The sequence below is a fragment of the Parablautia muri genome, from assembly GCF_009917485.1.
Taxonomy (GTDB): Bacteria; Bacillota; Clostridia; order Lachnospirales; family Lachnospiraceae; genus Suilimivivens; species Suilimivivens muri.
Window position 1 is genome coordinate 1 of sequence record NZ_QZDT01000017.1, and the last position, 57,671, is coordinate 57,671.

The following is a 57,671-nucleotide window of genomic DNA, read 5'->3' on the forward strand; positions in this document are numbered from 1 at the left end:
TAAATTGCCATTTATCTTATTAAATTCCTCTCCAACTGTTTTAGCATCAGCTCCGTACTCTCCATACTTCTCAATCAAAAGCATATCATCTATATTACTTACAAGAGGCTTCTGACCATCCGCAATCTGCTGCATAGCCTCTGCTACCAGCGCATCAAATTTCGCTGTAATATTATTAATAACTTGATTCTTCAATGTCTCCCATGTGGGGACGGTACTAAATACCTTTTCAAGCGGCTGGATATTTAAACCAATAAAAGGTACTTTATATAATACAGTATCATTTTCCAGATCATGTTCATTGATTATATCCCCTGTGATATGGTCCGGTGCTGCCGGTTCGCCCTCAACAGGCGTTCCCTTTATAACAACCAGATTTGCTTTTTCTATATCGGTTGCAGGATCCTTGCTATAGCGGATCACAATTAGGTCAACCCTGCTGTAACCCTGAAGACCATTATCAAAATTCAGATCCACATATGTATTTTCTTTCATCCGGATGTGCCTGCCCTGCATCAATGCATCTCCATCAAGCACCCTTACCTTATTATTTGAAATAATTGACGCCGCGAATTGTTTCCCGCGCTCTAATATAAACTCTCCCGTTCCCATAATCGCCGCGTTAAAAGAGCCCTGATCATCAGATGTTATATGCTCCTCTCCTGCATAGCCTGTAACTAAATGTAAATTCGCCATGATTATTCTCCTACCTTATGAGATATTACTACCACATTATCCCTAATGGTCACTATTTTCTTTGCAATCGGTCTTGCCACAAAAATCCCCGTAGTATTTTCCCTTGCACCGACAATATCCCCGATATCGTAACTTCTTGTACTGTCAAAGTTGACCTGCAATTCGTCAGAATTCCATGCTTCTTTAAGAGCTTTAATACCCCCATTTTCAAGTTCTTCGTCTGATTCTGCGTTGACGTTTTCATAGACATCTGTCACCTCATCCATTCCAAATTGAGACTGGACATGCGAAATATTGCCTGCCGTATCGGCATACAGATGGATAACCTGCCTTTCTGCCAGTTCTCCCTTTCCCAAACAAATCATATGGTTAGTATGCCTGTAATTCTTCTTAACATCAAAGTCAATCTGCGAAGAATCAAATTCATCATCCCGCGAATAATCAACCAAAGGTGCCGCTGACAGAATAACAAAGCCCTCCTGAAAGTCGATCTTCAACTTTCCATTTACTGTTTCAAGCATGTTTCGGATGCCAAGATAGCCTTTTACATACCGGTTCATTTTATAATTATTAACTGTAAGCCCCGAACTCTCGGAGTTTGCTCTAAATAAATCCGACAATCCCATTCTGGTTAGCAATAACCCTAAAATCTGGTTAGCCTCGCCATTACATACGAGGTAATCTTCTCCTGGATCCGGCTCAATTACCTTTGATTCTAAAATCCCATGCCAGGTCCGGCCGCCATATATTAATTGACTTGAGGCTGTCGCCACCCTGATATTATCCACAATCCCCCCATATTCAGTATCTTCAATGTATAAAATATAACCTTCTCTGCATACGTGGTTATTCGTGTTAACGGTTAATTCAAAATTGTTTTCATCCACACCAAACGCAAGATCAAAAGTAAAATTCTTCATCACACCAATATCTTCTTTTTGATCTGTCGCATAAATCAAATCCATTTTGGCTCACTTCTTTCATCCAGTAAAATTACATCAAATCCAAAAGTATTATCCCAAGTAACGGTGTTGTCCCCTGGAGGAACTTTTTGAAAAACATATGAATTTCTGTTTCTGTAGTTAAAGCAATTTTCAATTGCCCCTCCCTGCTTTGACAATCTGATGGTTTTTGCCAGACTGTCAATTGTAAGATATTCTTCTTCTCCGACAGCACAGTTTACCTGATAGCAGTGCCCTGCAATATAAATTGTAGGATTGATAACAGCCCCATAGATAATCAGCCTAAAATTAGTCCCGACAAAACCGGTATTATTCAAGGTTTTTCCCTTCATTCCGGACATATAATCATATGGGAAATCAACATTATAATCTAAATTTCTCTTACTTCCCACAGGAGTTTGACCAGCTCCATCCGCAATAACTGCACCGTTTGCCCTGAAAGAAGTTTTTCCTTCTTTTACCCAGTGGGGATAATCCGTTGCAATTGTCAATGTCGTCTCTAAGTATCCTTTATTGACTAAATACTTGCTTTTCTTACTGCCTGTTACATAGCATCTTAGATAATAATCATCAATAATAATTTTCCCATGCTGCAATGCAAGGACATCTTTGTCAGCATATTCCAGCAGCCTGTTTTTTAACAGCAGTCCTTCTTCCTCTGAAGAACAGCAAATAATAATGGGGACTGACTTTGTGACAATCCCCATATTAAAGGAAGATATCTGATTGTTGTCAGATGTAAAATTCCATGAGTAATCGCGAAGATCGTTGTAGTTGACATAGATTCCATTTTTACCCCATTCCATTTTTTCATTAATGTGATTTATAAATGTAATTTGTTCCAACATCAACTACACCTCTTTTACTAATCTTGCAAACTCGCGTTTATTCATTTGAAATTGCATGCCCAGCAGCGCATTAACCAGCTTTTCAGCAAGCCCGTCATCCAAAGTATATATAGCCTCAAGAATCAGGTTCAAAACTGCAATTAATTCAGCATTCTGCCCAGCAACCGCTTCACCGACATATTGTTTTAGCGTTTCTATTGGTGCAATAGCTTCTTTTCCTGCTTCGCCGCCAGCCATCACCTTACCGTTTGCCGGATTAATCCCGAAGGCCGTAGGCTCAAGCATTACAGCGCCTTTTTTATACCACTCAATTTCAAACGAAGGCACCGAGGGTGGATCTAAGCTAAAGCTCCCATCTATCTTAAAATGTGGAAGTTTTATTTTTGGTAACTCCCAACTAAAGTTAAACAGGTCTCTCAATTTTTGTACCGCATTTGCTACAACCTGTTTTGCTGCCTCCATCTTACTGTTAATCTCATCCTTAATGGATGTAAAAATAGAAACCACGCTATCTTTCGCCGCGGTCAGTTTGCTTACAATAGACGTACGCACATTTTCAAACGCGTTAGTTACAATGGACCAAATCGTTGAACCGATTGACGAAATAAAATTTTTGACCGCATTTAAAATACTCGTAACTGACTGCTGTGCTGCAGTCAGTTTATTAACAATGGCCATTCTGCTATTTTCGAACGCATTGGTTATAATAGACCAAATCGCTGAACCCACAACGGAAATAAAACTTTGTATCAGCAAAAAAACATTTTGAATAAATGCCAAGCCGGCACTAAGGATTGATTGGATTGCCTTCCACATTCCCGACCAATCGCCCCTAAAAAGTGCCGTAAAAAACTGCACTATGCCGCCTATAATATTAAAAGCAGATTGAAAAGCAGCCTTAATCTGCCCCATATTATCAAAAACCCATGTTGTGATCAATTCAATTGCCGGAAGTAAGATCCCCTGGACAACAGAAGCATAAAACCACTCAACAATAGATGCTATCAGATTAAAAATTGTACTAAAAAGTTCTCCGATTTTTGTAAGCTTGTCTTGATTTTCTGTAAATAATTCGCTTAGCATCTCAATAAATGCCCCAATCGTTGGCAGAATCATTTCAGAATAAAAATCAGAAATAAGGCCTGACATTTCAGACCAAACAGCAGAGATCCGCGTTATTGCTGGTTGGATTGCCGTTAAAATTGTTGTAGAGATAGATAAAAACCCGTCTATCAGTAACGAAATCACCGGTAAAACTACGTTTTCAATCGTAAAAATAAGATTTTCAAATCTCTGCATCAAATTCAGGATATATGTTTCAGCCAGAGGCTGTAAAACACTCTGCACTGCTGAAAACATTTCGCGCAAGGAACCTAATTTTCCAGCGAACAGTTCAACCGTCTCCCCATTTAAACGCTGGGTAAATGTCAATATCCTCTGTCCGGCATGTAAAATTTCCTCGCCAAATCCTTCACTGAAAAGCCCTTGGAGTGATTGTAAGGCACCGCTTCCCGAAAGCATCCCTGCAACACTTGTAAAGATCTCACTGATGCTCGAAAAAAGCACCGGAATAAGTACCTTTAAAATAGCCGGAATTGCCGTTATGAGTTCGCCAACCAAAGCGGAAACTCCGCTTATCAATGCAGGTAAAAGCTGGCCGACTATATCAGGAAGATACCGTGCCAGAGATTGAGCCAGCTGAGACAAACCCAAAACAAGCCTTGGCAGTAATGCGGCTATCCGTGGGACAAGGTTGTCCGCCACCGTTACAACGGAATCCACCAAATTTCCAAGCAGGGCATTAAAATCCTGGTCAGGGTCGGCCATTCCTGTTAAGAAGTTAGTCCAAGCCGCCTTCATCATCCCAATAGAGCCTTGAATTGTGGTCGCCGCTTCTTTTGCAGTTGTTCCCGTAATACCCATGTTGTCCTGAATAACATGGATCGCCTCTACGATATCAGCAAAATTTTCTATAGAATAATCTGTTATAATGCCCTGCTGCTTGTTTAGCTCATTTGCATCTGCAAGCAACCTTTGCATTTCTTCTTTCGTGCCGCCATAGCCAAGCTTCAGATTATCCAGCATGGTGTAATTCTGCTTTGCAAAGCCCTGATAAGCATTCTGTATGGATTCCATTGCAGAGCCCATTTTATTTGCGTTATCTGACATGTCAATGATTGCTTTGTCTGCAACACCAGCTGCTTTTACTGTGTCACCGTCTAAACTGTTGATCAATGCAGCGGAAAAACTTGTGACGGTATCCATATAGTCATTAGCGGAGAGGCCTGCCGTTTTAAAGGCCTCCCGTGCATGGCCGACAACAGTATCCTGCGCTGTCATCAGGCTCTTATACTCATCCTGCACATCACCAACAGATTTACCGACACTTGCGGCATATTCTTCTATAGACTGGCCACCTGCCCCAAACAGGGTTTCTACACCGCCTACCAGCTGTTCATAATCCGCGTAGCATTGCACAGCCTGCGTTGACATTGCAACCAGTGCTCCGCCTGCAACAACTGATACAGATGCTATGATCCCAGCTGCCACCTTCGCAATAGACGATAGACCTTTTGCTATCTTTCCACCGACTGAAGAAAGTTTGCTTTGTGATTTTTCTGCTTTATTAACTGTTTCATCTATGCTTTCATTTGCCGAACTGTTATCAATGGAAACTTTTCCTATCAAGCGAAACAGTTCTGTCAATTTATACACACTCCTTTCTTACTTAGTAAGGGACAAATCCATTCAAGATAGCATTGGATCTTTCTATAATCTCATTTCTCTTCGCTTCATCCGTAGCATCATTTTTCTTGCTTTCCCCTTCACTTTTAACAAGTATGTCTTTCTTAAATTCGTTAAAAGGCTTGTCAAAAACTTTATGCAGGTAAAATTCCCAAAGCATCTGATCATTTCTATCCTCTGCTTCTTTGTTCAGCAAGAATTGGATATATTCGCTAAACTGTTTATTTTCAATCAGGGTGTCTAACAAAGAAAAAGGACTTGCATACCTTTTATGTAGCAAGTCCATAAATTCATTTAACCTAACCGTTTGATGTACTCTGAAGCAACCTTGAAAAAATCCCAAAATTCTTCCTTTGTAACGAAATCAAGAAGCATTTTCATGAATACATCAAGGTCAAGTCCCTTAATTTCTTCAATGCTCATACCACTAACCCTGGAAAGCAAAGTATATATATCATTTTCACAAGAGGGAATATGTTCCATGATTTTATTTACAAGCTTAAGCGCTACACCAATACCAACAATGATTTCTTTCCCTTTAGCGTTTTTTTCCCCATTTGCAGTAGCTTCTTTTTCTACATCAGATTCCTCACCTGTAATATTTTTTTCTTTCTTGGTCACACCATCAATAATTTTTTTGATTGTGTCGCCCTCAAAGACCTCTGTCAGCTCATCAATCCCAATCTTGGTAATAAGCTTAATCATGGGAAACAGATCTGTACTGTTCAGTTTCCTGAATGTATATGGTTTTACTCTTTCTTCAATCTGCTGTACTTCCTTCTCTGCTTCATCTTGTGCCGCAACAACATTTATATTTTCCATGTGTAATTTTCCATCCTTTTATTAAAATTATTTTATTTAGACCTGCGCCCCTGGGTCTGTAACATCAGTGTTCGCGTCTCTGTTTGCCGGATAATAAATATAAACTGGAAGCCTGTCAAATATTTCGCCCTCATTGTCGGCATACGGTTTAAACGTCACCGGAATAACCGTTGCCTCTTTATTGGCACCGGATAATTCGAGGCCGGATGTACAAAGAGCATTTTCCATAATAATAATGATTGGTGTATCATCCGCAAGAAAACCTACAAAAGCGATATTGTCAATGTAGTCTTCATCCGCAATAACAGATTTAGTAGCCAGCTTCGTAAAGCCTGCTGCCTCGCTTGTTACTTCTTCGCCAATCATAGCCAGTTTTAAAGACTCGGGGGAAACTTCTACAAGATTAATATCAAGCTGCGCTGTTTCGCCTTGTTTCTGCGTTAATCCTTTAGTATCAACGGTCGCACCGTCCACATCAACCACCGTAATATTGGGTGTAAGTGTAAACTTATTACCTCCGCTTGTAGCACCAAAAACTGTACCGTTCCAAACACTTTTCTCCTCGTTCCAAACAAGATTTTTATAAATAGTACCGGCACCAAGCATTAAGGATTTTGGTGTTTTTTCTGTAATACCGGATTTTTTTAGTCCTTTAATTAGGCCCACATCTTCACTCTTTTAACCTTTCCATGTTTTAATTGATAAATTAACTTGTACCTTTTCAAGCTGTTCATCCCCTGATTCCACGGGCTGGCAGCCCAAAAAATAAACCGCTATAGCTTGATTTTTAACTAAAGCGGTTAATCCATCTACAGAAGGAAAATGTTTTTCAATTTTTTCAGCTTCTTCCAGTAGTTCAAACAGCGTACCGTCCGTTGTCTCACTTTCTCTGTTAAATCCATCTAAAACAAGCGTAAATTCCTTTTTACCGTCTTCCGTAGTTGGGTCTGCTGGAAGGAGCTCACCTACAAAGTAGGGATAAGTCCTTTTTCTTTTTTTGTTTTTCATGAAATGATAATCTATACCTGCTTTTTTCATTTCAGAAGCTATCAATTTTAATACCTGTTTCATTATGAACCACCAAAAATTTCTTGTGCACGTTGAATCAGACTACCTTTTAATGATGTAAATGCCTTAAAAAGTGGTCTTTTCGGATGTTTACCATGTGTAAAATGTCCTTTGCCTTGTGCATCCTTATAAAACCAGCCTCCCTTTCGCCCATTACCATTCAGGGCATATTCACCGGTTCCAAATTCTTCCCAGATAGCATTTTCATAATTGGATCCAACAAAACCCTCAAGATTGTTTTCGTCAACATTATGCTGATAGGATCCTTTTGTTTTTCCTGTCACCACCTTGGAGTTTCTTTTTGTTCGTGCTTCCAATTCACCACACGCTTCATATAGCCAGGCTACCCCTTTATCATTTAGCGCTTTCTTCACTTTAACCGAATTATTTATAAACTGTACATTTGCACCCATAATCAGCACCCGCCAACATATTTTAAATAAATTTCCAAGTGTTCATGTCTATTCATTGGATCATCATATATAGTTACTTCATAAATGCTGCCTTCGACTATCATCCGGCTATTTTCCGGGGTGATTTTATTTACTTTATCCGGTTTTTCTTCCTCGCTGTACTGCAACGGGAAATAATCACAAAGGAAAATATGCGTGGATTCCTGAACCTTAGCATTAAAATTTGCGCTGTTAGAATCCCCTGCAGACAAATCCAGCCAGCCTTTGAAAGATTGTACATTTTTCCACTCTGGCACATCTTCTCCAATACTATTCTGCTGTATCGTGTCCTGCACCTGGATTATAGCCGAGCAATTTCCGCCAATTTTCATATCAAAACCTTGGTTTTATGTAGGGTTTTAAAAAGCCAAGCAGGGACACCGGATACCCCATCACCTGGTTACTTGAATCTTGATCATAGTATGTCACAGAATGCCTTGAGAGCGTTTCCGACTTGATTCCCACCTTCTGGCGGCTTCCCTTTTCCCACAGCATTAAATCAATTACACCTTTTTGCACATCTGCCGGATAGATTATTTTCGTAACTCTGTTAGACGGAGCATCAAACAATTCCTTGTTAACGGTTATACTGTCGGCATCTATCCCTGTAATTACATACAGTCCATCATTTACCTTTGATTGGGATATCTGCACCGTATCCCCCACCTTGAAAAAAGGCGAACGGCCAAGCAAAAGCCCTTGGCTGGCAGGGGCCTCAATCCTCATTGCACGGTTCTGGAAATTATTGTTGGTGTAACTTCTTATTAAGCTCTCAACAGCTTCCAGCTTCATGGAAAGAGCATTTTCATCCATGCCCTCAAATTCATCCATCGAAAGCAGAGTTTCCGCTTTTACGACCATCAGAGACCTCCTTTCTTACCGCTGCTCTGTTACCGTGTAGCCGCTGTGTTCCTTAAACCACGCCGCCATCCTTTCAGATTCAATGACAGCCTGACCATTTGCAAACTGTACACCACCGGCGCCAATGCCGCAATAGTCCGGGTTATTTGAAACCTTGACCAACCATGATTTTGCCTTTGCCTCCGTTCCTGATGCCTCAATTGTACCTTCCAGCTTTTCTTTTTGAATTTCTTCCTGCTTCATTTCTTGTTCCGTTTCTGGTTTTTTAGCTGACATATTTAATCATCCTTTCCTTAAGCAATTTTAATATTTCTAAGAACGCCTGCATGTTCAGTATTTTTTAACACTGTGGCTGCAATCATTTCAACTTCCGCATTCTTCATGACCCCGGGCTTATTAAAATCAGGAAGATACTTGTCAATAACAGCGCCGCCACTGAGACTGATGCCGTGGAATCCGTCATTTACGTCAAATTTGACCGCATAAATGTCTGTTAACCCGCTCGTTTCCGCTTCGCCTACTGTACGCTTGATATTTTTCTTCACAACCGCATTGGCTACAGCGCTGGCACCCGTCCCCTCCCCTGAAACAGTATAATGGTTATGCAGGTCCATAAACTGGACGCCGTCAATACTGGTGATTTTTCTCCCAAACGCTGTTTCAGATTCGGTTTTGTATCCAAGCAGCCTTGCTACGGTCTGGATTTTAGCAATGGATTCCGTATTTAGGAGAAGGGCATCCGCATCTGTCGTCCTGATCAACAGATTCAACGCCTCATAAAATTCATCCGCATTCTTTTTCAATGCATCAATATTAGATAAATCAATCACTTTGTCCGTGCCTAGCTCCGTACTGGTTCCTGCAACCATGGAGTCCAGCCCTTCAAATTCCGGTTTTTCCGTTGCTGCCGTAGCCACCGCATCACCATTGATCAGGGTATAATGAAACAAGGAAATGACCGCCTTGATATGTTCTTCAATCTGGTATGCCAGGTTGTCAAACCTGCCTGCCACTTTGTTTAAAACCCTGTCAAGCTGTACCTCGCCGCCCATGATTGCCAGACTGGACTCAAATTCCTTTTTGGTTGCCGCTGATGCCGTATAAGGGGCGTTTAACTTCCTGAACTGGGCCGTTGCAGGCAGCACTTTACGCATATATTTGTATTTCATGGTTGAGCCGCCGCCTGATGCGGAAACACAATCGTCAAACTGCAGCTTCTGCAGGATTGCGGACTCCCTGAGAAAAATATCCACAATCTGGTCAAATACCTTATCCGCCATCCCCTTTTTCAATTCCTCCAATGTCATAACTGCCATGATTTTCACCTTATCCTTTCTTTACTCTGCATTTTCTTCATACTGCTGTTTTAATGCCTCTGCCAAATTTTTAGGGTCCCCCTGGTCGTGCCCCTGGCTGTCCATGCCGGGCAGTCTGTTTTCAATTATCCTATTATTTTTTTCATTTTCAAACTGGCTGGGGAACTGTGTCTTCAGCGCCGCCAGCTTATCATCCATACCCTTAACTTTTCCGGATTCGTCAAGGGCAAGCTCTCCTTTTTCTTTCAGCTTAAAGGTGATATAGTCCACGTCTTTGCATTTTGATTCTAAAAGCGCAATCTTCACCGCAGCGTCAAGCTTTTCCTGCGCCAGCTGTTTCTGCAGAGTTTCAATTGTTGCTTCGTACTCTCCTATTTTGCCCTGCAGGGCCTCATCACCGCTAGTTCCCTTTTTCAATTCATTGATCAGCCCTTGTGATGTTTTCAGCTGTTCGGCCAGGTTCCCTTTATCTGCCTCTAAAGCAGAATACTCCTCTTTTGATACATATTCGCCCTTCCCAAGGTCTGCCAGCTTTATCTGTTTTTCTTTGTTCTCAGGCTTTTGGTTGTAGGTGCCTATCGCCTCCATAAGCTGTTTATACAATTCTTCTCCTAAAATCTCTTTTAACCAGTCCATGCCTTTTCCTTTCCATTACACAGTTTTATTTCCGTATAGTTTATATGCCATCACGGTTATTCGGGCAATAAAAAAATACACCCTTTCGGATGTATACTTACACTTTAGCCCATAGATGGGCGTACCACCTACCTTTCACATAAAAAGGACTGACTGAATTATTATTTTCAATCAATCCCTCATTCTTCATCAACCAATCTTACTTCCCGGTGCATGTCCTTTGGTGCGTATGCTTTAGGAAAAATCTTATCAGAATGCGCCCGGATTTCATCATCAATTCTCATTCCCCTAAAAGCGCCTCTATTTTTATCAAAATCCTGATAGGATTTCAGGCTTAAAAAAAGTTCCTTCTGTGTCATTTTAACGATTCCTCTATCAATGCAAAAATATCGTAGTTCTTTTTCTTTACTCTTTCGGCATTCTCGAAATACTGTTCAACTGCAACCGATACAAATTCTTTCATGCAGTTGATATCAATCGTCCCATCATCTAATACTGCTTCAAACGGATCTGTAACATAAAGCCTTCCCTGATAATTATTTAGAAATTTATCGGACTTCAATATATAAATCTCTGACTTAGATCCAGATGAATCTATTGCGGTTACTGCGACAATATCATCTACAGACAATCCCTCCACACACATGCTTTTCACAACATCAACCTTGGCACTGTCAAAAACCTTGTTTTCTATTGCATGCCCTATCTCGTGGACCGCTTCTCTTTTTGAAGCATTCATGCCAATAAATATCGTATCTGACACAGGATCATATGCACTTCCTTTAGAGCCCACACTTACAATTGTATTTGACAGAGATTCTTTTACTTTCTGCGGCATTTCCGTCATCGCTTCTAAAAAAGCAACTCTTTCTTTTACTGCATAATCTCCATCTGTATAGTTCACTATACGATAATCCAGAGAGTTGCTTAAGGCATTCACTGTTTGCTTAAATTCATTATAAGTCTTTGCCTTTACCCTGACAAGCTCATTTTTATCACCGTCCCATTTTGTGTAATATTCTTCCTCCGATAACGCCCATCTTGCACGCTGCAAAAGGCAGCACCGGCAGTTACAATCTTCAGATGGATCCCCAAAGGCTCCTGGATACATACCTTTCTTTCCTGCCACCTCAAAAGGTTCTTCCAATTCCCTTACCTGCCCGTCAAGCTCACGGTGGTGCGGCCTTGTAAGGCCGTCTAACGTAGAATCCCATTGTTTCACAACATCTGCGCCTTTGGATTTTGCCTTTTGCTGACACTGGAAAGCAGCCTCCTGCTGTACCCTGTGCCCTTCTGTCCTTGCAATCGTGATTGCGCGGTTGTATGCTTTATTAAATGGGCTATTCATGCCCTTTGCTATATGTACGGCTATCTGGTTCCAGCTTTCTCCCCTTACCGCACCTCTTGACAGCTCGGCTCTGATTGACTTTTTCAAATATGTAACATCTTCTCCAAGCTTATTGTACAGCCCTTTTGAAATCTTAGAATCTACCTGCAGGGCCTTGACCACTTCATCCTGATTGATTGGAAATATCAGCGGGATCCCCTGTCCTTGAAGGTCATACAGCGTGCCGAAAAAGCCATCTTCATAGCTCAATGCCAGATAATCGGCAATTGTAGTAAAGGTATTGGTATCTAAAGTATCTAAAATACTGTCAATCTGCTTTTTAAGCGCCTCCTGGTACTGCTTCTGGTATACAATGCTCTGTAAGTTTTCCATATCAGTTCTCGTGGAAAGCTCTCTGATCTTTGCTTCGCAGTCCTTCCTTGCCTGTGTATAGACCTGTTTCAGAAGCCTGATAACCTTTTCTTCGCTGTCTGCCTGTATTTTCTGTACCTCAAGCTGTCTTTTATTCATTATCCTGCACCGCCTCAAGCATTTCTTTAGACACTAACAGGGTTTTCACTTCTATTACAGGCAATTGTTTTGGTTCTATATGTATATTAATATCATATTGTATATTCATGTCATCAAAATTTATAATTTTACCTGCAAGCCTTTTGATTGTGTCACAGCATGCCTGAATTTCCCTGACTCTTTCTTCTGCTTTGGTTTTTCTGACTTCTTCACCAACCGGCTGCTCTCTTTTTCTTTTTATCATTGCTTTCACCTCTATTCCGGAGTTATATTTTCCAGCATTTCCTGAACGGTTTGGGTTTCTCCTTCCCCTGCTGCCAGTTTATCTTTGATTTCTTCAAAATCAATGTCCAGAACAGAGCAGACTTCCCGGATAATGGTCTCATCATCAATGATATTATTCACTTTCAGCAGGTTATCAAGCATCTGCCCTTCTTTTTGCGCATCTGTCAGTTCAATCTCCGCATTATCCTTGGCATTGGTAATCACTTCCCGCACAAAATTAAAATACACATCCTTCATCCGGTAATCAGTGCCTTCATTCCTGTTGATTTCGTCCAGTACTATTTTAATAATTTTCCTAAGGAACCCTTTCAGCCTGATTTCCAGCTTGTTGCATTTTAAGTCAAGCAGCGCATACCTGCTTCTGATAACCACATTGGTGATATTCCCATCTCCAAGCTGTGCGGAATTGAATCCCATACCAAAGCGGTAAATATTCTTTTCGTCTAATTCCAGTTTCGCCTTCCGGGCTTCATATGGGATATCCACCGTCTTTATATCCAATCCTCCGTCCGGTGAAACTGCTATATGTTTCTTAGCCTTGATATTCTGCATCATTTCATCCAGATTCGCCCCTTGGAAACCGGACACGACATAAATTGCGTCTGTAAAATCCTGTAAGTTATTTGAAAGGCTGCATGCCATCAGGTCATAATCGTCTATCAGATCTTTTATCGGTTTTAATCCACTGAACTGCTTTGCATTATTGTCAATCCTGAAAAATGGAATAAAGCCGAAACAGGAGCCGAAGCCCTCGCCTTTTTCGTTTGATGAAACAATATGAGGCCTGGGGTTTAATTCCGCGTCTTCGTCTTCAACTATTTTCCCATCATTTACCTGGATATAATAATAGGTCTCCTTCGCATCCCATACCTGGATGCGCTTAACAGTCTTCTCCCCCTTCTCAATCCGGTCAATGTGCCAGTATATCACGTGTTCCGTCTTGTCATCTGTATCTTTGGCCCTGACCTCAACCACGCCGATTGAATCCGCCTGCTGGAAACCGATCCTGTTTTCACTTGTCTGATACGCATACATATAATCAAACCCCTTTGCGATACAGCCGGTAAGGGTTTCATACATTTCTGACCAGAATCCATCATCAAAATACAGGTTTAGCTTCTCCTGCAGCTCCTGAATATCTGATTTAATAAAATCACCGCCGCCGGAAAGCATATACTGTACTTCCTGGTCAACAAGTTCCGTAAAGAAGGGATGCGAAATTTTTATATTGCTCCTTATGGTATCTTCTTTGACCTTCCCGTCCGCATCTATATAAAATATCCGCGAACCCATTATTTTGTGCTCGCCTTCATAATATTTCATTCCCTGCGCTGCCCGTTTCTTCTTCCTGGATTTTGCGTCTTCATCTATAAAATATTTTATTTCTTCCACTGTAAGCAATTTTTTCCACCTCCTTTAATACAGCCATGTTGTAGGCTCATGCAGCGCAAGGGCCAGGGAATCCGCCGTATCAGGCGAGCCCAGGCCACGTTTTTTCATATCATCTTTTGATTCAAGCTGTATTTTCCCTTTGGATGTCATATGGTATTTTCTAATGCTCAACTGCTTTATCATTTCTTCATCATTCGGTAATTCAATCTGCACATCATTCTTTCCCTGCATTTTGTTAGAAAAATTACTCTCAAGCAGCTCCTTCACGTGTCCCCATAGCTGTGCACCCAGGTTAAAATAATATTCGTCAGTGGCAGCACTGCCATTATTGACAGGGATTACCATGTATGGCAGCTTTTCATCCCTGATTACCTCTTTCAGGCGATCCGTCACACCGCCGCCAACACCAGAATCATCTACTTTTATCATGCAGCTCTTAACATCTGGAAACCGCTTCATATACTCTTTACAGCATGCAATCACGTTTCCAGCTGTTTCCATTGTGTCTTTCTTGGTAAATTTCTTGAACTCAAACACCTTAGCGCATACCCGCGGGGTTATCACTGTCTTATCATCACCAAATCTTGCCACATCCACTCCGATATGGAGTGTTTTGGCTGCATCAATGTCACTCTGCCTTATTTGGTTGTTCTTATCACATGCAAGCTCTACAGTTTCCAAGGATATAAAAGAGTCCAAAGCGCCTTTAGGAAACTGGCCATCGATCCTGACACGGCATACATCAGAGTCTTTTCCATACTTGGACTCGAGCATCTCTATATTGTCCTTTGATGTACGCTTTGAATTTCTGCTGCTTACCGTATGTGTTTTGAACTTATCCCTGTCTTTATTAAAGGCATCATAAAAAACACCGTCTATTCTGTTGGGATTTCCCATCAGCAGGAGCTTGTTATCAAAGCCTGTCAGTGTTCCTAGTATTGCTTCCATGATTGGATCCGCCACACCTGATGCTTCATCTACTACAATTAACATGTGGTCTTCATGAAAACCCTGCATATTTTCCGGTTTGGTTGCCGTCTTGGCTGTGGCAAACCACCGTTCAGAGTCGCCTATCATGTAAACCTTCGTCTTAGTCCAGGCAAGAAGATTCTTCACCTTAGAACAGTCTAACCATTTAGCAATTTCAGCCCAAAGCACATCATAAAGCTGTTGCATTGTGGGTGCTGTAGCGATCACCTTAGAATATGGACGGCACGCAAGAAACCAGATAATAAGTCCGGCCTCCAATGCTGTTTTGCCAACACCCTGACCGGACTTAACTGCTACTTTTGAATGTTCTGATATATCTGCTGCAACCTCCTCCTGCCAGTCGTCACATTCCATCTTAAGCATATCTTCTAAGAAAGCAACTGGATCATCATAATAGACCTCTAAAGCATCAATTAGGTCTTCCATCCTTCTTTTTACTCCTTCGTTTTGCTATCTCAATAATTGCTGTTTTCCAATCCTGTGCCTGGCCTTTGGCTTCGTCTTTTTGAACTACCTGTGATTTCAGGACCGCTATTCTTGCTCTTTGTTCATCTGTAGCCAAATCCATATGATCTGATATCCACTGTAATGCCTTCATGCGATCGGCAAGCTTGATACTGGTTCCTTCTTTCCCTTGTTTGACCTCCGAAATTAAGGTTCCATCAACCTCTGTACTTTCTCTTAAACGGATTACATTAACTTCCTTCTTTACTTCAATTTTGGTGCCTGTTTCTTCGTCCTTTAATATGACAGGACCAAAAGTGCCCATCACAGGAACTATTTCGCGTCCAAACTCTACATAGTCCGTGATATCAGCAAAGGCTATATCCATATATTTCTGAAATATGTCTTCTTCAGAGAGCATTTCTCTATTCAGGCGGTTTTGCTTTAAGTTTTGGATTTCCTTTTTTACCTTAACATTTCTTAACATCCTTGCACCCGCTGATTGTGCAGTAAAATAGTCCACTTCGTACGCTTTTTGGTATGCTTTAGTTGCATTAAAACATTTGACATAAAGACAACAAAAAAGCCTTTGCTTATCGGTTAAACCAGGGGGTTGCGGTTCCTGAATTTCTTCATTTGTAACGGTCTCTTGCAATCCATTTTTATTTTCATTTTGTGCGCACACTTTTTCAGGTTTTGTGTGCACACTTTTTGATTTATTTTTCTCCCATCCATACCTTACTTTCCATGACTTGACTGTATTTAGGGCAACACCATATTTTTGGGCAATATCTTTATATTTCATTCCGGCCATATAATCAGCTTTCGCCAGCTCATAGTTTTGTATTGCTTCTCTGTCCAAACATCACCACCACGCCTATTTATTCCAAAAAGCAGAAAGCACCTAACCGCCGTGGCAGTTAGGTGCTTCATGACTTATACTTATCTCATTTTATATTTTATCATAAAAAAAACGGACAATGCGGACAAAACGGACAAATTTTTATTTTTTTCTTATAAACCTGTCAAACTCTTTTCTAACACTATCTGCCGTTGCATTTCTTCCAATACCAATTGCAACTTCTTCCCATGATTTCCCCTCAAAATACCTCATTCTGATGATACGTTGCATTCTGGAAGGTATTGTGCCCATCCACTTTTCTATATTTCTCTTTAATTTTTCTGCATTCCACTTGCGTTCTATTAATAAATTCTTCTCTTTTTCTATGCCCGCAGAATCAAGATATGTTTCCATCACACCCGATAAATGAAAACTCATTTTTTGATATGGGAAATCAGGATTACTTCCGTTTACTTTATCTTGTACCACCTCATCTTTTTTCATCCGCCTGATATCCTGCTCTGTTTCTTTGATTAATTCACACGCATCTATATAATCCGCCAATATCTTTTTATCCACCTTATTCCTCCTACGCTGAATACAATACCTGCTACTCAATATCTTAGGCATCACAAACAAAAATATATTATAAGACCTGCTGCCTCTTGGCTAATTCTCCTCTGGTTTCTCACACCGTTCAAATTCTATGGCCCATACCCATGGGTTCGAATCCCAGCTGTATAAGTCAAACTCCGATTTCCTGATTGTAGAGTTCCATAAATCTGAAAATGGCAGGAAGTGTGCCGCATGTACCCATTGTTCCGTAGTTTCCGGGAACTGTGCCATATAATGTTCTACAGCTTCTTTTTTTATCCCTTCTTTAAGAATCTGCTCATTTGTAATCTCCTGCAGCTGTTCTGCCCTTACATCCATGACCTTAAGCCAGATACGGGCGGCTTCTTTCGGCATATGGATTGATGGATGCCAGCGCATCACCGCGCTTTTCCCTGGCTGCACAAGTGGCTCTTGCCATGCCTTGTATAAATACCCGCCTGTCCATTCTGCCCATGTTTCCCGAACATACAGGATATCTCCCTTATCAAAAGGTGCAAGGCTCTCAAAGTATCTTGTTGGTTTAAATGGGCTCTGCTCTACGACATCCATATAATGCAATGTTCTAAAACCACATTCATTTTTCCCAATCCTCATCCATAACGGCATCCTGCAATAATTATGGCTGTCCGGCATATCTGGATGTGGTGGATGCTTAATTACTCGCCTTGTAACCGTCTTTCTTCCGTCAAGTATCGCCCGAACCATGTCGGTATTAAATAAAATCGGTAATACTCTGCTCATTTTTCTCCTTTCCTGACACGCCTGATACCTCTTAATAAAAATCCAATAAGGCCTGATAATATTCATCTGATGCTTCTAATCTTCTCTGATAGCGGTTCAAATCTTTTTCAAGATATTTCACTATCTCGCTTATTGCATTCGATGTTTTTTCTGACTCTATTATTTCCCTATAGTCTGTATCTTCCGTCTGATAGCGGTATGAATAATTTAGGAATCCCCTGTATTTCACCTCATTCATATTTGGAATAAAAAATCTTCTTCCAATGTCTCCCGCTTTACAATAGATATTTCTTTCCCCTGTTTTAACCACCCCAAAGGTTTCTATCATGGAATTACGGTTTGGATTTGTTAAATCTATGGTTATTTCCACCACTTGGCTCATTTTATATTACCTCGCCTTTCCTTATACGCCTGCTGCCGGATTGATTCATTTTCGGTCGTTCTGATACACTTTCTTCTTCCTTGCTCCGCTAAAGGACAGTTTAGCTGATTGATATACTGAATGGCTCATAAAAGATTATTACAATACATTTATTTTTGTAATATACTACTTTTGAGATGGAGGTGAAAAAACATGGTTTTCATTGTTTTGAAGGCGGTTTTGAATTTCTCCCTGCGTCTTGTTGTAAGATAAGTAATACGGATAACCGCTATTAGTAACCTGGGAGAATAACACGTATATACTCATCTCACATTTTATAAAGGCGCATACAGCAATTCATCTCATGGCACCTTCGGGTCCCTTTTTACATGTCTCCACTAAAGTTTTAAACTAAACTTCTAATAAAAATTGTTTCTTTTCTAATCGCTCATAAATAGTTTGACCCGTGTTTGTCTCTATGTACGGGAGAAATATTTCCTCAAACCGCACCATTTCAATATCCAGCAAAGCCATTTGGGCTTCTACCCAATCTTTCAAAATACGCCACGCAATACGCTCCGCCTGCTGCCTCGTGTCCTTAATCTGCTTTCTTGGGTTTTCCCTTTTCTCTTTTTTCAGAACCTCCAGACATTCATCCACTTTAACCGGAAGTCTGACCGGAATTTGCTGTACCCCGGTATCAATCAGAAATGACAGTCCGATTATGGATTCTCCATCATAATTTTTCATAATGGATTTTGCTTTGTGCTTCATCAATATGTATTCTATTTCTGATACTGTTTTAAAACTGTCAACTGTTGTCGTATAATTCAATATTGCCATTCCACATCTCCACTAAAGTTTAATCCAAATCAATATGAATCTTTGCGGTTTCCACCGCAGCTCTATAGACCAGCGCATATCTCCTGTCAGCGTGGGTCTGCTGTACTTTTTCCAGAAATTTGTCAATCTTACCAAAAAAGCATCCACACCTAACAGAAATCTGATTGTCTTTATCCCTAAAGAATGTGGTAAAGGCATCTCTGCTGCCAATTGGCCCTATTACCAGCAGATGGTTTGCCTGTAGGACTTCGGCATTACCGCAGACCTCGGCATCACCGTAGACCTCGGCATTACCGTAGACCTCGGCATCACCGTAGACCTCGGCATCACCGTAGACCTTGGCATCACCGCAGACCTCGGCATCACCGCAGACCTTGGCATTACCGTAGACACAGGCATTACCGCAGACCTCGGCATTACCGTAGACCTTGGCATCACCGCAGACCTCGGCATCACCGCAGACCTTGGCATTACCGTAGACACAGGCATTACCGCAGACCTCGGCATTACCGTAGACCTCGGCATTACCGTAGACCTCGGCATCACCGCAGACCTTGGCATTACCGTAGACACAGGCATTACCGCAGACCTCGGCATTACCGTAGACCTCGGCATTACCGTAGACCTCGGCATCACCGCAGACCTTGGCATTACCGCGGACCTCGGCATCGCCGCAGACCTTGGCATCACCGTAGACCTCGGCATTACCGCAGACCCAGGCATTACCTTCCTGCAAAAGATTTTCTTCCTTCTCTATCCATCCGCCTAAGTCTCCGACCTTGACCACACCAAATTCTACCGTTGCTCTTATCCTTCTGACGGTGATATTGCCGAACATACCTGTATTTTTCGTTTCTCCTGTAAATTCATATTTTCTCATATCCTATATTTTCCTCCTTTTTTCTCCACTAAAGTTTAATCTTCATAACAGTCTGAATATGCTCTCATGCAATGCATACACTCTACACCGTCATTCTTACATCCATCACATCTATCACATGTCTCTTTTCCAAGAGCATCATAGGCCATGCTTAAAGCAATAAACTGATTGGTCGTGTAAACTCCCTTATGCATTTTCTTGATAATTTCTATAGCATCTTCTGGTCCCATACCCACCTCCACTAAAGTTTAATTTAAAAAATCATATATATTCATTTGCCCTTCCAGTTCTCCTGTATCCACATCTCGTTCCTCCTGCATCCTCTGCTTCTTATACTCGTTATACGCCCTCCGATATTCATAGCTTTTTCCAAAGATGTTCCACGCGGCTTTCACAACGTTCGGTTCGTATGGTCGAATCAGTTCCAGATCTTCTATTGCTTTATGAGAAATCGGGCATCCGCAGCAGCCTGTTCTTGTCAGTCCGTAAACCTCGTAAGCATCAGAATACCTGATTCCATAGTAATCCTTATACCATGATTTATCATTGTCCGTAACATAATACAATGGGCGGAGCCGGTACTGGCCGTTGCTCTGCTCTCCAAAACACAATGTAGTGTTATCTTTGCGCGGAACTGAGCGCATTCCTCCCTCTGCTCGCCGTTCTCCAGTAATTATCATCTCGTAATCTTTCTGCATCTTGTGCGCTAACCGCTTCTTGCAGTAGTCGCAGCATTTTGCGCTGATCTGAAAATCAGGAGGGAAATCCCTGATAAAGTCGCGCATATATTTTGACGAATTAATCACAAGCTGAATATTGGGTCTCGGCTCTCCGTTGGAATTGCAGCAGCACAAAAAATTTATTACACTTTCACATTTTGGATAGCGCTCTTTCAATTCCTTACGCTTTACTGCTTTGTCTTCTGCCCGTTCATATTCTTCCGCAATCGACAATGGAATTCCTTTCTTTTGCCATTCCGAAAGTCCAGCTGACATAATCTTTGAAACAAATGGGATCCCGTATGTCCTTGAAGCCTGCACGATTCCGACTTTCGGTCTACACTCCTTTATTTCCACACCATATTTTTCTGCCGTATCCTTTACATGGTCCTTGATGGCTTTCATTTCCAATCCAGTATTGAAAAAGACATATGCGATCTGAGGCAGGTCAAAAATATCCCGTGTACGTTCTATAATATCAATCATAATATCGCTGTCCGCCCCACCGGAATATGAACATATTGCGTTCGGATGTTCCATGAGACGTTTCGCAATAATACTCTGGATTGCCTGAAATTTTGCAGGTGCATCAAAATCCGCGTAATCAGGCCGTTCCGTATAAACCCTGCTTTTATAAGTTTCTTTTATTTTTCCCATTTCCCTAAAAGGAGCCCGTGTACACGTCACCCCGGCCGGAGGCTCCGGCTCCTTTCTCTGCTATTCTCTTAATCCGCTAAACTCCGATTTAGCAAAATGGCAGTCCGCACCATTCTGTACATCCTCTTTCTTTTCTTTCTTCTGCTGTACAAGGTGTTTCATCCATAAATCCTGCACACCCTTCTGCGGTAGGACATTCTTCTTCTTTCCAATAAGAGCACATAATGTTTACACATTTCATTTTCCCATCTCATTCTTTTACCGTTTAACAATTGCAATAGCATCCAGCTTCCGCCCGCTGCTTCTGATTTGTTTCACCACGCTGTCCCATTCCTCACAAAATTTGTTGATAAACTTTGCCGTAAATGAAGCGCCTTTTTCAAATTTTATTTCCCTTATCTTTTTTTCTGTCAATGCTTTATACCTCATTTTTTCTCTGAAATAAAATAAAGTCATCCAATGACATCTGCACACTGCTTTCATAGTTCATCCACACAACTTCCATCCTCGGCCTTCCCTGCTCTGCACAGCTCTTAAAATATTTCCTGTGCCATCTATGCAGGTAATCGTTATACATTTCTGACTCATAGCCGGATACCATTACCTTAGCTTTTACCTGAAGGATCGTCTTTAGCATCTCCTCATGGTCTGCATCCGTCATCTCATGCTTATACTGCTTTCCCGTTCTCGACTCTAGCAGATAAGGCGGGTCAAGGTGCATAAATACATTCTCATAATCAAACCGCTTTATCACTTCTAAAGCAGGTCTGTTTTCTATCTGCACCCACCGCAACCGCTCCGCTATATCTATGATCCATCCCGGCAGCCGGTACCAGTCCCATAATGCATAGGCCCTTTCCCTTCCTGCCACGTCATTTTTCCACCCGGCCATATAGCCATTTGTTCTAAATCCATACCCCTGCCAGCATTTAATCAAGAATCCTGCTGCCCGCTGGAATTTACTTGCATACAGCCCTTCCGGCGCCTCCTTAAACTGTCCTTCGTACACTTCCCGGGAAAAAGGCGTTGTCATCACCAGCCTGGCCAGTCTTTCGGAATCCTTTTGTATACATGTAAAGAGATTGGTGACATCAGAATCCAGGTCGTTTATCGTCTCCATGGCGGAAGGCTGCTTATGGAACAATACCGCGCCGCTTCCAAAGTAAGGCTCTACATAGCTGTGATGTTCTGGTATCAATCCAACAAGCCCACCTGCTATATTCCATTTACTTCCCGGATATTTCAGCACTCTCCTTGCACTCATGATTTCCCACCTTTCACACATCCGTATAATACAGACAGGCATGCTTGACTTCGTCCTGCTGCAGGGCTTCTTCAACCGTTGTCCCATGCTCCGCGCAATATCCATCTACAAAATCTCTGAACGCTTTATTGTACCTGTACTCATTCTCTGCCACGCATCTCCCTCCTCATCCACGTATAAAATAATCTGTTACATCCAGGTACTTATGCCCCCTTATTACGAGCCTGGTAATTTTCGGAATCCTCGGCACTGCCATGATATAGGTCTCAGGCAGTCCCATCTCCGTATCTTTTTCAGGCCTTAGGCCTGCTGCCTTTATGTAATTGTTTACCGTACATTGCGACAGCTCCAATTCTTCCGCTATTTCTTTCGTGCTCCATCCCTTTTCCTTCATCCCGACCAGGCGCCGCCTCTTTTCTTCCGGCACGGCCCTGCTCCTTTTCGGGATCCGGTACCTGCTAAACAGCACGTTGACCGTGCCTACGCTTTTCCCGGTCTTTTCCGCTATTTCCACGTTGGTCATGCCCTGCTGCCGCCATATGGCCAGCTGCTCTTTTGTCAGCTCCACGCCTTCCCCCTTTCCGGGGAGCCTTCCAGTAGAAGCTCCCCACGCTGCAAGTTGTCAGTATCTATGTGATATGTTTGACCAAAAGGCTTATTTAAACATGTTCATCTGCTGTCCCTGGGCCCTCTTTTCCTTGAGGGCTTCGTTCAGAGCCTTATCCATTTTCTTCTGCATAATCTCCAAATATTCTGCAGGGGGCATCCTGCTGTCAAAAGAAACACAGTGATTTTTCATCTTTCCTGTTGCCTGCTGCCACAATTCCGCATTTTTGACAGGCTTTCCTTTCGCATTCTTCCATCCGTCTTCTTCCCACTGTTTTATCCAGCGTTTTCCCACGGCGCTTAAAACGTGCTCGCACCAGGTATTTACCGAGACAGAACAGGGTTTTGCAAGGGTGCAGAATGCATCCCTTATGAGCTCAAGGGTAAGCGCAGTTTCCGTTGTCTCCCACCGGTACAGGGCGCCTTTTCTGATTTCCGGCTTCCCTTTTCCGGTGATATACTCCACGAGCCATGCGCCTGCTGCCTGCCCTTTTGCAGGGGGCCTGGCTGTTGTCACTATGTAGACCGTAACATTAAATAACTGCATCCCTGTGCCGCCTCCCCTCTAATTTGACAAGATCTCTCTTTCAAGCTGTTCGAAATCATAATCCTGCTGCATGAACTGGACAAACTGCCCTGTCTGCTTAACCGGCTTTTTATCCTCCACATAGTCTGCATCCAGATAATCTATGTAGCCGCTGTTGAAAAAGGTGCTGCCGTTCTGGTGGTTTAAGTAGCTGATACTTTTTACATAGCTGACATAACGTCCAATTGCTCTTTCCATCTCGTCATAACCGATTTTCAGCAGTTTGATCTTCTGTGTGTCTGATACCTTTCCTTTGCCCTTTTTGCATGGGTACAGTTTCCATAGCTCCTCAAACAGTGCACGCGCTTTTTCCAGCGTGCACATAGTATCTTTATTTTTTTCTTTACTTTCCTTTACTTTACTTGTGCCGTTTCTGCATGCATTTTTCTGGTTTCTGCATACAGAAACATCATTTTCGTATACAATACCCCTTATTTTGCCAACACTAACTAAAAGGTACTCTTTTATTACCGGAATCTGCTCACGCCTTTTGACAACATTAAAATACTGTGTCTGGATCCTGGCTGATGTGAGAACAGAGTATTTTTGATACATGCCAGCATCAAATATTCCATTGCTCAGGCACCTTTTTACTACTTCATTTATTAATCTAAGCGTCACCCCACTGTCCCCGCCAAACCAGTTTGACAAAAACAGCACGGGACTTCTTTCGGTCCATTCACAGTAGTAACCCTTCTCACTGTAGATTTTCTGCCAGAGACGGACTACTACTGCAAACCCTTTTACGCCGAATTCGCCTTCAACTTCTGAAATATTGTCGTTAGTGCGGCAGTCTAAAAGGAAACTGTTTATTCCTGTCATTGCCACCCTTACACCTCCGATTATCACCACGCCGCCCCTACCGCCTGACAAGGGTGGCACGGTTCAATCCTGTTATATTTTTTCATCCATACGCACCGGACAAGGCCGGCAGTATTATGAGATCATGGTAAAACTGCCAAAGCCTTCCAGCTCCTGCTTCAGGCAATCTTTTATCCCGACATCTGCTACATTCTGCATAATGTCCTCCTTTCACGTTTCATCCGGCTCAGGGACATCCTTAAGGACGATCCCGTAAACCTTATACATGCTGCGGAAACGCGGCACGCCCATCTGATGGGCTGCGGTATGATGCATGCGGCAGAGGCATATCTTCCTGTATTCGGAATCATCCACCTGCCTCCTGTCATTTCCCATCCCTATAGCATCCTCATGGTGTATCTCCCCCTTCCGGCCGCACACAGCGCATTTTTTATGGACAAGGCATGCATAAAGGTACCGGTTAATATCATCCGTGCGGTTAACCGCATTGTCAGAGAGAGGGACCCCATTTTCCAAGGCATAATCCAGCATGGTATTGATAAATTCCCTTGCCGTATCCATAGAGCAGTCTGACAGATGGAAATACCTGCTGCCGGTCCGGCATATATGGAGGTATTTGAGCCATTCCTTCTGCTCCTCCGGAAGATAGCCTGTATATTCGGAAATATCCCGTATGGTGGCATATGCTTTTTTCCGCTGCTCTACAGAAATACAGCGCCCATCATCAAAGCGCAGCTCCCCTTTCCTGATCTGTTTCCTTTCCAGCGCCTTCCCTATCTGCTTATCCGGGACGGAGACCAAGAGCTCCGTCCCTGCATCCCCTTTCCTGTAGCCTTTGATCGTTACCGCTGCATACATCTTTCCTCACCCTTCCCCCTGTAAAGCCTCATATCTCTTGTTCTCATAGGTATCCCCCTTCCGGATGCACTCATAATATGCTTTCTGGACCTGTTCTTCATCAAACAGCCCTTCTTTCAGGAATGCTCCTCTCTCACCGCGCTCCCCAAAAAACTCCTGCATGCGGCCTTCGTCCGCCTCTAGAAACACCAGAACGGACCGGACCGTGTCATAACATGCCTTGGCACGGCTGTACTGCTTATTCCGCATATGTATCCTGAATATACCGGGCTGCTCATAGAGCTTGTCCATCAGCGCTTTACCTTCCAGCATTTTTAATCATCCTTATTTCCCATGCTGGTATTCCAGCATGGCCGATATCTCCAACACCTGGGCCACATACTCTGACAGCTCGCCCTCTGACAGCCTTTCCATGACCCGCGACTCCCCATGGTAGCGCATCAGCGCCACTTCCAGGTCTTCCCCGTCATTCACCAGCTCTGACAGATAATCGGCCGCTACCTTCATGTTCCCCCTGATATCCTTGAGGTCTGTGACTCCAAGCCCTGCCATCCGGTCTTTATGCCACTTTTCCGATACCTGCATGACGCCGATGCATCCGTCATTTTCTGCCTCAGGGTCAAAGCGGCTCTCCACCCATCCGACTGCCCGAAGCGTTTCAGGGCACAGATGGTATTCTGCCCCTAATTCCTCTGATATCCTAAGCACGCTTTCCGGCACCTTGACTGCCTCCTGGGCATGCAGCATGATTGGTATCATTATTACTGCTTCCATCAGGATCAATGCCGCCATGACTGCTGCCAAAATCTTCCATAATTCCATCTTTTTCACATGCTTGTCCTTTCTGACCGGCTTATGCCGGTTCCTTTCCTTTATTTTCTTTCTTTGTAATCACCAAATCCTCCGGTGTACCTCCATTTTGATGAGCCAGCAGCTTTGCCAATGTTTCCAATATGCTTTCAGCAGTTGGTATATATTCTGTCCCCATATAAAACCCCCTTATTTTGATTAATAATTAATATGTCTGACTGGTTGTACCCTTTTCCTCTTTTTGTAATACTTGTAAATTGCTTATCTCCCTCTTATAATCAAATCACAGGCTACTGGCATAGCCGAGTACTAAAGAAAGGAGAATCTTATGCGTAGATTTAATCCGCCATATAATGGGCACCGTTTCCTGCTAAACAAAAATACTGGAGAAATCCATGATCTGGACAGGGAAACAGCTTATTGTCGTATCAACGACATTAACCCAGGGCATATTTACACGAGCGATTCTTACCTGAGCTGTCTTATTTACGCCAAAGCAGAGCACTGTCCAAACCCAAACGGATGCTTTTACTGTCAGCCTGAAAAAGATAAAGGCTGATATCCTTCTCGTAGGGCTGCTTCGTTCATCCGTTGCAGCTCCTTTTCTGATATTTCTGTCTGTAGGGCCTCTTTAAGTTTTGCCTGTGTATTAGAATCTTTTGCTATTCCATATATCACATCACAAAAAACATCTAGCTCTAACTGCTTTACTACATCAAATACTATTATTTTTCCTATCTCCCTTCATTTTTAATAGATGGACTTTTACTCCTGCTGCACACCTTCTGTCTGCAAAATATCATTGCTTTAACCTTATCTCCTTCTTATAATGAAATTACAGGCTACTGGCATAGCCGAGTACTAAAGAAAGGATATTAAACATGGAGCCTCAAACAATTACAAATTTTTTTAGCACATATATTACTCGTGAAAACATCACTCTAGCAATTGCGGTCTTCGGAGCCCTGGGTACTATCACTTCTTGGATTTCGAACTTTTACCATACCCGCAAGAATATTGACATACAAATCATTAAGATTTCTCGTATAAAAAATTCTTTGATTGCATATGTTTTTTTCCAAAATAAGTCCCAGCTGCCTATCTCTATTAATAGCATTTCTATTCAGGTTGATGGCGAGTCTTATAGTGGCTGTGCCGTTCCACCGCATACTATTAAAATTACAAAACAAACGGGTAATACCATCACCGGGACAAGGGAATATCAATCTATTCCTTTTCCGGTAAATCTGGGTTCTCTGTCTGGCGCATCCGGTTATATTTTCTTTGATACTTCGAAATCTGTTGTTGAAGCCCTTTCCAGTCCTTTGACTGTTTTAGTTTCAACCAATCGTGGCAAGTCAATGAAAATGAAATTACCGTGGACTGAATGGACTGATTGGAACAAAATGTTTTAATGCATATCCCGTCTAAATCCTCTACAATTGGCGCAGTATCCTTTCGCATTAATTGCAGCTCCGTCCTTATAGCTACCAATTCCTCATATATTTTCTTGAACATCTTTCTCACCCCCCCCCTCTATTTAAATTGTTTTATTCTTACGTATTCCGTAAGTTCGGACTAAAAAAAATTGTACCAGCTCGTTCTGGCGGAATATGCAGGGTTGACATTAACTTTTCAATAACAGTCGTTGAAGGTTTAATATCCCCATTAATGACTCTGGACAAAGTATTTCTATCTACCGTTGATGCAGCCGACAAATCAACGATTTTATCTAGCTTCTGCTCTACCATAATTTTCTTTAACTCTACAATATCTACCTTATATTTCTGCACCTGTTTCAAATCGTCATCTCCTTTCTTACGTATTCCGTAAGTTTATGTTAACACTGCACTTTACACATGTCAATACTTTTTTGCAAATTACGTAAGTTTCATTTTTTTATGCATGCATCCCATTGCATTTTACGTAAGAATATGGTATTTTCTAATTAACACAACAATAAAGGAAATAAAACTAATGCCTATTTGGAATGAAAGAATACACGAAAAAAGAATAGAAAAGGGAATCACGCTGGCACAAGTCGCGGATAGATTAGGCGTGACAGAAGCTACTGCGCAAAGATATGAACGTGGAAATATAAAGAGCATACCATATGAGCATATGTGCGTTTATGGAGAAATACTAAATTGCTCACCAGCATATTTAATGGGATGGGAAAATAATTCTTCCACCACGGCAAATAATGTGTACCCAATAGAGTTAAAACGTTTTCCATTGTTAGGAGAAATCGCTTGCGGAAAACCTACATATGCAAATGAAGATAGAGAGAGCTATGTAATAGCTGGAACTGATATCAAAGCAGACTTTTGCTTAAAAGCAAAAGGGGATAGTATGATTAATGCTAGAATCTTGGATGGCGATATTGTATTTATACGCAAGCAAGATATTGTAGATAATGGCGAGATTGCGGCCGTTATAGTAGACAACGATAATGAAGCTACATTAAAAAGATTTTTTTATTACGCTGAAAAAAGTATGGTCATCTTAAAAGCGGAAAATCCTGCATACGAAGACCTGATTTTTACCAATGAGGAACTCAATAACTTTCATATTTTAGGAAAGGCTGTAGCTTTTCAAAGTGATGTTAAATAATGATTAAACTGCTACGGCATTTTAATAAAAACTAAAGAAAAGAGGGCTTTTATATGAATAACGTATTTCTCCTTATATTCTGCATAAGTTTTATATGTATTCCAATTTTTATTATATGGGCGCTAATTAATTTAATTCGGAAAAAGCCGGCTAAAAAACGTTTCAAATTTGCTGGGATATCTACGTTGGCTTTGATAATTAGCACTATTGGGTTTGGGTTCACTATGGATGATGAAGCTGTACCTAACGAATCAGTTGAAGTAGTATCTGAGAGTCCTTCTATTGCAACGGAATCTCCTATGATAATACCTACTGCTACACCCACGGCTACTAAAACTCCACAGCCCACACCAACCAAAACACCCACTCCACAGTCTACTGCTACATTACACCCTACGGCCACGCCAACACCACAGCCTACTGAAACGCCAAAGCCTACGGCTATCCCAGAAGTATCACCACTAGTTACATCTCCCATTGAAACCTCTACTCCACGAGTAGAAGAAACATCTGAAACTCAAGTTGCAGAGGGGGCTACATCACAGGGCACGGAAATATCCGAACCTCAATCTACTGCATCATCCTCTACCAGCAATACAGGAACCGGAGAAAGTAACTTTAATACTTATAATAATTCAGAACAACAACAAACAGCAGATACCTATGTGCTAAATACAAATACGAAAAGAATACACCACCCTAGCTGTTCTTCAGTTCCCAAAATAGCGCCTCAAAATTATGCAACATCCAGCGCAACATTAGATGAATTAATAGCGCAGGATTATAAACCATGTGGTAATTGTTTTAAATAAAGGAGAAATTTATTATGGCAAAGAGAAAAAAATCACTTATTCCCGGACTCTCATTCAGTCCCAAAAAAGCATTCGGGGTTACAAAAGTAAAAAGGAAAATTGCTAAAGCTACCGGCGTCCCCACCACAAAGAGTGGAAGGCGTGCTAAAGTAGGAAAAATCTTAGGAATAAAGTAAATATTTAAAAACTGTCCCTGCGACTAACATAAGCGGACACTTTCTAAAAATGTTAATACGCCCGAAAGGAGGACCACATGGCATTACACCAGGAAAAAAACTACACTATCGAAGATATCTACGCACTTCCAGATGGACAAAGAGCGGAGCTGATTGACGGGCAAATATATATGATGGCGCCGCCTGCCCGGATCCACCAGAAATTAGTTTCACAATTTACTAAGGTTATTGGAAACTATATTGATGCCAAGCACGGTGATTGTGAAGTATACCCTGCCCCGTTCGCAGTTTTTCTAAATGAGGATAACCGAAATTATATTGAGCCAGATATCTCCGTAATATGTAATAAGCATAAATTAACGGAAAAAGGGTGCAACGGCGCACCAGACTGGATTATTGAAATAATATCCCCTTCTGACCCTCAAAGAGATTATGGGATAAAGCTCTTTAAATATCGTTCTTCAAACGTGAGGGAGTACTGGATTGTAAACCCCAAGACATGTACTGTAAATGTTTTTGATTTTGAGCATGAACAGGCGTCAAACCAATATAGTTTTGACGACCACATCCCTGTATGCATTTATGAAGACCTAAGTATTTGTATTTCTGATTTATTATAACAAAAACCGCTCCTGCGCTAACAGGAACGGAAAATGAAAATTCTGCTTACAACATACTGTGGTTATTCATATTTTATCCACATTTTCTTAAAAACAGTTGACTTTTGAGGTTTTTGGGATATACTAAACAGAAGCTCCCACACCTCTCAACGATGTGTCCAATGGGAGCACTTTTTTGTTATACAGGAGATAAAATGGAATTAAAAAAACCTACTACATTTGAAGAACAAATTGAGTTGCTCAAAAAGAAGCAATCTTTTTTGAACCAAATATTGCGGTGCTTGAAAAAATATAATAAATGCAACTGCTGCAATATTTCAATACAATCGGTAAAAGAGAGGGAAATCTATGGCAAAATCTATATTAGATAGGATTATTGAAAAAAGAAAAATGCCTGTATTGTTCATAGGTTCTGGAATTTCTAAGCGTTATTTATATGGTTTTCCCGATTGGCAAGGCTTATTAAGAGACTCTTTTAAAGCGGTGAATCCAGACCCTTATTACTATAGTCGTTATGTAGATCAGTGTACGCGTGAAGGTTGTTCTACTTTTGAAACGAATACTAAATTGGCTACTATTATTGAAAATGATTTCAATGCAGCATTTTACTCTAGAAAAATCAACATAAAAATTGGCAACTCGAAAAATCCTAAATGGGTTAACCAAGGTGTTTCCCCATACAAAATGTTTTTAGTAAGTTATTTTAAAAAGCTAAGAATTAATTCTGATGCTTCTCTGGTAAAAGAAATTGAGTCTTTCCGCTTGTTAAAAAATAAAATTTCTGCTGTCATTACTACTAATTATGATACTTTTATTGAATCAGAAGTTTTCAAAAACGATTACCAGGTATTTTGCCATCAGAACGAATTATTTTCTGCTGACAGTTATAATATTGCTGAGATATACAAAATCCATGGGAGCATCTTAGACGCAAAATCACTTGTAATAACAGAAAAGGATTATACTGATTTTAACTCATCCAGAAAACTTATTATTGCCAAAATGCTAACACTATTTGCTGAATCGCCTATTATATTCATGGGTTATTCATTTACAGATGAAAATATCCAACGAATTATTGAAGACTTTTTAGGCTGCCTCACTCCAAAGGAATTATCTAACATCAGCAATCATTTCATTTTTGTCAGTTACAAAAAAGGAGAGATGCGCCTTCGAGAGACTAAGCGAACACTATTTACTGCAAATGGTGTAGAAATTCCTATTACAGAAATAATTACTGATAATTATCTCACAATATACGAAAAATTAAACCACATTATTCCCGGAATTTCCGCTTCTAAAATAAGAGAGACCAGAAAAATCGTAAAAAAAATCGTAGACCAAAGCATAACAAGTGATACCGCTGAATCTATTATTGTCGGAATTGATGATTTAGATAATATAGATATATCCTCCAAGCCGTTAGCCATTGCTATCGGATATCGGGATACCATTCTTAATAAGGTCGGGTACGGAATACTTGCAGATGAGATGATTTTTGAGGACATTCTTATGGACAATAAACATTTTGATGCAACAGAAATGTGTTTGGAAAGATTTAAGTCAATTCCATCAACTCGCTTGCTTCCAGTTTTTAAATACTTAAAAACTGCTGAAAATGTTGATTCGAATACAAAATTGCTTACATATGCTTCATTACATGATACTAAGGATAAAATATTACCAGGAAACATAAAAAAGCAGTTGAATGCCCTCCCTCAAATCACAATATATGATGAGTTGCTTAAAGAAATGAACCAAGTGGCTGATATAAATAAAAAGGCCGGATTGTTACTAAAAAACATTGATTCATTTACGATTTTACAAATCAGAGATATTTGTTGTGATCTTTTTATCTTAGATCGTGAATCTTGTATGAAATCCACACATTTTAAAAGATGCGTGATGTATATAGATTTAAAGGAAAATTATGCATAAAAAGAAAAATCGATAGACATTTTCTGGTACTCACCAGAAACACTACCGATTTATCTTTTAAAAAATTTCAGCATTTAAAAATGCTTTTAATCATTTTTAATAGTCACTTAATGACTTATTGATTAACATAGTACTATTTTATTTATTATTTGTCAAGAAAATATTTTTATGCAAAACCGCCCAGTGCTAGTACACTGAACGGTTTTAGGTACATCCGAAGATGATTCACTTTAAAGCAAAAATATTGTATCATCTTCAAAAACAACTTACAAGCGAAATTCCGCTAGTTGTTATTTTTGTACCCATTTTTTAGTAAACTTATAGAGGAGGATACAATATGAAAAAAATCCGCTGCGCCCTTTACGACCGTGTAAGTACAGACATGCAAGTCCGTGATGGCTTGTCTTTAGATGCCCAGCGGCAGGCTCTTACAAGCTATGCCACTTCACACGGTTATGAAATTGTTGACTACTACTCTGACGAAGGGATCACGGCCAGAAAGAAGATGCAGAACCGGAAAGAACTTTTGCGCCTTCTGTCTGATGTCAAAGCAGACAAAATTGATTTGATCCTTGTCACCAAGCTAGACCGGTGGTTCCGTAATATCAAGGACTACCACAATACCCAGGCCATTTTGGAGCAGCATAACTGCAACTGGAAAACCATATTTGAGGAATACGACACTTCTACGGCTAATGGACGGTTCGCCATCAACATTATGCTTTCAGTCAATGAAAATGAATGTGACCGTGATTCTGACCGCATCAGAGAGGTTTTTGCCTATAAGCGTAGAAATGGCGAAATCCTTTCCGGAGCTCATGTGAGCTTTGGTTACAAAGTAAAGGATAAGATGTTTGTAAAAGACGAGACTGTCAGTCATATCGTAGAAGATTTCTTTAACCATTTTTTTACCTTTTACTCCAAAAGAAAAACCGTCAACTACATTATGGAAAAATACGGCGATTTATCCCCTGCTGAAACCACCCTGATGTATATGTTTAAAAATCCTGTCTACTATGGCCACGCCTACGGCAAAGATAATTTCTGCGAAAGCTACATAACAAAGGAACAATTCCAAAAAATAAAAGAAATGGGCAACCTTAAAGTATATGCCGGGAATAATGCCCCATATATCTTCTCTGGATTAATTAAATGTCCTATTTGCGGTCATAACTTTGCAGGCTATCAACATAAAACGAAAAGGCCTAGTGGAAAAGTCTACATAAGTCCTGTATATCACTGTAAACAAAAGCAGCGTTCAAAGCTACTATGTTCCGGTGGAATTAATATTTATGAAAGTACGGTGGAGAAATTCATGCTGGCCAATGTGGAAACGAAGCTTGCAGAATTATCAAACCTGCAGATGGAATTCCGCTTAAAAGTTCAGGCAGACACAGGAAAGGACCCCCAGCTAGAAATAAACAAATTGAAATCTGAACGGAGCCGCCTTAATATACTTTTTCAGAAGGGAAGGATATCCGAAGAATATTACGATTCACAATATGATGTGCTGTCAGAAAAAATAAAGGTATGTGAAAGCACTTTAGATATCGCCACAGGGCGCTCTATTGAGCCCATATTATGCGCTTTTACAGGTAATTGGAAGGAAGCTTACCTTGCCCTGGATAAAGAGCATAAGCAGGCCTTCTGGCATGATAAAATCGAGTCCATACATATAAATCCGGATACTCACAAATTATGCGGTTTTAATTTTTTATGCAAGTAGGTGTACTAATTATATATATACAACTATATATTCCGGTATCACCACACGGCTAAGTACAATTTCCCCGCTTTCATCCATAGGCTTAATTTCATCTTCCGGGATTTTAGGCGGATATTCCCCAAACAAGGTATGATCCGGTATGACGATCACGTCATTTTGTTCTTCCGTTGTTTCCAGCGGTGTCAGCTGAATGGGCTGCAGAGCTGTAACATCCGGCAGGATTTCCGTTCCTGAAACCATCACAGGTTCGTAGCCGGGCGCTTCAACCTGTATGTTATATTCCGAATAGGGCTGTTGTTCCACAGGTGTCAGGCTGTATTCTATGGGCGGCGCCGGAAGATCAACTACTTCTGTCTGGCCTGATGAATTAGTGTTAAGCTTTTCTATGGTCACATCCGGTATGCCTGTATAGGAAATTGTGACGGTGGCGTCCTGTATGGGAATAAGCCCTAAAGAGGAAGTCACATTAATTTGCAGCTTTCCCACCGAGTTATTATCTGTCTGAGCCATCCGTAAAATATTTTGGGGCATAAAATACCTCTGCATATTCGTTTATCCTATCATATGCAGAGGTATTTAAACTGTTCATCAAAAAGCTTTCACCAAGCTGTTATCAAATCCGCCCATACCATTCATCATTTGCCGAAGGTACGGAAGAAACAAATCCTTTACGGATTGGCCGGCAGGTTATTTTGTCTGCCTGGCTGCTCTTTCGTCCAGGTCTTTGCGGATCTCAACATATTTTTCATTTGTAATTTCATAAAATGCCATGGAAATCAGGGATGCAATGTATCCTAAAATCGGCATGCCGAACCGCAGAAACACTATCATGTTAAGCACCGCCTCCGGCTGCTCCTGATTGGCCACGAATCCAACAAGCCCAAGGAAAAAGCTTGCAATAAATCCGCCGATGGCCATGCCAAACTTATTGATAAATGTCAAAGAAGAAGACATCAGCCCGTCCGCCCGCTGTCCGAATTTCCACTCGGCATAGTCCGAGCATTCCGGCAGCATTGCCCAGCCAAGGTTGGAGGGAATTTTTGAAATAAATCCAAAAGCCGCCATTGCCGTCATCAAAATCATAACGGAAGGTTCTCTGATAAAAAGCGTAACTGCCAGAGGAATAATGGACAAGCAGCTCCCTATCCAATACAACTTTTTCTTTCCCAGCCATTTGGTCAAAAGCGGCAGCAGCGGTATGGACACGATACCTGCAAACAGAATGGCCGAAGCTGCTACCGGCACCAAATCTTCACGCTTGAGTACATATTTAAAATAATACATATTGACCGCACTATATGTAGCATTTGCCAATACATCCGTACCAAAGGCAATCATCAACATCAGCATAGGTTTATTTTTGATTAGCAGCTGCAAATCTTTGAGCATGTTAAAGGACTGTTTCCCGCCCTGTTTTGTTTCCACACATTTGTCATATGGCTTTCCGCCCCATGCACAAATCCAGAAAGAAATTGTCGTAAGAATGCCAACAAGAGCCCCATACATTGCCCATCCCTGTTTTCCTCCTCCAAAGGCTTCCACCAGGGGCAGAGCCATAATTGTAATGATAAACTGGGATACGGTTCCCATTCCCTGTTTCCAGGATACAATAACAGTCCTTTGGTCCGGGTCCTGGGACAACACCGGCGTCAAAGAATGATAGGGGATATTTACCACTGTGGAGGCAAGAGAATATGCAATATATACCACATATACATATACAATTTTCATATTGGGCGATAAGTCGGGGGCTGTAAACAGCAAGAAAATCAAGAATCCTAAAACCGGCGCTCCGAATATGATCCATGGCCTGAACCGCCCAAATTTGCTGCGCGTGTGGTCCCCCATCATTCCCATAAGGGGATCCGTAAAGGCATCAATAAATCTGGATACCAGCATCAGCCCTGATACCACCATGGTATCAATACCAAATATATCCGTGTAAAAGAATGTCAGGTAAGACATTACTAAAATAAAGGCAAGATTCGACCCTAATCCGCCAAAAGAATATTTAAATACATCCGAAAATTTCGCTTTTGCATATTTACTTTTCTGATTCATATTTTTCCTCATTTCTGCGCTGCTTTTTGCGCTTATTTTGTGTATAACAAAGTTTGTGGATACGCCACGGACAAAAATCCCTTTAAGCCGGAAAAGCCGTTGTTTTGCCACTCACCTGCCCTGTTGTCCGCAAAAGCCGCCTTGGGGCAGCATTTAAATCCCCAATCTGGCAAACAATTCCTCCGGGGCGTCATTTGTCATCATACTCTCACGAATATAACCGCACATCTGCCGCCTGATTTCCTGATTCTCAATGGGATGCTCCTGTCCTGGGTCCGTCTCCAAATCAAACAGCATAGAACCAAAGGCAGTGGTATCTCCCATCCTGTTTTTCGATTCAATCTTCATAAGCCTGCATCCTTTTGTGAAGGAGAAAGGGCCTGCCAATTCCATATTCTGTAATTCCTGCGGGCTGAACATGGCGCGCATATGGGTTGGCATCAGTGTGTATTCATAAACCGGGGCCTCGGGGTTTGCCGCCGAATGCATATACAGATACCTCCCGTCCGTAACATTCACCTGACTTCCATGATAACCGAAGACCGCATATCTCCGTATGGGTGTATCCTCATCCATCACACCGCCTAAGGGCCTGCCCTCCATATCCTTTGGAATATCCACACCAAAATATTCCAAAAGCGTAGGCGCAATATCAATCATCTGTACCAGTGCGTTTCTCTTTACGCCCGCGCAGTTTTTGCGCCTGGGGTCGTAAATGTATAAGGGCGTGTGGGCGATTTCGTTGTAAATGGGCATAGTTGTTTTTCCCCACCAGCCATGCTCGCCCAGCAAAAATCCATGGTCTGTGTTTACAATCAGCATTGTGTCTTCCCAAAGGTTATACTTATCCATAAGGTCAAGGACTTTGCCCAGATACCTGTCACACTTGCTAAGCAGCGCCCCATACTCATACCGCACATGTGCTACTGTGTTCTCATCTTCTTTCACCGGCGCATAGGGAGGCCAATCGGCTTCCGCCTCGCTGTCTCCTACAAATGTGTGGGGATATAAGGCTTTATCCTCCTTAAGGGTATAAAACGGCTCGTGAGGGTCAAAAGTCTCTATCTGCAAAAACCAGTTATCTTCTTGATGGTTTTTTTCTATAAATTCCATTCCATATCGAAAAGTAACGGCCTGGGAGGTTTTTTCCTCCGTATTCATTTCACGGCGGTTTACTTCATCATGGGTCAACATTTTCGTGTACGGCGGATAGGAAAGCATAACTTCTTTGTTTTTAAATACTGTCTTCTTATCATACCGATAGCCCAAATCCGCCTTCCAGAGATCTCCCTCCTGTCCCCTGGAAATTTCCCAGGAGGAATAGCGGTTGTGATAGGTGCATCCCCCATCTTCCCAGTAATGCTGGTGATCGCTGATTAGATGGGTATAAATACCTGCTTTTTTTAAAAGCTCCGGCATGGAATCGTCAAAGGGTTCCATAGGCCCCCAGCCTCTGTGATAGAAATTGATCCTTCCTGTCTGCAATTCCCTTCTTGCCGGCATACAGGGCATACTTCCCACATAACAATTTTCAAATTGTACACAGCGCTCTGCAAGCCGTCTGAAATTAGGTGTGATCGTCCAGTCACACCCATAGGTTTCCAGCATATGGCGGTTCAGGGAATCATACATTACCATAATTGCCTTCATTTTCGTATTACTCCTTTCCTTTTACTAAATCCGGTAATTGCAAAACCCATAGTTCGGTACGGAAATCAAGCACAGCCGTCAGCCGTATCCATTGACGCCATATTCTTTCATTCTTTGGTTTTCCAATTATCCCTTTATTAAATGACGAATCATCTAATTTCTTTTTTATGATTGCTTTTCTTACCATGCGCTGCCAAGCAGAGCATAGTATTGGTTATTTAGTGGATTTGCTTGTTTTATCATTGTTAACTTTCAAATTTTGAAAACGTTTTCAAAATCAGGCTGTTTATAAGGCGCCTACAAACGCCTTATAGAATTTCTTTCAATATATTTTGTTTCGTATTCAATTGAAGTTTCATTTACTTCTCTGTTCTCGATATAATCAATCAAAAGCTCCGCCGCTCCAACTCCCATATCTTTAGCAGGCACATAAAAGCTTGAAACCTGTGGGTATAAAAGTGTGCCGGCATCATACCTGTGCTCTACTGACAAAAGGGAAACCTGCTCCGGTACTTTGATCTGCAGTTCCGCACAGACGCTTAACAGAATCTGTGCATCTTCTATTCCTCTTGCGCATACCGCCGTGCAGCCTCTGCGCAAAACATATTCTTTTATATCCTGCAGAACATGGTCCCGAGGCTCAAAATGTGAATCCGTTACACGAAGAAAAATTTCCATATCCGGTATTTCGCTGTGAATCCGGTCCATAACCCCTTTCACGTAGTGATTATGCGACCTGGCCATGAATAAAAGCACTTTCTTATGGCCGCTGTTTCTGAGCACCTCTATCATCTGCACATTATACTGTTCAAATTGTGCATATACATTCAGCCCTTCTTTATGAACCCTTTTTCCAATGTACACAACCGGATATCCTTCCTCCATGATCTGCCAGACCACATCCGCGTTGTCCTCAACGGATTTATTGGTCAGCCCGCTTAAAATCAATCCATCTATACGCTTCTGTCTGATATATTCAAGGTATTTGGGGGTATGCTTTTTTCTGCTCTCGGTTTCTTTGCTCTCGCTAATCAGAACCATACTGTAATTCTGATAAGCCATAACCTTTTCAATTCCTTTCAGCAGTTCCAGATAATAGCTGACCTCAAAAATTGAATCTGCTCCATTGGGAAAATATACTCCAATCATGTTGGAAGTCTGCTTTTTCAATCCTCTTGCAAACTGGTTTGGCTCATAATGATAATATTCCATGGCCTCTTTTACAGCCAGCATCTTTTTCTCACTGACTGTTGCCGTGTTATTTAAGATTCTGGATACCGTAGAAATAGAAACGCCTGCCCGGCTTGCTACATCCCTGATTGAAACTTCCATCTGTCTTTCATTCCCATGTCGATTATTTTTCTGATTTTGAAAACGTTTTCAAAATCCTCTTTTATATTACGCAAAAAATTTTAATTATGCAATGGTAAAAAGTACACATTCTACTCTTTATTTTTTAGTACTTTTTAACAAAAATCCATCTATTACTCTAAGCAATGGACAGGCGGTGTAACTGTCCCAGGGTTACTTTTTAAGGGACAGGAATGCGCATTTACTGTGCACTGCGTGAGAACGTGATTCAGGTGTGAGGGGCGATTTTTGCGAAGCGAAACTTGGAATATCGCCCCGAATGTTACTATGAGCGGCTCCCAGGCCGTGAATCGTAACCATCCCAGAGCTTTGCACTTGCTGCCCTTTTACAATCACTTGACATTACAACATAATTTTGTTATGTATTTTATATCCTGAAAACTTTTAAACCTGTCAACTTAAGAGGAAAAATTATGCTGCTATTTATTTTTTTTGTAATCTGTTTTTCTGCCTCCATCATTGGAGCTATCTGCGGCATCGGCGGCGGCGTCATCATCAAGCCTGTACTGGATGCTTTTCATGTGATGGATGTTGCCACAATCAGCTTTTTATCCGGCTGCACCGTTCTTTCCATGACCACTTATTCGGTTGTGAAAAGCAAAATAAGCGGCCAGTCCCATATTGAACAAAAAACCGGATTCCCCCTTGCCATTGGCGCCGCTTTGGGCGGTCTTGCAGGGAAATGGATGTTTTCTTATATTTCTGCGCTCAGTCCTGACCGCAATAAGGTGGGCGCCGTTCAGGCCTTTTGTCTGCTCATTGTTACCCTGGGAACTTTGATATACACGATTTACAAGGAAAAAATAACCACAAAGAATATTAAAAGCCCGGTTGTCTGTATATTTATCGGTCTTTTCCTGGGTATTTTATCCTCCTTTTTGGGAATCGGCGGCGGTCCCATTAATCTGGTCGTCCTGTTTTTCTTTTTCTCCATGACCACCAAGGTTGCCGCTGAAAATTCCCTGTACATTATTTTCTTTTCTCAGATTGCCAGCCTTTTATCTTCCATTGTCACAAAGAGTGTTCCTGCCTTTGATATCACCATGCTCGTGCTGATGGTGATAGGCGGAATAACAGGAGGAATTACTGGAAGGGCGTTAAACAAAAAGATTTCCGATAAAACCGTGGACAAGCTTTTTATCGGTCTGATGGTTGTGATTATTTTTATCAACATTTACAATATTTTTATTTACCTTGGGTGACAATTGCGGAGCATCTGCAAGATATGACGGTATTTGATTAAAAATTCCCCATTTATTATCAGAAAGGAGCCCTGGCCATGCCTGCAATCAGCGTACTGATAAAACCTGCGTCCAGTCTGTGCAATATGTCCTGCGACTATTGCTTTTATTGTGACGAAGCGGAAAAAAGAACACAAAAATCTTTCGGTTTTATGTCCCAGCAGACTTTAAAAAATGTAATCCGCAAAACAATGCTCCGGGCCGAAGGAATGATTAGTTATGCTTACCAGGGCGGAGAACCTACTTTGCGGGGACTGGATTTTTTTAAGCAGGCTGTTGCTTTTCAGAAGCAGTATAATAAACATCACATTGCAGTGCATAACGCGCTCCAGACAAACGGATATTTGCTTGACGATACATGGTGTGAATTTTTAAAGGAAAATCAGTTTTTGGTGGGGCTTTCTTTAGATGGGACGCCCCAAATCCACGATTCCCTGCGGCATGACCGAAAAACAGGCGGCGCAACCTCCAAAAGAGTCTTAAAGGCCGCCAGGTTAATGGATGATTATGGAGTGGATTATAATATACTGACCGTAGTAACCTCGGAGATTGCCGAAAACGTTGCGGATGTTTATTCTTACTACAGAGAAATGGGATGGCATTATCAACAATATATTGCCTGTCTCGACCCTTTAGAGGAAGAACATGCAAAAACCTCCCACGGCCTGACGCCGGAGCTTTACGGACAGTTTCTTATTGATTTATTTTATCTTTGGCTGCAGGATTTGAAAAAGGGAAAGCAGCCTTACATCCGACAGTTTGAAAACTGGGTCGGCTTATCCGCCGGGTATGGCGCGGAGGCCTGCGACCAGCGCGGAACCTGCGGTATCCAGAACGTGGTAGAGGCTGACGGCAGCGTATACCCTTGCGATTTTTATATGCTGGATGCATACCGGCTTGGGAATTTTAACGAAGACCAATTAGACGCCATTGATAACAGGAGAAAAGAAATCGGTTTTATTGAGCGCTCCCACAAGCTTGATGAAGCCTGCAAATCCTGCGGCTATTACAGGCTTTGCAGGGGCGGATGCCAGAGAAACCGCGACTTTGACGCCGCTACCGGACTTTATAAAAATTATTTTTGTGAAAGTTATAAAATGTTTTTTGAAAAGTATTATGACACACTCTTGCAGCTAAAGCGTATTTGAAAACTACTTTCCCAGGGATGTGCGTCACACTTTGTGGGAGATAAGACTCTATTGGGGATGATGACTGAGGGAACTTTATAATCATATTATAGCGATATTATAATTTAGAGGTAGCATTTTATGACAATAGAAATATTGAGAAATAAAATATTGACTATTGTAAATGAATTTCCGATAAAAAAATCATTCTTTTTGGTTCCAGAGCAAATGGTACAAATCATGAGGATAGTGATGTGGACTTAATGATAGAGTTTTTGATGCCGATTTCTTTGCTTACGTTGTCAATGATAAGATTACGGCTTGAAGAAATCTTAAATCTGGAAGTGGATATTATTCATGGCCCAATTATGGAAACGGATTTGATTGAGATTGGAAAGGTAGTGGAATTGTATGCTGCATAGAGACAAAATAGTTATTAATAAAGTAATTTCGGAAATAATTATTGGATGTGAAATATTAAGTACATTTACTCTGGAAGAATTTGTAAGTGACGAAAAACTGAAACGAGCAGTTTGTATGACGGTTATCAATATTGGAGAATTCATAAAAATGTCACAGAGGATACCAGAAAAGAATACCCTCAAATACCTTGGAGAGCGATAGCCGGAATGCGTGATATTGCGGCACATAAATACCAAACTTTGCGAATGGAAGATGTTTATTATACGGTGCATATTGATTTCCCTACATTAAAAGAGCAATTAAACAATTTAATTGAGATAAATTAATTTTTGCAAGTTTCTATTCGCTGTTGGAAGATGGTTATATTAAAGCTGAACGAATAAAACAGGTAAAGCAGATAAAAAAGTGGTAAAAAATGACTCCGGTAAATTCAATGTTCCACCGGAGTCACAAATTATAATACTGGATTTTAAAGTTAGCATATTTGATTGTTTATTATACATCCATCTTATGACTGATTTAAAAATGTACCCAGTTTCTTATCTTCTGTGCTGATATGTGATATCAGGAGACTGATATGTTTGTTCAATTTTCCCAATTCAGCAATGGTTGGACCGGATGCCGATATACGGGATGTAATCTCCTTCAGTGTCTGCTTATATTTTTCATGGAAGGCTCTGTGCGCCGTAAGCCCGGGATAGCTGCACCGTACCTGGAGTTGTTCTTCATGTGAGAAATGCTGGTTCACATAGCTATTTAAAAAATTGATGGTTTCGTCCATAGAAGCCCGCCCTTTCCCCTCACTGCAGGCTTCCAGCAATTTATTTACCGCCTGAATCAACTCTTGATGCTCTTTGTCTATCATTGCATTTCCTGTTTCCAGATTTTTAGTAAATTTATACCCAATCATTTGTATCCTCCTTCATTTTCGATATACATCGATAATATGATACTACGAAAACATACAGGATTCAAGATATGATACAATTTATTCCAGCTAACTTGTAACAGTTGTTACTTTTCATGGGTCAGGAATGCGCATTTACTGCGCATTCCATAAGAACAGATTTTGGTGTGAGAGGGGAGAATATCACCCCGAATGTTACTATGAGCGGCTCCACTTTTACCATTTCCCACTTGCCAGCTGCCTTTGTGCCGTATCACTGTTATTGCACCACACCGTTACCGCTTCTTGTCCACACAATATTCCGGCTAATCATTTCGTCTATGTCCATTCCAATAATTTCAGAAGCTCTTGCCTTTGCCGCTGCCTCGTTGGCTGTACCTAAATTTTTATAAATCTCGTAGGACGGCTTTTTGTTTCCGTTTAAGTCATACAGTCCAAGGGCAAGATGGCTTTCCATTTCCTCCGCCTCATCTGTCTGCCGGAACAGCATAAATGCGTCCACATCAGGCAGTGACGCTGCCTTCAGATAGCCGTAAGCAATAGAAGCCTCCTGATTCTCATCCCCGAAGCTGGAGGTATAGCCGATTTCGGCAATAGAAATGCTTCTCACCTCTCCGCCAGGGCTTAGAAACTTATTCTGGTGCATATAATCAATTAAAATATCTATATTCTGCATAGTAATATATGGTGTTGAAAGATTATCCTTCACCCAAACGGCCGGCCCGTTCCATGCATATGGATCGTACAGCGGGGAATTATACGGATGGTAAGATAAATTCCAGTCTATATTTCCCTCCCGGTTCATATAATAATTAAACTGGTCCAGGTATTCCTTTGCAAGAAAACTGCCAGGGTTTGACTTGCGGTTCCATTCCTGATCGATGGAATTATAAATCCGCACATTGGCATTCATGCTCTTTATCTCATTGTAAAGAATGCGGAAGGCCTTCACATAAATATTCACATTCAGATCAAGGGAAGTGGAGCTGGTATACCACCATGAAGTTCTGGCGTTTACTTCATTGCCCACAATCCAGTTATCCACCTGCCCGAAGCCAAACTGGCCGGAATAGCGCTGGCCCAGGAATGCACCGATTGCTTTTATATGATTGCAGCCCGCCTCATCAGCCACATTCAGAGCATAGCTGGGACAAGAAAAACCATCCTGGGCTAAAGGATGAATCAAATCCTGCCCATAAAGGCCCATACCGCCATTTAAAAGAACCAGGGTAACCTGAATCCCGTTACGGTTGAATCCTAAGAGCGTAGAATCATATCTGCCAATCAGGTCGCCGTCAAAATAATAGGTTTGACCATTATAGTCATATGCAATTGCGCCGGGCGCCGATGCACTCGAACAGATTTCATTGATATCCATGTTGTAAACTACCTGCTGGATGCCCAGGTCCTGAAGCTGGCCTGCACTGACTTTCGTGATATCCGGCAAAATTCCCTTGATTCCTTTATCCATGCGCGCGCTGCTGTAGGCCGCAAGGGCTTCCGGGTTGGTAATATAGTGCTCATCGCTTACCTGCTGCATCTGTCCGTTCTTTTTTACGGCAACTAAAAATTTACGGCTTAAATTTGATTTCTCCGTATTGTACTCCAATGGGAAACTGACGGAAACGGAGGTTCCCGCTTTCACTGATGCAACCACATCTCCTGCTATCCCATCTAAATAAACCTCATCCGCATAAATGTAGAATTTTCCGTCATCACTGGATGGAACGGAGGATGCGCTAATTTGGCATTCCACATCTGTCCCTGAAATAAGGCAGCTGTCAATTGCAACAGGCCTGCCTGCCGCCTTGACATACCGGGGATTTTCTCCCGCAACAGGGCCGCTGCCAAGGGCCAGCACCATTGCAAGGGCCGCCGCGATTATTGTCATAACTTTTTTTCTTCTGTTTCTCATGTTTCCTCCTGATTGTAAAAATTTATTTTTATCTAAATCACTATGCATTTTACTTGTTATGCCTCTATGCTTAATTTACCATGTTTTGAATTTTACAACAACCATATGTCACACTTTTTTTCTTTTCTATTTATTAATTTATTGTGAAACTTCCCATAATAAATCAGCCCGGGACTTTGCATTTACTGCAAAATCCCGGGCCCAACTTATCATGCTTTTAAAGTTATAACAATGCGCTTTCTTCTTTCGCCGCCCAAAATCCTTCTCCGATAAATCCCTCCGGCAAAGGCTTCGGCAGCTCAAATTTTGTTTCCATCACATATATTTTCTCTGAATCCGCACTGGTAAAAATCCCGTGTATGATTTCCAAAACATGCAGTGCCATCTCCATAGACGCCCTGTGCGGGCGGCCGTCTAATATGGACCATGCCATCTCCGCTGCCCCAAGTCCTCTGGACTGCTTTTGGAAACCATGGGTAAAAGGCAATATCACCGGTTGGTTTTGGGCCTTTTCAAGTACCACTTCCCCACAGAAAGTGTTTGGATCCCCCATGCGCAAAATCCCTTTGTCCCCATACAATTCCAGATGATAATTTTCGTTGATAATCGTTCCCGAATTTAGATGCAACGTGACTAACGCTTTATTTTCAAATTCCAAAATGGCGGTCACAATGTTATCTTCCTCTAAAGGGATTTCTTTTCCAAAAAAGGGACTCCCCACTCTTGTTACCTTGTGCGATGTCTCCGTCCGTGCCCCAAATGCGGATACCCGCTTTACGCTGCCTAAGATGCTGCACACTGCAGTCAGATAATACCCGCCCATGTCATACAAAACGGAACCGCCATTTTGGAATAAATGGGGAAGGTTTTCCCCAAACACACCATAATCTCTGGTAAGCGATAAAAGGCCGCTTAAAACATTCCCCATAAGTCCGTGCGCAACGGCATATCTTGCTGTCTGAATACCGCCTCCCAAAAAGGTGTCCGGTGCGGCTCCGAAACGGACCTGATGCTCTGTAGCCAGAACGCAAAGGTCTTTGCCTTCCTCGTAGGTAACTGCCATCATTTTTTCCGAGTAAACATGTTTTCCCTTTAAAATTGCCTGTTTGGAAAGAGCGTAATGTGCTTTTGGGCTTGTGAGATTGATAATCAGTTCTATACTGTCATCTTTTAAGATATCCTCATAATCCATCGCTTTTATGTGATAGCGCTGCGCCATCTCGTTCATCCTGCCCTCGTCCAAATCTGCACAGGCCGTCAGTTCTATAACAGAAAAATTTTCTCTAAATGACTGCATATATACATCACTGATGACACCGCACCCTACTATTGCTGTCTTTATTCTCCTCACACTAATCCTCCATTCTTACCAGCAACCCGCAAACTTGGACGCAAGCACAAATTTACTGCTTGAAGAATCTCCGATTTTTCAAGCTGACCTCCATGATTCCGCTTTGCAAAATCTCAAATCAGTATGAAAAATGCCCTGCCAGTGCTTCGCAGCCTCTTTCGTCCTGACAATTGTCGGTTGCAAAATCTCTGCTTTTCAGCATGTTATCTTCTTTGCATATGCCAATCCCTTTGCCGGATCATCCTCAGGGAAATATTCAAGTCCGATACATCCCTCATACCCTGTCTCCTTGATAGCTGCAAATACTTTCTCGTAATCAATTTCCGATTGGTAAAGCTCATGTCTGCCAGGATTTCCCGCAGCATGAAAATGTCCGATATAGGGAATATATTCTTTGATTCTGCGAATCAAATCTCCCTCCATGATCTGTTGATGGTAGATATCATACAGCATCTTCACATATGGGCTGCCCACCTCCTTCATAATCTTTGCCCCCTCGTCCGAGCTGTACAAATAATAGCCCCCATGGTCTACTCTGGTATTCAGCGGTTCCACCACCAGCGTAATATCGCTTTCTTCCAGATAAGGTGCACAGGCCTTCAATCCCTCCACCATGCTCTTATGCTGTTCTTTTCTGTCAATGGGCATCTCCTGTCCGGTCTGGGAAATCAAAACCCTGCAGCCTAAGCGCTTTGCCACGGCAATGGTTTTCTTTAAGGATTCTATGTACTTATCTCTTTCTTCTTTATCCACCAAGCTGATAAATCCTGTGCAGAAAGCGGCAATCTTCATCCCTTCTTTATGAAGCTTTTCCAATCGTTCTATATCTTTGTCTTCCCAGGTCCAAAATTCTATGGTATCAAGTCCTGCCTCTTTTACTTTTTGCACTGCCTCCTCTATGGGCTTTCCCATATAAACGGCATCAATGCAAACTGACAATTTCATCCTGTCACCTCCATACTATGATCGATACTCTATTTCTTTTTTCTATTCCCTTTGCACTTTCTTCTTTGTTCCGGTCAAGTGCTTTACTGTTACCAATGTAATATCCTTAATACCGCTTTTGTTTGTTCTAATAAGTAATGACTGCCTGGATAATCTTTTCAGGCTCTTTGTCAATGGTGTAATAAGCCCTGGGGATATCATCATATCTAAATTCCGTAAACAGATTGTCTGTCTTAAGCTTTTCCAAAAGATTTAAGCACGTCTCCACCCTTCTTGGATAATCCCAAAGATTGGAGAACACCGGATCCATTGCCCCTGTCTGTGACTGCTTTATGCCGATTCTGTTATGATGAAATTCCTCTGACAAATCCACATTGGAAAGGGCGCCCTGATACCATGCAAGCGCGGTAATGGTGGTTTCAGGCGCTGCGATTCTGATTGCCTCGTTTAACGCCCTTCCATTTCCCGAAGCTTCAATCACCTTATCCGCTCCCCTGTTATGGGTTCTTTTCCGAACTTCCATAGCCACATCGCATGCGGAAGGGTCAAAGACCTCATCGCAGCCGTTTTCCAAAGCCGCGTTTCTTCTTTTTTCTAACACGTCAATGCCGTAAACCTTATGGGCTCCGCTCATCTTTGCCATTTGCACAAGGAGCTGTCCAAGCACTCCAAGGCCGCTGACTACCACCGTATCTCCCAAGTTGATATGCATGTCCATGATGCCGTTATATGCGGTAATCAAATTGGTAAACAGCACGCCTTTCTTAGCCGGGATACTTTTAGGAAGTACCACCGCGTCTTTGGCGGCAATCACATTTTCTTCCTGATGGGGCGCGCTGCAGACAACAATATCTCCCACCTTTACGCCTTCCACCTGACTGCCTGCTTCAACCACTTCTCCTACGGACGCATATCCCATATACCATACGCCCGCATCGCAGCTTTTTACCGGATATTCCCACACCTCATTTTCCGCAGCGGGAACAAACAGTCTGGTAACCGGATCCTGCTTTTTTCTGAAAAACGGTGCAAGCCCTCTGTATACATTCATCTCCGTGCCATGACTTACACCTGAATAAATAGATTTTAAACGAATCTGTTCCTCATTCATAGAGAGCTGCGGCACCTCAATTACCTTTAATGCTCTCGGCCCCTCATACATAATCGCTTTCATTTAATAGTACCTGCCTTCCTTTCATTTTTTATACCCTTATGCCCCTGTATACAACAGGCAAAGCCTATTGTCATGTATTGCAAGCTTTACTTGCGATACTGCTGCCAATAAAGATTTTGAAAGTTTACTTCCAAATTTCTCATCTCCCAGGCAATTGCGAAACCCGTAGCCCAACCGTATATTCTTTTCGCAATTGCCCGGCTTAATTTCATACTATTTAGTAACCAATTGCTTCCATTTTTTCCAGGCATTCGGCGATTGCCGTGTCTATATCCTGACCGTCTACTACCTTAGCACACATGTTGGGGATTGGTCCGTCCGGCCATGCGTCTAACTGACTCCATGTGGTAAGAGGCATATCCCCTGACTGTGAGTTCATAGCAGTCTCTGAAAATGCTTTTAACCATTCATCCTCTGTAAAATAGGAATCCTGCATTACCTTTACATTGGAATTCAGAATATTAAGCTGCTGGCTCATATACAGCTGTACTTCTTCGCTGCAGAAATACTTCACCCATTCCTTTGCAGCTTCCGGATTTTGTGTTGTTTTGAATATACCAATCGGCGCTGAGAAGGCGATAGCATTTTTTTCCGTTCCCGTTGCCGTAGGCAGTGGCGCAGATGCTACCTTTCCATCCATCTGAGGCGCTGCGTTTATGACATCATTTTTGTTTTCTCCTGTTGCTCCAAAAATCATAGATACGTTTCCGCCCATAAACTCAGTTAACGCACTGTAAGAAGCATCCAGACTGTTGTTACAGATATTGTACTTATTGATACAGTCTGTTAAAAATTGCAATGATTTTTTTCCTGCTTCACTGTTAAAAGTAAATTCCGTAAAATCTTCATTCATCATTGTGCCGCCGCACTGTGCCAGCATAGAAAACCATGCCTGATCATAACGTCCCATATCAGAATTCCAGGCTAATCCTGCGTGCGTAATATTTCCATTTGCATCTGTCTCGGTCAGTTTCTGCGCAACTTCAATCAACTCATCCCATGTTTCAGGTGCTTTTGTAATACCCGCGTTTTCAAAATCTTCTGTGTTGTAGAGCAGTACACGGGTATCAAAACGCCATGGAACCCCATACCAGTCTCCATCTACGCATGCTTCATCTTTTCCTGCTGCCAGCCATGTGCTTTCTCCGCCCATATCTTCTATTACATCATTGATTACCATAAGACCTGCATCTTCCGAGCTCATCAGCGCAAAAGATTTCGTAAAGAAAATATCTCCCACATCCGGCGCCTCACCGCCGGTGCATGCCAGTGTCAGCTTCTGATTGGCACTGCTCCAGTCATTGATTGCATAGTTTACGGTGATACCTGTTTTTTCCTTGAAATCTGCGGTAACCTTATCTAAAGCCGCTCTTTGAATGGATGGGTCAGATCCATAGGACTGCATCCAGAATGTCAATTCCACGCCATCATAAGGTTTCTCGCCTTCTCCTGCGGTATCCTCCGCACTATTTGTTCCTGCATCCGCTTCAGTTCCTGTAGAGTCCTGTGAACCGGTATCGGCATCCGCGCTTTGCCCCGCATTCGTATTTGCCGCAGAACCCGAACCATCTGATTTACCACAGCCTGACAATAAACTTGCCGCAAGCGCCACTGCCATACCCCATGCTACTAATTTCTTGTGTTTCATCCTTTTTCCTCCTCCTTTTTGAGATTCTTTTTTTAACATAAGGACAGTTTGCAGAGCGTACTGTCCATTGTTGACATAACACTTATCCTTTCACAGCGCCTGCTGCCAGGCCGCTGATTAAGTACTTCTGTAAAAAGCCAAAAATAATCATTGCCGGCAAGGTAATGAAGATTCCCGCAGTCATCGTAAGTGCCATCTTCGTATTCGCCCCATATTGTCCAATGAAATCATAAATTCCCACGGAGACCGGTTTTAGCTTGTCACCGCTTAGCAGAATACTTGCCCACATGTATTCATTCCATGCCAGAATAAAGGCAAAAATTGCTGTGGAAATAATACCTGGAATGGAAATGGGAAGACAGATATCAAAAAATGTTCTAAACTGGGAGCATCCGTCCACTCTTGCACTTTCCTCAATTTCCTTTGGTATGGCCGCATCAAAATATCCTTTAATCATCAGCGTACAAAAAGGCACTGCCCACACCACATATGCGATAATAAGTCCCTGATAGGTATTGTTCATTTTCAGGTTAAACATAATAAAGTAAAGACTGATCATTGTCACAATTCCCGGTATCAGCTGGGTACAAAGCATCAGGATAAGGGCCCCCTTTTGGGCTCTGCGCCGGATAAAACGGCTGATACTGTATCCGCATAGGGTTGCAAATACTACGCTCACAATGGTAACCACCGCTGACACAATCAGGGAATTTTTCATATAGGTTCCAAGCGGAAGAAAGTTCCATACCTTCCCAAAATTTGATAAATCTATCCGGGACGGCAGTAACGTTGCAGGAGATATCATAACTTCCTCCGTAGGCTTTACTGCCGTAACAATCATCCAATAATACGGCAGTAATACAAAAATACTCACCACCAGCAGCCCCAAATAATGTTTTACAATTTCAATCACTTTTTTTATCTTTTTTGTTTTTTTCATCCTAACCCCCATGATTCTACTCTGCGAAACGGCCTCTGCTGCGAGCAGCCAGATATCCTTCTCACACTAACCTTCATGTTGCTACTGGAGTTCTTTTACGGAAGACCTCACATAAAGCACTGCCGGAATTGCAGCCACCAGCATCATAATCACACTGACTGCCGAGGCATAACCGTATCTGAAATTCGTGAAGGCCTGCTGATATACCTCCACTGCCAGCAATTTCGTTCTGCCAAGAGGTCCGCCGCTTGTCACCATATAGCTGATATTAAAATTATTAAACTGCCAGATCAGCTCAAGCAGAATAGACACTGCAATGACCGGGCGTATGCATGGCACCGTTATTTTCCAAAATTGTTTTATCTTTCCGGCTCCGTCCATTGTCGCCGCCTCGTACAGTTCGGCAGGAACTGTCTGTAATCCCGCAATAAACATCACCATTAAAAAAGGAAAGATAGACCACACATTAATGATGACCAACATAAGTAATGGTACTGATAAAAATCCTAAAAACACATCGGTACTGTTCAAGAAACTAATGGGTGTCTTAATCCATCCCAGCCTCAATAATATGGAATTAATCGGACTGAAATTTTCACTGAACAAAATTCTCCAGGTAAAAGAAGCAACCAGCGGAGGTGTCACCCAGGGCGTTAAGAACATTGCCCGGAAAAATCCTTTTCCAGGCAAAGGTTTAATCAGCTTGACCGCCACATACATTGCCAGAGCTACGCCAAGTATCAAGGACACAATTGCAAAGAACAGGGTGTTGCATATGTAAAGCCACAGCTCAGTTTTCCCAAACGCCTCCGCATAATTTGCCAATCCTATAAAGGGTTCTTTCCTGCTTAACAAGGATTTATCAAAAAAAGACATTCCCACCGTTCTAAGGGTAGGATATACGGACACGATCATGACTGCTAAAACCGCCGGGAGCAGCATGATAAAGGGCGTATGCCTGTCCCAAAATCCGCCTTCTCTGCCCACATCCTTCCCTTTCCCGCTTCTTTCCATAAGTTGTTACCTCCTTTTCATCATTCTTATATCATCGTGTATCACTCTTTTTCATGGGCAAATTCTTTTAATCGAATTGCGTTCCACAAAAACAGGACTGATTTTTATTGTCTTAACAAATTGCGCCGGATTGTTTATTTTACTGATCAATGTCTCCACTGCCGCTTCTCCGATTTCCTCCACCGGCAGCTGCAAAGTGGATAGGGGCGGTGATAAAAACTGTGCAATTGTATCATCATAGCCCACAATGGAAATATCCTCCGGTATGTTTATACTTAATTCCATAAGGGCCCGGTATACACCGGCTGCCAATATGTCGGATGCTACCAAAATTGCCGTAGGACGCTGACTTTCCCCGCAGCTTTCCAATATCCTTTTGGTTTCCCGATATCCGTCTTCCACCGAATATTCGTCTACAAAATAAGAATGTTCTTTGGCATAGTCATGATTGATTCCTTTCATCGCCTGCTGATACCCATAGTACCTCTCATTTTCCACCGCGGAATTTTGTTTCACTCCCAAAAAGGCAATCTGCTTATGTCCGGCGTTATATAGTTTTTTTGTGGCAATGTAGCTGCCTTCCTCATTGTCTATCAAAATCTTCTCTATTCCGTATACGTCCGCCGGCCTCTCAATCATTACAACGGGTATGGATACTCCCATCAAGATTCGTTCAATGTCATTTATCATTTCTTTACAATCCCCCGAATTAATGATGATTCCGTCCACCCCATAAAGACATACGTCCGAAATGATATCTTTCAGCGCCTGTACATTTCCAGCCTCCTGGACATAAGAAATGGTCCGATATCCTTTCTCAAAACTTTTCTTCTCAATACTTACTGCCATTTTTGTAAAAAATATATTTTCATCTGAGTCCTGGTGTATATGTCCAATCAGATTTGACCGTCCTCCTCGCAAAAATCTTGCCTGCTGGTTGGGAATATAATCCATTCTCTCCAATACCGCATCAAGTCTTTTCTTCTTTTCCGCCGATACGTAACCGCTCTTATTCACATACCGTGTCACGCAGGAAACTGAAACGCCGGCTTCTTCTGCAATCATTTTTAGTGTGACTTTTTTCATATTTCTCCTGCAACTTTTTTCATATTTTTTTCTGACATATTACCAGTTGTATCCAATTATTTTCAGAATTATTCAACAATCCTTCTTTATTTGTGCTTACACATTACCACATGCCAACCTCGTTGGCAATATATTTTTAGTTATTTTGTACATTTTCGTTGTTTTATACTATGATAACGTTGTCACATTTTTACAATATTCCCAAAGCAATTATTCTAATTATCTTGTTTTTTGGAATTATATATGGTATTATCACAATAATGATATAGAATGGAATTGCAAGACGATAATATCATCAAATTATTCCAGGAAACTTTATTGCACACTACCGGGAAAAGAGGAATGCTTATGGCGCTGTACTCCCTTGGAACTTCTCACGCTTCGCTGAAACATTGCGAACTGCACTCTCATGATTCATGGGAAATTGTTTTAAATGTAAAAGGAACGGGAACTGCTTTGATTGGCGGAAAAAATTACGCTTTTTGCCCGGGCACAATTATGTGCATTCCCCCGGGACTGACCCATATGAAAACAAGCGAACATGGTTTCTATGATATTTACTTTCACACAGATACCATATTTTTTGCCATGATCTCCTCCTCTCATTCCAAACCTTTTCCTCTTATTTTGCAGGATGACGCCGAACAAAGCTTTCAGGCCCTTTTATCCATCATGTTAAGGCTTCATTACCAGAGGCCCGGGCACGAAGCGGTCATATTGTCTTTGCACAATGCCGCTCTGCAGCTTTTAAACTTATGGGCGTCCCGGGATTTGGCGGATCCGGTCATTGAATATATTCAGACCAGACTTATTTCCGCCTTCACGGACCCAGAAATCAATATCACATCTATTTTATTGGAAAGTGGCTATTCGAAAGATTACATACGCCGAAAATTTTGCAGGGAATTAGGCGTTACCCCGAATGCATATGTGACCAATCTGCGCATCAACTATGCCAAACAATTGCTCTCTCAGAAAAAAGTTTTAAAGCTTACCATCGCCGATGTAAGCGGCATGTGCGGATACTATGATGCCGGATACTTCTCCCGGCTCTTCCGCAGGCAGACTGGCATTTCCCCGCAAAATTATCCGCCCAACGACAATAGCCTTTTGGAACGGTTATAAAGGAAAGCGTTTTTGTCCATATGATTCCCGTTATTGTTCTTTCTATACGTCTGTCTCTTTTATAAAATTGTGTGAAAACAGGACGTTCGGTTTGTTTTATCCAATAACCGTTAACAGGATAGGAGGGATCATATGGTGAGAACAAAAACAACAGTATTGACACAGCCAGGGAAATTTGAAATCCAGGAAAGGGATATCTCCCCAAAACCTGACGAAGTGCTCGTCCGTGTTGAAGTGTGCGGACTATGTAACTGGGAACTGAATCATTTTAAAGGATTGATTGGCAATTTCCCCATGACGCTGGGGCATGAATGGGCCGGAATAATCGTGGAAATCGGTTCTAACGTAAGCCGGCTAAAGATTGGCGACCCGGTAACTGTTCTGCCGGACCGTCTGGAAGGTTTTTCCCAATATGCTGCCGTTAAAGAGGAATATTGTTTCCGGTTAAAAGATGGTATTGATATAAAAAAAGCTTTCTTGGAGCCGCTAAAGTGTGTCACTACCGTGCTAAACTGCGCTAACCCCACGGCCGGAGATTACGGGGTGATCGTGGGATGCGGACCTATGGGCCTATGGTGCACCCAGGCCTTAAAGGGGCAGCTCCTGGCAGGGCTCATTGCAATAGATGTGGATGATGAAAAATTAGCACTTGCAAAAAAGATGGGCGCCTGCGCCGTCATCAACAGCAGCAGCGAAGATGCCCCCAGACGGCTCAAAGAGCTTACGGACGGACATATGGCTGATTTTGTCATTGAAGGAACAGGACTGCCAGCCCTTATGGAAACCTGCGCAGATTATATCAAGAGCGGCCCTGCCCGTTTATGTATCATGAGTTATTACGAAGCAGGTATGAAAGACTTTGATTTCAGGAAGTTTTTAGACAAGGGAACCACTATTTTTACCCCCCATCCGGTATCGGACGCGCTGCCCCTTGACACCGCCAGACGCACCGCGGCGCTAATCAACAACGGTACCTATCACATGGAGGATATCATATCCCATACTTTTGGTCTTGATGAAATACAGAAAGCGTTTGAGACTTTAAGCCATAAACCCAAAGGGTTCATCAAGGGTGTTGTGTATCCAAACGATTGACAAATTAGGAAGCAATACTTTTTTATCTCTATAAAACCCCTGACAGCTCCACCGGCTGCAGGGGTTTTCGCATTGCTTTATTTCGTAAGCAACATCATGATATCATTGGTTCTGGCTACAAATTTGCTCATCGCCTCCGGTTCAAGAGGCGCATGTTGCAGAAGCGCAAGATCGTAAAGCTGTTCGCATATCATATTTACATTGTTTCCTTCCGTATTGTCCATCACGTACTGGACAAGGGGATGGTTGGCGTTTAGAATCAGGGTTTCCCCTTCTTTTCCCAGGCCGCCCATATCCATACCCGGCATGGAATACATCTTCATCATATCCTGCATTCTCCTGCTCTCCTCGGAGAGGGTAATCATGGAGGATATCTTTTTGTTTTTCAGCTTTTCAACCTTAATGGTGATCTTATCTTTTTTAAGGGCCTTCTTCATTACCTTGCCGATAGCCTCAGCTGCCGCCTCAAGCTCCTTTGCCGTCTTCTTGTTGGTTTTCGCTCTGAAGATGTCCGTAAGGTCCGCATCAATTCGCTGGAATTTGATGCCCTCGTTCTTTGCTTCTAACTGAGAGATGAAAGGCTGGTCAATGTTATGGGTAAGAATCACAGCATCCATCTTGGCAGCCTTAAACATGCTGATATACTGTCCCTGCTGCTTCTCATCTGTTACATAATAGATGACCTTCTCCTTCTTTTCTTCTTCCTCTCCATCTTCTTCGTCATCATCGGCTCCTGCATCCTCAGTGATCACATTGCCATCGGCATCCACCACCTCTGCGTCTGTGACCTCCTCAGCCTTACTTTCCTGACCGTCATTGTCTTCCTGCGTCCGGCCGTCTTCTTCCTTACGGTCTTCCTCATTCTGACTATCATCCTTTTCCTGACCCTGTGGCGCTCCGCCCTCCTGGGCATCCTTTGCCGGCCCATCTTCTGTCTCGTCCGGGTCTGTCTTGCCCACTTCCAGGCACTCGGGAAGTGTCAGATATATGCCGTCCAGATTCTTAAACAGAATGTAGTCTGTCATTTTCTCGCAGAACTTATCGTCCCGCAGGCATCCATATTTGATAAAGGGACTGATGTCATCCCAATATTTCTCGTATTCTTCCTTTTCCGTCTTACACATGCCGGAAAGCTTATCGGCAACCTTCTTTGTGATGTAATCGGAGATTTTCTTTACAAACCCGTCATTTTGCAGCGCACTTCTTGACACGTTAAGAGGCAGATCGGGACAGTCGATCACACCCTTAAGCAGCATCAGAAATTCCGGGATAACCTCTTTGATGTTATCCGCAATAAATACCTGATTGTTGTAAAGCTTAATCACGCCTTCAATGGACTCATACTCCATATTGATTTTCGGGAAGTACAAAATACCCTTTAAGTTGAAGGGGTAATCCATATTCAGATGTATCCAGAACAAAGGCTCCTTGTAATCCATGAATACCTTACGGTAAAATTCCAGATATTCTTCTTTGGTACATTCATTGGGATGCTTCATCCAAAGAGGAGTGGTCTCATTTAAAAGCTCTGGACGTTTGATAATCTTATATCTTAATTTGTCCTCCTCTTTCTCCGGTTTGATTTCCTCCACCACCGTATCCGTATCTAACTTCTCGTCCGCATCAATGGTCTGGGTGTCCGTGGTGTTTTCCTTGGAAAGATAAATCTCCGTAGGCATGAAGGAGCAGTATTTCTTTAAGACCTCCCTTGCCTTGTATTCATTACAGAACTCTAACACGTCCTCGTTTACAAAAAGGGTGACAGTGGTACCAACCTCTGTCCGCTCCCCTTCCCGCATATCAAATTCCGTGCCTCCGTCACATTCCCAGTGAACCGGCCGGGCGCCTTCCTGCCAGGATAAAGAATCAATATGCACTTCATCCGCCACCATGAACGCAGAATAAAATCCCAAACCGAAATGACCAATAATCTGGTCTTCATTGGTCTTATCCTTATACTTTGCAATGAAATCCGTTGCTCCTGAAAAAGCAATCTGGTTGATATATTCTTCCACCTCATCTGCGGTCATACCAACGCCGTTATCAATGAATTTAAGAGTCTTAGCCTCCGGGTTGACCATGATTTGAATCTTTCCTTTGTAGTCATCCGGCAGGGAATATTCTCCCATCATGTCCAGTTTTTTAAGCTTGGTGATGGCATCGCATCCGTTCGACACCAGTTCCCTGAAAAAAATGTCATGGTCCGAATACAACCATTTCTTGATAATCGGGAAAATATTTTCACTGTTAATTGATAAGTTTCCGTGTTTTTCTGCCACGATCATTCACTCCTTTTTCCTGATAAATTTCCTTTTTGTTTACAGACTCACATCTTTTACTAAAACAAAGTGTAATTCCCTTTTTCCCAAAAGTCAAGAAAAAATTAGCACTCATTTAGAATGAGTGCTAATAATTCCTTAAAAACCTTGTATTTTCAAGGGTTTTGTAATTCTAAAATTTTTATAAATTGAATATTGATCATACCCTTATGGAAAATCCCTCATGGATACCGGACGGAACATCGCTGCCTAAGGTATCTACTTCCGTGAACCGGACGCCCTTTACCGGCCATTTTATTTGATTGCATATTACCGGGATATCCGCTTTCGTATCGTTTTGATTATTTTTAGTTAAAATATTGGTTATAAATATCAAAAAAATCCTTTGTGGCTACTTCCTCATTCTCAATAAAGGAAACTGTCTCCCACAGCTCCTCATTCAAAGACCTGGCCAGA

Annotated in this window: 67 protein-coding genes (1 of these 67 running past the window's edge); 13 read left to right on the forward strand and 54 right to left on the reverse strand. The window is 42.0% G+C overall.

What is annotated here, in order from left to right:
* From D5281_RS11380 to D5281_RS25645, 37 genes are all read right to left on the reverse strand, one after another.
* Positions 1–696, reverse strand: a 696-nt coding sequence (locus tag D5281_RS11380) for a hypothetical protein (RefSeq protein WP_160560318.1), incomplete at its 3' end; no start/stop codon positions are given.
* Between the two features lie 2 nt (positions 697–698).
* A complete protein-coding gene (locus D5281_RS11385; RefSeq protein WP_160560319.1) occupies positions 699–1,661 on the reverse strand; it encodes a hypothetical protein in 963 nt (320 codons plus the stop codon).
* Positions 1,652–2,506, reverse strand: coding sequence for a hypothetical protein (locus tag D5281_RS11390; protein ID WP_160560321.1), 855 nt, complete (start codon positions 2,504–2,506; stop codon positions 1,652–1,654). Before D5281_RS11390 ends, D5281_RS11385 begins: the two co-directional genes overlap by 10 nt.
* Positions 2,507–2,509: 3 nt before the next feature.
* Positions 2,510–5,212, reverse strand: a complete 2,703-nt coding sequence (locus D5281_RS25640) for a phage tail protein (protein WP_277935315.1) — start codon at positions 5,210–5,212, stop codon at positions 2,510–2,512.
* Between the two features lie 22 nt (positions 5,213–5,234).
* Positions 5,235–5,594 (reverse strand): hypothetical protein, encoded by a 360-nt coding sequence (locus D5281_RS11400; protein ID WP_160560323.1) that lies wholly within the window; start codon positions 5,592–5,594, stop codon positions 5,235–5,237.
* On the reverse strand, positions 5,546–6,073 hold the full coding sequence (locus D5281_RS11405) for a hypothetical protein (protein WP_160560324.1): 528 nt from the start codon (positions 6,071–6,073) through the stop codon (positions 5,546–5,548). The genes D5281_RS11400 and D5281_RS11405 overlap by 49 nt, the downstream gene beginning before the upstream one ends.
* A 36-nt stretch (positions 6,074–6,109) precedes the next feature.
* Positions 6,110–6,739, reverse strand: a complete 630-nt coding sequence (locus D5281_RS11410; protein WP_160560326.1) for a hypothetical protein — start codon at positions 6,737–6,739, stop codon at positions 6,110–6,112.
* A gap of 12 nt (positions 6,740–6,751) precedes the next feature.
* The gene (locus tag D5281_RS11415; protein WP_160560328.1) at positions 6,752–7,144 is read right to left on the reverse strand and encodes a hypothetical protein; all 393 of its coding nucleotides are present in this window, start codon (positions 7,142–7,144) and stop codon (positions 6,752–6,754) included.
* Positions 7,144–7,554 (reverse strand): HK97 gp10 family phage protein, encoded by a 411-nt coding sequence (locus D5281_RS11420; protein ID WP_160560330.1) that lies wholly within the window; start codon positions 7,552–7,554, stop codon positions 7,144–7,146. Before D5281_RS11420 ends, D5281_RS11415 begins: the two co-directional genes overlap by 1 nt.
* A 2-nt stretch (positions 7,555–7,556) precedes the next feature.
* The gene (locus tag D5281_RS11425; protein ID WP_160560331.1) at positions 7,557–7,925 is read right to left on the reverse strand and encodes a head-tail adaptor protein; all 369 of its coding nucleotides are present in this window, start codon (positions 7,923–7,925) and stop codon (positions 7,557–7,559) included.
* A 1-nt stretch (position 7,926) separates the two neighbouring features.
* Positions 7,927–8,454: a hypothetical protein gene (locus tag D5281_RS11430; RefSeq protein ID WP_160560333.1), complete on the reverse strand. Its 528-nt coding sequence runs from the start codon at positions 8,452–8,454 to the stop codon at positions 7,927–7,929.
* 15 nt (positions 8,455–8,469) lie between these two features.
* The gene (locus D5281_RS11435; protein ID WP_160560335.1) at positions 8,470–8,730 is read right to left on the reverse strand and encodes a hypothetical protein; all 261 of its coding nucleotides are present in this window, start codon (positions 8,728–8,730) and stop codon (positions 8,470–8,472) included.
* Between the two features lie 17 nt (positions 8,731–8,747).
* The gene (locus D5281_RS11440; RefSeq protein WP_160560337.1) at positions 8,748–9,770 is read right to left on the reverse strand and encodes a major capsid protein; all 1,023 of its coding nucleotides are present in this window, start codon (positions 9,768–9,770) and stop codon (positions 8,748–8,750) included.
* 21 nt (positions 9,771–9,791) lie between these two features.
* Entirely contained in the window at positions 9,792–10,406 is a 615-nt protein-coding gene (locus D5281_RS11445) for a phage scaffolding protein (RefSeq protein WP_160560338.1), read from the reverse strand.
* 179 nt (positions 10,407–10,585) lie between these two features.
* Complete coding sequence (locus D5281_RS11450; protein WP_160560339.1) at positions 10,586–10,765, reverse strand: hypothetical protein; 180 nt, start codon at positions 10,763–10,765, stop codon at positions 10,586–10,588.
* Positions 10,762–12,264, reverse strand: coding sequence for a phage head morphogenesis protein (locus D5281_RS11455; RefSeq protein WP_160560340.1), 1,503 nt, complete (start codon positions 12,262–12,264; stop codon positions 10,762–10,764). Before D5281_RS11455 ends, D5281_RS11450 begins: the two co-directional genes overlap by 4 nt.
* On the reverse strand, positions 12,257–12,508 hold the full coding sequence (locus D5281_RS11460) for a hypothetical protein (RefSeq protein WP_160560341.1): 252 nt from the start codon (positions 12,506–12,508) through the stop codon (positions 12,257–12,259). The genes D5281_RS11455 and D5281_RS11460 overlap by 8 nt, the downstream gene beginning before the upstream one ends.
* A gap of 11 nt (positions 12,509–12,519) precedes the next feature.
* The gene (locus tag D5281_RS11465; RefSeq protein ID WP_330584983.1) at positions 12,520–13,941 is read right to left on the reverse strand and encodes a phage portal protein; all 1,422 of its coding nucleotides are present in this window, start codon (positions 13,939–13,941) and stop codon (positions 12,520–12,522) included.
* A gap of 24 nt (positions 13,942–13,965) precedes the next feature.
* Positions 13,966–15,357 carry an AAA family ATPase gene (locus D5281_RS11470; RefSeq protein ID WP_160560343.1) on the reverse strand — a complete coding sequence of 464 codons (1,392 nt, stop codon included), beginning with the start codon at positions 15,355–15,357 and terminating at the stop codon, positions 13,966–13,968.
* Positions 15,341–16,237 carry a terminase small subunit gene (locus D5281_RS11475; protein WP_277935316.1) on the reverse strand — a complete coding sequence of 299 codons (897 nt, stop codon included), beginning with the start codon at positions 16,235–16,237 and terminating at the stop codon, positions 15,341–15,343. The genes D5281_RS11470 and D5281_RS11475 overlap by 17 nt, the downstream gene beginning before the upstream one ends.
* A 141-nt stretch (positions 16,238–16,378) precedes the next feature.
* A complete protein-coding gene (locus D5281_RS11480) occupies positions 16,379–16,795 on the reverse strand; it encodes an RNA polymerase sigma factor sigma-70 region 4 domain-containing protein (RefSeq protein WP_330584972.1) in 417 nt (138 codons plus the stop codon).
* Positions 16,796–16,885: 90 nt separating this feature from the next.
* Positions 16,886–17,572: a hypothetical protein gene (locus tag D5281_RS11485; RefSeq protein WP_160560345.1), complete on the reverse strand. Its 687-nt coding sequence runs from the start codon at positions 17,570–17,572 to the stop codon at positions 16,886–16,888.
* Positions 17,573–17,603: 31 nt separating this feature from the next.
* Positions 17,604–17,954: a hypothetical protein gene (locus D5281_RS11490; RefSeq protein ID WP_160560346.1), complete on the reverse strand. Its 351-nt coding sequence runs from the start codon at positions 17,952–17,954 to the stop codon at positions 17,604–17,606.
* A gap of 390 nt (positions 17,955–18,344) precedes the next feature.
* Positions 18,345–18,776 (reverse strand): hypothetical protein, encoded by a 432-nt coding sequence (locus tag D5281_RS11495; RefSeq protein WP_160560347.1) that lies wholly within the window; start codon positions 18,774–18,776, stop codon positions 18,345–18,347.
* Between the two features lie 19 nt (positions 18,777–18,795).
* Complete coding sequence (locus D5281_RS11500) at positions 18,796–19,656, reverse strand: hypothetical protein (RefSeq protein WP_160560348.1); 861 nt, start codon at positions 19,654–19,656, stop codon at positions 18,796–18,798.
* A gap of 35 nt (positions 19,657–19,691) precedes the next feature.
* Complete coding sequence (locus tag D5281_RS11505; protein ID WP_160560349.1) at positions 19,692–19,886, reverse strand: hypothetical protein; 195 nt, start codon at positions 19,884–19,886, stop codon at positions 19,692–19,694.
* Positions 19,887–19,904: 18 nt separating this feature from the next.
* Positions 19,905–21,032, reverse strand: coding sequence for a phosphoadenosine phosphosulfate reductase domain-containing protein (locus tag D5281_RS11510; RefSeq protein WP_160560350.1), 1,128 nt, complete (start codon positions 21,030–21,032; stop codon positions 19,905–19,907).
* Positions 21,033–21,290: 258 nt separating this feature from the next.
* The gene (locus D5281_RS11515) at positions 21,291–21,446 is read right to left on the reverse strand and encodes a hypothetical protein (protein ID WP_160560351.1); all 156 of its coding nucleotides are present in this window, start codon (positions 21,444–21,446) and stop codon (positions 21,291–21,293) included.
* Positions 21,447–21,450: 4 nt separating this feature from the next.
* Complete coding sequence (locus tag D5281_RS11520) at positions 21,451–22,296, reverse strand: DNA adenine methylase (protein WP_160560352.1); 846 nt, start codon at positions 22,294–22,296, stop codon at positions 21,451–21,453.
* Between the two features lie 13 nt (positions 22,297–22,309).
* Positions 22,310–22,450 (reverse strand): hypothetical protein, encoded by a 141-nt coding sequence (locus D5281_RS11525; protein WP_160560353.1) that lies wholly within the window; start codon positions 22,448–22,450, stop codon positions 22,310–22,312.
* Positions 22,451–22,462: 12 nt separating this feature from the next.
* Entirely contained in the window at positions 22,463–22,864 is a 402-nt protein-coding gene (locus D5281_RS11530; RefSeq protein WP_160560354.1) for a helix-turn-helix domain-containing protein, read from the reverse strand.
* 87 nt (positions 22,865–22,951) lie between these two features.
* Entirely contained in the window at positions 22,952–23,449 is a 498-nt protein-coding gene (locus D5281_RS11535) for an RNase H family protein (protein ID WP_160560355.1), read from the reverse strand.
* Positions 23,450–23,467: 18 nt separating this feature from the next.
* The gene (locus tag D5281_RS11540) at positions 23,468–24,310 is read right to left on the reverse strand and encodes a DUF4373 domain-containing protein (protein WP_277935327.1); all 843 of its coding nucleotides are present in this window, start codon (positions 24,308–24,310) and stop codon (positions 23,468–23,470) included.
* Between the two features lie 210 nt (positions 24,311–24,520).
* Positions 24,521–25,168 (reverse strand): putative HNHc nuclease, encoded by a 648-nt coding sequence (locus D5281_RS11545; protein ID WP_160560357.1) that lies wholly within the window; start codon positions 25,166–25,168, stop codon positions 24,521–24,523.
* A gap of 6 nt (positions 25,169–25,174) precedes the next feature.
* A complete protein-coding gene (locus tag D5281_RS11550; RefSeq protein ID WP_160560358.1) occupies positions 25,175–25,480 on the reverse strand; it encodes a hypothetical protein in 306 nt (101 codons plus the stop codon).
* A gap of 12 nt (positions 25,481–25,492) precedes the next feature.
* Positions 25,493–25,990: a lytic transglycosylase domain-containing protein gene (locus D5281_RS11555; RefSeq protein ID WP_160560359.1), complete on the reverse strand. Its 498-nt coding sequence runs from the start codon at positions 25,988–25,990 to the stop codon at positions 25,493–25,495.
* 31 nt (positions 25,991–26,021) lie between these two features.
* Positions 26,022–26,156, reverse strand: coding sequence for a hypothetical protein (locus tag D5281_RS25645; protein WP_277935317.1), 135 nt, complete (start codon positions 26,154–26,156; stop codon positions 26,022–26,024).
* Between the two features lie 150 nt (positions 26,157–26,306).
* Here D5281_RS25645 and D5281_RS11560 point away from each other — a divergent pair, with 150 nt between their 5' ends.
* Both D5281_RS11560 and D5281_RS11565 read left to right on the forward strand, forming a co-directional pair.
* A complete protein-coding gene (locus tag D5281_RS11560) occupies positions 26,307–26,537 on the forward strand; it encodes a 3-hydroxyacyl-CoA dehydrogenase (RefSeq protein WP_160560360.1) in 231 nt (76 codons plus the stop codon).
* A 322-nt stretch (positions 26,538–26,859) separates the two neighbouring features.
* A complete protein-coding gene (locus tag D5281_RS11565; protein ID WP_160560361.1) occupies positions 26,860–27,393 on the forward strand; it encodes a hypothetical protein in 534 nt (177 codons plus the stop codon).
* A gap of 141 nt (positions 27,394–27,534) precedes the next feature.
* On the opposite strand, the gene D5281_RS11570 is transcribed toward D5281_RS11565, so the two are convergent.
* Positions 27,535–27,771 carry a helix-turn-helix domain-containing protein gene (locus tag D5281_RS11570; RefSeq protein WP_330584984.1) on the reverse strand — a complete coding sequence of 79 codons (237 nt, stop codon included), beginning with the start codon at positions 27,769–27,771 and terminating at the stop codon, positions 27,535–27,537.
* Positions 27,772–27,955: 184 nt separating this feature from the next.
* Here D5281_RS11570 and D5281_RS11575 point away from each other — a divergent pair, with 184 nt between their 5' ends.
* Positions 27,956–28,591: a LexA family protein gene (locus D5281_RS11575; protein ID WP_160560363.1), complete on the forward strand. Its 636-nt coding sequence runs from the start codon at positions 27,956–27,958 to the stop codon at positions 28,589–28,591.
* A 49-nt stretch (positions 28,592–28,640) separates the two neighbouring features.
* Here D5281_RS11575 and D5281_RS11580 read toward each other — a convergent pair whose 3' ends face one another.
* Entirely contained in the window at positions 28,641–29,069 is a 429-nt protein-coding gene (locus D5281_RS11580) for a hypothetical protein (protein ID WP_160560364.1), read from the reverse strand.
* A gap of 348 nt (positions 29,070–29,417) precedes the next feature.
* Here D5281_RS11580 and D5281_RS25650 point away from each other — a divergent pair, with 348 nt between their 5' ends.
* The 4 genes from D5281_RS25650 (at position 29,418) to D5281_RS11595 (ending at position 33,863) form a co-directional block, all read left to right on the forward strand.
* Positions 29,418–29,579, forward strand: coding sequence for a hypothetical protein (locus tag D5281_RS25650; protein WP_277935318.1), 162 nt, complete (start codon positions 29,418–29,420; stop codon positions 29,577–29,579).
* Positions 29,580–29,656: 77 nt separating this feature from the next.
* Positions 29,657–30,199 carry a Uma2 family endonuclease gene (locus tag D5281_RS11585; protein ID WP_160560365.1) on the forward strand — a complete coding sequence of 181 codons (543 nt, stop codon included), beginning with the start codon at positions 29,657–29,659 and terminating at the stop codon, positions 30,197–30,199.
* 348 nt (positions 30,200–30,547) lie between these two features.
* Positions 30,548–32,137, forward strand: coding sequence for an SIR2 family protein (locus D5281_RS11590; protein WP_160560366.1), 1,590 nt, complete (start codon positions 30,548–30,550; stop codon positions 32,135–32,137).
* Between the two features lie 337 nt (positions 32,138–32,474).
* Positions 32,475–33,863 (forward strand): recombinase family protein, encoded by a 1,389-nt coding sequence (locus D5281_RS11595; RefSeq protein WP_160560367.1) that lies wholly within the window; start codon positions 32,475–32,477, stop codon positions 33,861–33,863.
* A 9-nt stretch (positions 33,864–33,872) separates the two neighbouring features.
* On the opposite strand, the gene D5281_RS11600 is transcribed toward D5281_RS11595, so the two are convergent.
* The 4 genes from D5281_RS11600 to D5281_RS11615 form a co-directional block, all read right to left on the reverse strand.
* Positions 33,873–34,409, reverse strand: coding sequence for a carboxypeptidase-like regulatory domain-containing protein (locus tag D5281_RS11600; RefSeq protein WP_330584975.1), 537 nt, complete (start codon positions 34,407–34,409; stop codon positions 33,873–33,875).
* A 141-nt stretch (positions 34,410–34,550) separates the two neighbouring features.
* Positions 34,551–35,924 (reverse strand): MFS transporter, encoded by a 1,374-nt coding sequence (locus D5281_RS11605; RefSeq protein WP_160560368.1) that lies wholly within the window; start codon positions 35,922–35,924, stop codon positions 34,551–34,553.
* 153 nt (positions 35,925–36,077) lie between these two features.
* Positions 36,078–37,574, reverse strand: coding sequence for a sulfatase (locus D5281_RS11610; RefSeq protein ID WP_160560369.1), 1,497 nt, complete (start codon positions 37,572–37,574; stop codon positions 36,078–36,080).
* A gap of 297 nt (positions 37,575–37,871) precedes the next feature.
* Positions 37,872–38,906 carry a LacI family DNA-binding transcriptional regulator gene (locus D5281_RS11615; RefSeq protein ID WP_160560370.1) on the reverse strand — a complete coding sequence of 345 codons (1,035 nt, stop codon included), beginning with the start codon at positions 38,904–38,906 and terminating at the stop codon, positions 37,872–37,874.
* Positions 38,907–39,358: 452 nt separating this feature from the next.
* On the opposite strand from D5281_RS11615, the gene D5281_RS11620 reads away from it, so the two are divergent.
* From D5281_RS11620 to D5281_RS27185, 4 genes are all read left to right on the forward strand, one after another.
* On the forward strand, positions 39,359–40,147 hold the full coding sequence (locus D5281_RS11620) for a sulfite exporter TauE/SafE family protein (protein ID WP_160560371.1): 789 nt from the start codon (positions 39,359–39,361) through the stop codon (positions 40,145–40,147).
* A 77-nt stretch (positions 40,148–40,224) separates the two neighbouring features.
* A complete protein-coding gene (locus D5281_RS11625; RefSeq protein WP_160560372.1) occupies positions 40,225–41,334 on the forward strand; it encodes an anaerobic sulfatase maturase in 1,110 nt (369 codons plus the stop codon).
* A 185-nt stretch (positions 41,335–41,519) separates the two neighbouring features.
* On the forward strand, positions 41,520–41,735 hold the full coding sequence (locus D5281_RS25655; protein WP_330584986.1) for a nucleotidyltransferase family protein: 216 nt from the start codon (positions 41,520–41,522) through the stop codon (positions 41,733–41,735).
* Between the two features lie 111 nt (positions 41,736–41,846).
* The gene (locus D5281_RS27185) at positions 41,847–42,062 is read left to right on the forward strand and encodes a HepT-like ribonuclease domain-containing protein (RefSeq protein WP_277935319.1); all 216 of its coding nucleotides are present in this window, start codon (positions 41,847–41,849) and stop codon (positions 42,060–42,062) included.
* A 182-nt stretch (positions 42,063–42,244) separates the two neighbouring features.
* Here D5281_RS27185 and D5281_RS11640 read toward each other — a convergent pair whose 3' ends face one another.
* The 9 genes from D5281_RS11640 to D5281_RS11680 form a co-directional block, all read right to left on the reverse strand.
* Positions 42,245–42,646 (reverse strand): bacteriohemerythrin, encoded by a 402-nt coding sequence (locus D5281_RS11640; protein WP_160560373.1) that lies wholly within the window; start codon positions 42,644–42,646, stop codon positions 42,245–42,247.
* Positions 42,647–42,902: 256 nt separating this feature from the next.
* The gene (locus tag D5281_RS11645; RefSeq protein WP_160560374.1) at positions 42,903–44,558 is read right to left on the reverse strand and encodes a DUF5722 domain-containing protein; all 1,656 of its coding nucleotides are present in this window, start codon (positions 44,556–44,558) and stop codon (positions 42,903–42,905) included.
* Positions 44,559–44,781: 223 nt separating this feature from the next.
* A complete protein-coding gene (locus D5281_RS26565; protein ID WP_330584976.1) occupies positions 44,782–45,909 on the reverse strand; it encodes a Gfo/Idh/MocA family protein in 1,128 nt (375 codons plus the stop codon).
* A gap of 195 nt (positions 45,910–46,104) precedes the next feature.
* Entirely contained in the window at positions 46,105–46,854 is a 750-nt protein-coding gene (locus D5281_RS11655; protein WP_160560375.1) for a hydroxypyruvate isomerase family protein, read from the reverse strand.
* 127 nt (positions 46,855–46,981) lie between these two features.
* Entirely contained in the window at positions 46,982–48,028 is a 1,047-nt protein-coding gene (locus D5281_RS11660) for a zinc-dependent alcohol dehydrogenase (protein ID WP_277935320.1), read from the reverse strand.
* 217 nt (positions 48,029–48,245) lie between these two features.
* Positions 48,246–49,676 carry an extracellular solute-binding protein gene (locus D5281_RS11665; RefSeq protein WP_160560376.1) on the reverse strand — a complete coding sequence of 477 codons (1,431 nt, stop codon included), beginning with the start codon at positions 49,674–49,676 and terminating at the stop codon, positions 48,246–48,248.
* A gap of 82 nt (positions 49,677–49,758) precedes the next feature.
* Positions 49,759–50,616 (reverse strand): carbohydrate ABC transporter permease, encoded by an 858-nt coding sequence (locus D5281_RS11670; protein WP_160560377.1) that lies wholly within the window; start codon positions 50,614–50,616, stop codon positions 49,759–49,761.
* Between the two features lie 81 nt (positions 50,617–50,697).
* Positions 50,698–51,630 (reverse strand): carbohydrate ABC transporter permease, encoded by a 933-nt coding sequence (locus D5281_RS11675; RefSeq protein WP_160560378.1) that lies wholly within the window; start codon positions 51,628–51,630, stop codon positions 50,698–50,700.
* A 51-nt stretch (positions 51,631–51,681) separates the two neighbouring features.
* Entirely contained in the window at positions 51,682–52,716 is a 1,035-nt protein-coding gene (locus tag D5281_RS11680; RefSeq protein WP_160560379.1) for a LacI family DNA-binding transcriptional regulator, read from the reverse strand.
* Between the two features lie 348 nt (positions 52,717–53,064).
* On the opposite strand from D5281_RS11680, the gene D5281_RS11685 reads away from it, so the two are divergent.
* Together D5281_RS11685 and D5281_RS11690 are read left to right on the forward strand one after the other, a co-directional pair.
* Positions 53,065–53,841 (forward strand): AraC family transcriptional regulator, encoded by a 777-nt coding sequence (locus D5281_RS11685; protein ID WP_160560380.1) that lies wholly within the window; start codon positions 53,065–53,067, stop codon positions 53,839–53,841.
* 132 nt (positions 53,842–53,973) lie between these two features.
* Positions 53,974–54,936, forward strand: coding sequence for a zinc-dependent alcohol dehydrogenase (locus tag D5281_RS11690; RefSeq protein ID WP_160560381.1), 963 nt, complete (start codon positions 53,974–53,976; stop codon positions 54,934–54,936).
* 77 nt (positions 54,937–55,013) lie between these two features.
* Here D5281_RS11690 and htpG read toward each other — a convergent pair whose 3' ends face one another.
* Positions 55,014–57,215, reverse strand: coding sequence for a molecular chaperone HtpG (gene htpG, locus D5281_RS11695; protein ID WP_330584977.1), 2,202 nt, complete (start codon positions 57,213–57,215; stop codon positions 55,014–55,016).
* A 347-nt stretch (positions 57,216–57,562) separates the two neighbouring features.
* Positions 57,563–57,671: the 3' portion of a peptidylprolyl isomerase gene (locus D5281_RS11700; RefSeq protein WP_160560383.1), read on the reverse strand. It continues 947 nt past the right edge of the window; 109 of the gene's 1,056 nt are visible here — the last part of the coding sequence; its start codon lies beyond the right edge, outside the window; its stop codon occupies positions 57,563–57,565.

Excerpts from the sequence above, each read along its gene's own strand:
- D5281_RS11445 (WP_160560338.1), bottom strand. The coding sequence starts at position 10,406 with ATGGACTGGTTAAAAGAGATTTTAGGAGAAGAATTGTATAAACAGCTT.
- D5281_RS11685 (WP_160560380.1), top strand. The coding sequence starts at position 53,065 with ATGGCGCTGTACTCCCTTGGAACTTCTCACGCTTCGCTGAAACATTGC.
- D5281_RS11510 (WP_160560350.1), bottom strand. The coding sequence starts at position 21,032 with ATGGGAAAAATAAAAGAAACTTATAAAAGCAGGGTTTATACGGAACGG.
- D5281_RS11500 (WP_160560348.1), bottom strand. The coding sequence starts at position 19,656 with ATGAGAAAATATGAATTTACAGGAGAAACGAAAAATACAGGTATGTTC.
- D5281_RS11675 (WP_160560378.1), bottom strand. The coding sequence starts at position 51,630 with ATGGAAAGAAGCGGGAAAGGGAAGGATGTGGGCAGAGAAGGCGGATTT.
- D5281_RS11640 (WP_160560373.1), bottom strand. The coding sequence starts at position 42,646 with ATGATTGGGTATAAATTTACTAAAAATCTGGAAACAGGAAATGCAATG.
- D5281_RS11425 (WP_160560331.1), bottom strand. The coding sequence starts at position 7,925 with ATGAAAATTGGCGGAAATTGCTCGGCTATAATCCAGGTGCAGGACACG.
- D5281_RS11390 (WP_160560321.1), bottom strand. The coding sequence starts at position 2,506 with ATGTTGGAACAAATTACATTTATAAATCACATTAATGAAAAAATGGAA.
- D5281_RS11575 (WP_160560363.1), top strand. The coding sequence starts at position 27,956 with ATGCCTATTTGGAATGAAAGAATACACGAAAAAAGAATAGAAAAGGGA.
- D5281_RS11485 (WP_160560345.1), bottom strand. The coding sequence starts at position 17,572 with ATGAGCAGAGTATTACCGATTTTATTTAATACCGACATGGTTCGGGCG.
- D5281_RS11660 (WP_277935320.1), bottom strand. The coding sequence starts at position 48,028 with ATGAAAGCGATTATGTATGAGGGGCCGAGAGCATTAAAGGTAATTGAG.
- D5281_RS11490 (WP_160560346.1), bottom strand. The coding sequence starts at position 17,954 with ATGAGCCAAGTGGTGGAAATAACCATAGATTTAACAAATCCAAACCGT.
- D5281_RS11540 (WP_277935327.1), bottom strand. The coding sequence starts at position 24,310 with ATGACAGGAATAAACAGTTTCCTTTTAGACTGCCGCACTAACGACAAT.
- D5281_RS11535 (WP_160560355.1), bottom strand. The coding sequence starts at position 23,449 with ATGCAGTTATTTAATGTTACGGTCTACATAGTGACAACAGCCAGGCCC.
- D5281_RS11505 (WP_160560349.1), bottom strand. The coding sequence starts at position 19,886 with ATGGGACCAGAAGATGCTATAGAAATTATCAAGAAAATGCATAAGGGA.
- D5281_RS11680 (WP_160560379.1), bottom strand. The coding sequence starts at position 52,716 with ATGAAAAAAGTCACACTAAAAATGATTGCAGAAGAAGCCGGCGTTTCA.
- D5281_RS11620 (WP_160560371.1), top strand. The coding sequence starts at position 39,359 with ATGCTGCTATTTATTTTTTTTGTAATCTGTTTTTCTGCCTCCATCATT.
- D5281_RS11545 (WP_160560357.1), bottom strand. The coding sequence starts at position 25,168 with ATGTATGCAGCGGTAACGATCAAAGGCTACAGGAAAGGGGATGCAGGG.
- D5281_RS11450 (WP_160560339.1), bottom strand. The coding sequence starts at position 10,765 with ATGACACAGAAGGAACTTTTTTTAAGCCTGAAATCCTATCAGGATTTT.
- D5281_RS11420 (WP_160560330.1), bottom strand. The coding sequence starts at position 7,554 with ATGGGTGCAAATGTACAGTTTATAAATAATTCGGTTAAAGTGAAGAAA.
- D5281_RS11430 (WP_160560333.1), bottom strand. The coding sequence starts at position 8,454 with ATGGTCGTAAAAGCGGAAACTCTGCTTTCGATGGATGAATTTGAGGGC.
- D5281_RS11405 (WP_160560324.1), bottom strand. The coding sequence starts at position 6,073 with ATGGAAAATATAAATGTTGTTGCGGCACAAGATGAAGCAGAGAAGGAA.
- D5281_RS11440 (WP_160560337.1), bottom strand. The coding sequence starts at position 9,770 with ATGGCAGTTATGACATTGGAGGAATTGAAAAAGGGGATGGCGGATAAG.
- D5281_RS11435 (WP_160560335.1), bottom strand. The coding sequence starts at position 8,730 with ATGTCAGCTAAAAAACCAGAAACGGAACAAGAAATGAAGCAGGAAGAA.
- D5281_RS11560 (WP_160560360.1), top strand. The coding sequence starts at position 26,307 with ATGCGTAGATTTAATCCGCCATATAATGGGCACCGTTTCCTGCTAAAC.
- D5281_RS11670 (WP_160560377.1), bottom strand. The coding sequence starts at position 50,616 with ATGAAAAAAACAAAAAAGATAAAAAAAGTGATTGAAATTGTAAAACAT.
- D5281_RS11385 (WP_160560319.1), bottom strand. The coding sequence starts at position 1,661 with ATGGATTTGATTTATGCGACAGATCAAAAAGAAGATATTGGTGTGATG.
- D5281_RS11555 (WP_160560359.1), bottom strand. The coding sequence starts at position 25,990 with ATGGAATTATGGAAGATTTTGGCAGCAGTCATGGCGGCATTGATCCTG.
- D5281_RS11655 (WP_160560375.1), bottom strand. The coding sequence starts at position 46,854 with ATGAAATTGTCAGTTTGCATTGATGCCGTTTATATGGGAAAGCCCATA.
- D5281_RS11520 (WP_160560352.1), bottom strand. The coding sequence starts at position 22,296 with ATGAGTGCAAGGAGAGTGCTGAAATATCCGGGAAGTAAATGGAATATA.
- D5281_RS11580 (WP_160560364.1), bottom strand. The coding sequence starts at position 29,069 with ATGGGAGATGTAACTAGTGGTGATACTTCTGGGATAGCCGTAGGCTTT.
- D5281_RS11565 (WP_160560361.1), top strand. The coding sequence starts at position 26,860 with ATGGAGCCTCAAACAATTACAAATTTTTTTAGCACATATATTACTCGT.
- D5281_RS11550 (WP_160560358.1), bottom strand. The coding sequence starts at position 25,480 with ATGCTGGAAGGTAAAGCGCTGATGGACAAGCTCTATGAGCAGCCCGGT.
- D5281_RS11665 (WP_160560376.1), bottom strand. The coding sequence starts at position 49,676 with ATGAAACACAAGAAATTAGTAGCATGGGGTATGGCAGTGGCGCTTGCG.
- D5281_RS11455 (WP_160560340.1), bottom strand. The coding sequence starts at position 12,264 with ATGAATAAAAGACAGCTTGAGGTACAGAAAATACAGGCAGACAGCGAA.
- D5281_RS11615 (WP_160560370.1), bottom strand. The coding sequence starts at position 38,906 with ATGGAAGTTTCAATCAGGGATGTAGCAAGCCGGGCAGGCGTTTCTATT.
- D5281_RS11610 (WP_160560369.1), bottom strand. The coding sequence starts at position 37,574 with ATGAAGGCAATTATGGTAATGTATGATTCCCTGAACCGCCATATGCTG.
- D5281_RS11590 (WP_160560366.1), top strand. The coding sequence starts at position 30,548 with ATGGCAAAATCTATATTAGATAGGATTATTGAAAAAAGAAAAATGCCT.
- D5281_RS11605 (WP_160560368.1), bottom strand. The coding sequence starts at position 35,924 with ATGAATCAGAAAAGTAAATATGCAAAAGCGAAATTTTCGGATGTATTT.
- D5281_RS11645 (WP_160560374.1), bottom strand. The coding sequence starts at position 44,558 with ATGAGAAACAGAAGAAAAAAAGTTATGACAATAATCGCGGCGGCCCTT.
- D5281_RS11585 (WP_160560365.1), top strand. The coding sequence starts at position 29,657 with ATGGCATTACACCAGGAAAAAAACTACACTATCGAAGATATCTACGCA.
- D5281_RS11415 (WP_160560328.1), bottom strand. The coding sequence starts at position 7,144 with ATGAAACAGGTATTAAAATTGATAGCTTCTGAAATGAAAAAAGCAGGT.
- D5281_RS25650 (WP_277935318.1), top strand. The coding sequence starts at position 29,418 with ATGGCAAAGAGAAAAAAATCACTTATTCCCGGACTCTCATTCAGTCCC.
- D5281_RS11470 (WP_160560343.1), bottom strand. The coding sequence starts at position 15,357 with ATGGAAGACCTAATTGATGCTTTAGAGGTCTATTATGATGATCCAGTT.
- D5281_RS11690 (WP_160560381.1), top strand. The coding sequence starts at position 53,974 with ATGGTGAGAACAAAAACAACAGTATTGACACAGCCAGGGAAATTTGAA.
- D5281_RS11625 (WP_160560372.1), top strand. The coding sequence starts at position 40,225 with ATGCCTGCAATCAGCGTACTGATAAAACCTGCGTCCAGTCTGTGCAAT.
- D5281_RS25645 (WP_277935317.1), bottom strand. The coding sequence starts at position 26,156 with ATGGGGACAGAATATATACCAACTGCTGAAAGCATATTGGAAACATTG.
- D5281_RS11460 (WP_160560341.1), bottom strand. The coding sequence starts at position 12,508 with ATGATAAAAAGAAAAAGAGAGCAGCCGGTTGGTGAAGAAGTCAGAAAA.
- D5281_RS11495 (WP_160560347.1), bottom strand. The coding sequence starts at position 18,776 with ATGGCAATATTGAATTATACGACAACAGTTGACAGTTTTAAAACAGTA.
- D5281_RS11600 (WP_330584975.1), bottom strand. The coding sequence starts at position 34,409 with ATGCAGAGGTATTTTATGCCCCAAAATATTTTACGGATGGCTCAGACA.
- D5281_RS11595 (WP_160560367.1), top strand. The coding sequence starts at position 32,475 with ATGAAAAAAATCCGCTGCGCCCTTTACGACCGTGTAAGTACAGACATG.